This window comes from Streptomyces sp. LZ34 (assembly GCF_053890475.1).
The window spans coordinates 7934566-7987750 of record NZ_CM132680.1; the positions used below are offsets into that span (position 1 = coordinate 7934566).

Below are 53185 nucleotides of genomic sequence, written 5' to 3' on the forward strand. Positions count from 1 at the left end.
GTCGTTCCCGTCCGCGGAATCGGCCTGCTCGAGCTACCTCGTAGAGGCCGACGGCTTCAGGCTGCTGCTCGACATGGGCAATGGCGCCCTCGGCGAGCTGCAGCGCCACTGCGGTCTCTACGACCTCGACTCCGTATTTCTCTCCCATCTGCACCCCGATCACTGCATCGACATGTGCGCGTACTTCGTCGCCCGCTACTACCGGCATGACGGCGGCCGCGCCGAGGCGATCCCGGTCTACGGCCCCAAGGGCACCGAGCGGCGGCTGGTCCGGGCGTATGAGGACGTGCCCGACGAGAAGTCCATGCAGGAGGTCTTCGACTTCCGCACGCTGACCCCGGGCACCTTCACCCTCGGCCCCTTCACGATCCGCACCGTCCGGGTCTGCCACCCCGTGGAGGCGTTCGGCTTCCGCATCGAGCACGGGGGGCGCGCACTGGTCTACTCCGGCGACACCGGCCCCTGCGAGGCCCTGGTGGAGCTCGCCCGGGGCGCGGACCTGTTCTTGTGCGAGGCGGCGTTCACGCACGGCAAGGAAGACATCCCCGAGCTGCATCTGAACGGGCGGCAGGCGGGGGAGCACGCGCGCCGCGCCGGGGTCGGCACCCTGGTGCTGACGCATATCCCGCCGTGGACGGACCCCCAGATCAACCAGCGGGACGCGCAGGCGGTCTTCGGCGGGCCGGTGGAGCTGGCGAAGGCGGGCGCGGTCTACGAGCTTTGAGGGCAGTGGCTGTCGTACGTGAGGAGGCCCCGGAACCGCTCGGTTCCGGGGCCTCGTCGGCGTTCGCGGCAGGGGCTAGGCCTTGGTGAGGTCCTCGACCTCTTCCTCGGGCTCGCGGCCCGGGGTGGGGAGGTCGAACTTGACGATCGCGAAGCGGAAGATCGCGTAGTAGATCGCCGCGAAGGCCAGTCCGACCGGGATGATCAACCATGGCTTGGTGGCCTGGCTCCAGTTGAGCGCGTAGTCGATGAAGCCGGCGGAGAAGTTGAAGCCCGCGTGCACGCCCAGGGCCCAGGTGATGGCCATGGACGCGGCGGTCAGCAGCGCGTGGATCACATACAGCAGCGGCGCGATGAACATGAACGAGAACTCGATCGGCTCGGTCACCCCGGTGACGAACGAGGTCAGCGCCAGCGAGACCATCATGCCCAGCACGGCCTTGCGGCGCTCGGGACGGGCGGTGTGGGCCATGGCCAGGGCGGCGGCCGGAAGGCCGAACATCATGATCGGGAAGAAGCCGGACATGAACATTCCGGCGGTCGGGTCGCCCGCCAGGAAGCGGTTGTAGTCGCCGTGTACGACCTGGCCGGCCGCGTTGGTGAAGTCGCCGAGCTGGAACCAGGCCACGGTGTTCACGAACTGGTGCATGCCGATGGGGATCAGCGCGCGGTTGACGGCGCCGAAGAGCGCCGAGCCCGCGGATCCCAGGCCCGTCATCCACTCACCGAAGTTGCCGATGCCCTCGCCTATGGGCTCCCAGACCAGGCCGAAGAAGACGCCCACCACGATCCCCACGAAGGCCATGATGATCGGCACCAGCCGGCGGCCGTTGAAGAAGCCGAGCCAGTCCACCAGCCGGGTGCGGTGGAAGCGCTGCCACAGCACCGCGGTCAGCAGCCCCATGACGATACCGCCGAGCACACCGGGGTCGTTGTACTTGGCCGGGATGTCCTGGCCCTTCTGGATGACCGCGGCGGCGACCGGGAACGCCTCCAGCACCTTGCTGTAGACCAGGAAGCCGACCACGGCGGCCAGCGCGGTGGAGCCGTCCGACTTCTTGGCGAACCCGATGGCCACACCCACGCAGAACAGCAGTGGCAGGGCGCCGGTGAGCGCACCGCCGGCGTTGCTGAACACGGCGGCGACCTTGTCCCAGCCGAGGCCGTCGGCGCCGAAGACGTCGGGCTGCCCGAGCCGCACCATGATTCCGGCGGCGGGCAGGACCGCGATGGGCAGCTGCAGGCTGCGGCCGACCTTCTGGAGTCCCTGGAACAGGCCGGCGCGCCGCTTTCTGGCGGGCGCGGCCGTAGCGGTGGCCGTACTCATCGGATTCCTCCTGGTGAGGCGGGCGCTCGGGGGAGAGGGGACGGCCCGCATATGGTCTACACCACAGTGGTGTAGACCTGTTCTAGCACGTAGGGGCGGGATAACGGAATCTATCGTTCCGGTGTGGTCTGAACCACTGGCGGGTGGTGTTTCGCGGCGGTCCCGGGTCGCGATAATGGTGTAGACCACAGGGTCGGCCGGGGGTGCGGTGACGGACATGACCGAGCGAACCGGGACTAAACGTGGTTAACGTATGACAACCCGCTCGTCGGTATCGCCCCAGGGTCGCCGAAGGGCCGAGACAACAGGAGTGGACATGGCCAGCAAGGCTGAGAAGATCGTCGCCGGGCTCGGCGGTATCGACAACATCATCGAGATCGAGGGCTGCATCACCCGGCTCCGCACCGAGGTCAAGGACGCCGCCCTCGTCAACGAGGCCCTCCTCAAGGCCGCCGGCGCACACGGCGTGGTGAAGATGGGCACCGCCATCCAGGTCGTCATCGGCACCGACGCGGACCCCGTGGCCGCCGAGATCGAAGACCTGATGTGAGCGGCTGACCTGATATGAGCAACTGAACCGCCCTCGGTATTGCCGATAGGCTCGCCCCATGTCTCGTATCGACGGCCGTACGCCCGACCAGCTCCGCCCCGTGACCATCGAGCGCGGATGGAGCAAGCACGCCGAGGGCTCCGTCCTCGTCTCCTTCGGCGGCACCCGCGTACTGTGCACGGCCAGCTTCACCGAGGGCGTGCCGCGCTGGCGCAAGGGCAGCGGCGAGGGCTGGGTCACCGCGGAGTACGCCATGCTGCCGCGCGCCACCAACACCCGCGGCGACCGCGAGTCCGTCCGCGGCAAGATCGGCGGCCGTACCCACGAGATCTCCCGCCTGATCGGCCGCTCGCTGCGCGCCGTCATCGACTACAAGGCCCTCGGCGAGAACACCGTCGTCCTGGACTGCGACGTCCTCCAGGCCGACGGCGGCACCCGCACCGCGGCCATCACCGGCGCGTATGTCGCCCTCGCCGACGCCCTGACCTGGGGCCAGGGCAAGAAGCTCATCAAGGCCGGCCGTCAGCCGCTGACCGGGACCGTCTCGGCCGTCAGCGTCGGCATCGTCGGCGGGATCCCGCTGCTCGACCTGTGCTACGAGGAGGACGTGCGCGCCGAGACCGACATGAACGTCGTCTGCACCGGCGACGGGCGCTTCGTCGAGGTCCAGGGCACGGCCGAGGGCGAGCCCTTCGCGCGCGAGGAGCTGAACGGGCTGCTCGACCTGGCCGTCGCGGGCTGCGGCGAACTCGCCGAGGTCCAGCGCGCGGCGCTCGCCGGCCAGCTGTGACGCACGCCGTTCCGGTGCCGGGGAGACATCAAAAAGCAACCTCCTGACGGCCGGTGGCGTGTAGTCATATACGGATACTCGGGTACGGGCGCACGCGATGCAGCACGCGATGCGATGCGCCCGTCACCGCCACCAGGGGAGGGGACCCGTCCATGGCGCCGCGCCACCACCGCTTCGGTCGTTCCGGCCGTAACCGCAGTCACCGCCGCACGACCGCTCTCGCCGCGTTCGCCGTCGTCGCCCTCGCCGTGCCGATCACCGCGGGGTGCAGCGCGATCGAGAAGGCCATCGACTGCGCGCAGCTCGCCGTGGACATCACGACCGACGTGGACGACCTCCAGGACGCGGTGGGCGGCGCCGTGGTCGACCCGCAGGACGCCGACAAGATCCTCGACGCCCTCGACAAGGACATCGACAAGATCAAGGACAAGACCGACAACGCGGATGTCGGCAAGGCCGTCGACGACCTCCAAAAGGCCGTGGACAACGTCCAGACCGCCATCGACAAGGGCCAGGACCCCGACCTGACCCCCGTCAAGGACGCGGCCGGCGAGCTGACCAAGGTCTGCAGCCCCTGACGACACCGCCCCGTCGATAACCGTCGATAATCGACATCCATGAAGCGCCTGATCCTCGCCACCCGCAACACCTACAAGATCGTCGAGCTGCGCTCGATCCTGAGCGACGCCGGCCTCGACGTCGAGCTCGTGGGTGCCGACGCCTATCCGGAGGTCCCCGACGTCAAGGAGACGGGGGTCACCTTCGCCGAGAACGCCCTCCTCAAGGCCCACGCCCTGGCCCGGGCCACCGGCCACCCCGCCGTCGCCGACGACTCCGGGCTGTGCGTCGACGTCCTCGGCGGCGCCCCCGGCATCTTCTCGGCCCGCTGGTCGGGCCGCCACGGCGACGACCGGGCCAACCTCGAGCTGCTGCTCGCCCAACTCGCCGACGTCCCCGACGAACACCGCGCCGCCCACTTCGAATGCGCCGCGGCCCTCGCCCTCCCCGACGGCACCGAACGCGTCGTCACCGGCCGCCTCCCCGGCACCCTCCGCCGCGAACCCACCGGCGGCGGCGGCTTCGGCTACGACCCCATCCTCCAGCCCGACGGCGAAACCCGTACCTGCGCCGGGCTGACCCCGGAGGAGAAGAACGCGATCAGCCATCGGGGGAAGGCGTTCCGGGCGCTTGCGCCGCTGGTGCGGGATCTGCTGGGGTGAGCGACCTCGAAGGGGCGGTCCGCTGGATCAGCGGACCGCCCCTTCGACGGTGCGGCCGGTGGGACTCGAACCCACACGGGATTTCTCCCACGGCGACCTAAACGCCGCGCGGCTGCCAATTACGCCACGGCCGCCAGTCGCAGGCCATGCTACCGGCCTGGTGACTGTGACGGCATCGGGGTGAGCGCTAGGTGGTGGCACTTCCCCTCTTTTTCCCGCTTCGGCACCAGGTGTCGGTAAGCGCGTGGCAGTTCGGACAGAGATAACGCAGATTCTGGAGGCGGTTGTCCCACCGATCCCCGTTGATGTGGTCGATCTCCAGGACGAGGCGTCGGCCCTGCCAGGTGTCACCTGTCCCACACCCGTCGCAGACTCGCGGCACGGCACTCTCTTCGAGCGCGCGCCTCAGCAATGAGGTCTTTGTGCGCGAGGCCCCGGGTTCGAGCTTCCGGAGGATCATCTCGGCGGACTTGCGATGGGGAGAAGGGCGGCCGCACTGGTGGCCTTGGCCGACGAAGTGGGCGGTCGAGATTCCGTACGTGGCGATGCTCCGCTGCACCAGAGCACGGCCCGCGCCTCCGGCGGGGAGCTCCAGAGCGTGCAACACCCCGGCCACGCTGTGCGACTCGGCAACGGCTCTCAGCAGGGCGTCCTGGGGCAGCAGCCGCTTCGTGCCACGCCGATTCATGCCGCGCCCTGCCGCTTGCGACCGCGGTAGGTGTCTGTCACCGCATGGCAGTTGGGACACAGGAGCCTCAGGTTCTCTGGGCGGTTGTCCCACCAGTCTCCGTTGATGTGGTCGACTTCATGACGCAGCGGCTTGCCGTTCCATTCCCGGCCCGTGCCGCACATCGCACACACCTCCGGAATGTCACGCCGGACGAGTTCCCTGCGCAGTCGCTCGCCGGGGATTCTTCCGTCTGACGGCGATCCCAGGACCAGACGGTCCCTCAACCGCCTCCTGGGTCGTTGAGACGATTGCGCCGAAAAGTGTGACGTGTCGATGCCGAGGGCGGCGATGCGGCGGCCGATGTGGGCTTGATTGCCGCCCACAGGACTGATCCCTAGGCGGCGAACGACCTCGGCCACGCTGGTCGAGCACGCGACGACTTCACGGAGCCGTGATTCGTTGTGGCGCACCAGCGGCGTGCGGAGGCGCGAGGCGTCGATGCCCGCCTCGGCGAACTTGCGGCGGAGGTAGCTTCTGCTGCCGATGGTCGGCTTGCCGCCGCACAGCCGTATGGCTTCATCGATGGTCTCCGAGGTGCGCGCGGCTTCCGCGAGCACCTCGGGCGTGTATCTGATCCGCATGGTTCCCCTCCCCGGACGATCACATGTCGCATCCTCGCACTGAGTAACGAATCGCTGATCGTAGGGTTACGGCGCCGCCCGACGCATCGGGCCCCACTGTCAGTGGCCCCTGCCAAACTCCGCCCATCCCGACGAAGCATCCCGACGAAGGAGACGGACGATGACCGGATCAGGCGTGCCCCAGCACTTCGCGCCGAGGTGGGGCGAGGAGGGAGCGCGGGTCGATCCGCCCGCGGTGGGTGGGGAGCGGGAGGTGCTGAGCGGCGTGCTGGACTGGCAGCGGGCGACGTTCGAGTCGAAGTGCGCGGGGGTGGAGCCGGGGCGGCTTTCGGAGCGGGGGGTGCCGCCGTCGGGGATGTCGCTGCATGGGCTGGTGCGGCACTTGGCGGGGGTTGAGCGCTGGTGGTTCCGTATTCAGTTCGCCGGCGAAGACGTTCCGCTGCTGTATTACTCGGACGAGGACCCCGAGCAGGACTTCGAGGCGCTCGACGGCGACCCCGCGGAGGCGTTCGCGGTGTGGCGGGCGGAGTGCGGGCGTTCGCGGGAGATCGTGGCCGCCGCGGAGTCGCTGGATGTGACGGGGATCCGCAAGCGGACCGGGGAGCCCATCGCGCTGCGGCGGATCATGGTGGACATGATCGCCGAGTACGCGCGCCACAACGGCCATGCGGATCTGCTGCGCGAGCGGATCGACGGCGCCACGGGGTGGTGACCTCGCGGCCGCCGTCGGGGGCGACAGACGTCAGGACTTGATGAAGTCGAGGATGTCGGCGTTGAGCTGGTCCTTGTGGGTGAAGAAGAGGCCGTGCCCGGCCGCCGGGTACTCCTTGTAGACGGTGCCGGGGATCAGCGCGGCGGTACGGCGGCCGGTCACCTCGACCAGGGCGGAGGCGTCCGCGTCGCCGTGCACGACCAGGGTCGGGATGGTGAGCCGGCGCAGGTGCTCGCGGTTGTCGGCGTGGTAGACCGTCTGCTGGACCTGCTGGGTGGCCCAGGGGGAGGCGGACAGGCACATCCGGGTCGTCCAGTCGATGATGGCGGGGGAGGCTTCGGTGCCCAACTGGGTGGCGAAGAAGGCCTGTGACTGCACGGTGAGCCACTTGGGACGATCGGCTCGGATCCGGGCGAGCATCCTGTCCATGGCGGCCTCGGGGACGCCCTCGGGGTTGTCGTCGGTCTGCTTGAGGAACGGCAGGATGGCGGAGACGAATGCGGCGCGGTCGACCCGGTCCTCGCCGTGGCGGCCGAGGTAGCGGGCCACCTCGGCGCCGCCCAGCGAGTGGGCGACGAAGATCACGTCGTGCAGGTCGAGGTGGTCGAGGAACACGGCGAGGTCGTCGGCGAGGGTGTCGATGTCGTAACCGGTCGAGGGGCGGTCGGAGCGGCCGTGGCCGCGCCGGTCGAATGAGACGCAGCGGAAGCCCTGCTCGACGAAGAACGGGATCTGGTACTCCCACATCTCGGTGTTGAGCATGGAGCTGGTGACGAAGACGATCGGTCGGCCCTGCCCGTAGTCCTCGTACGCCAGGCGGGTCCCGTCGGTGGTCTCAAAGAACATCTCGGCTCCTCAGCTCGTCGTTTCGACGCGTTCAGGATGTCCGAGCCATCGGGAGTGGTCGATTACGTGCCGGGTAATGCCGAGTGATGCCGACGGCGCCACGGGGTGGTGATCCCGCGGCGCCGGGACCGGCTGTGGGAGGAGCGGGTCAGAGGCCCAGGTCCTTGATGATCTTGGCGACGTGGCCCGTGGCACGGACGTTGTACAGGGCGCGCTCGACCTTGCCCTGTTCGTCGATGACGACCGTGGAGCGGATCACGCCGGTGACCGTCTTGCCGTACATCTTCTTCTCACCGAAGGCGCCGTACGCCTGGAGGGTCTCCTTCTCGGGGTCGCCGAGGAGGGTGACCTTGAGGCTCTCCTTGTCGCGGAACTTCGCCAGCTTCTCGGGCTTGTCCGGGGAGATGCCGACCACGTCGTAGCCGTGCTGGGCGAGGAGGTCGAGGTTGTCGGTGAAGTCGCAGGCCTGCTTGGTGCAGCCGGGGGTGAGGGCGGCCGGGTAGAAGTAGGCGATCACCTTGCGGCCGGCGTAGTCGGCGAGCGAGACAGGCTTGCCGTCCGCGTCGGGGAGGGTGAAGGCGGGGGCGGTGTCGCCGGGCTGGAGGCGCTCGCTCATGGTGGGGTCTCCTCGTGGCACGTGTGCGTGGCGCGGGTGCGTACGTACCCGACATTAGCCAGGTTCTCGATCGGGGGTGCTATGGGGCGTGGGCCAGGGGGAGCTGACAGACTGTCCATCACGGGATCATCGAGAATGACGGAGGCAGCGCGGTGTCGGAGGCCAGGACCCCTGCGCAGATCGAGGCGGATATCGCCCGCAGGCGGCAGCAGCTCGCCGCGACGCTCGACGAGATCGGGACGCGGGTGCATCCCAAGACGATCGTCGGGGACGCGAAGGCGAAGGCGGTGTCGGCGGTGGACCGGACGGCGGGGCGGGCCTATGTCTCCGTGAACCGCGCGGTCACCGGCGTACGGGCGCAGTTCGTCTCCGAAGAGGGGATCCCGCGACTGGAGCGGATCATTCCGGTGACGCTCGTGGTGGTGGGCCTCGCCGGGCTGTACGCCATGTCATCGCGGCGTCGCCGTTCGTAGCGGGCAGGGGGGCGGTCAAGGGGCGGCCGGGGGCGTTCGGGCGGGCTGTGTCCGGCCTGTGCCTCCGGTGTGCCGCCGGGCCAGGTACGGTCGGGGGCGTGAGTACGAACACCTCCCATGACAAGCTGCCCATCCGGATGCTGCACGACCGGGTGCTGGTCCGAACCGACATCCCGGAGGGCGAGCGGCGCTCGACCGGCGGCATCGTCATCCCGGCGACCGCGGCGGTCGGCAGGCGGCTGGCCTGGGCCGAGGTGGTCGCGGTCGGGCAGAGCGTGCGGACCGTGGAGCCGGGCGACCGGGTGCTCTACGACCCGGAGGACCGGGCCGAGGTCGAGGTCCGCGGCGTCGCGTACGTCCTGATGAGGGAGCGCGATCTGCACGCGGTCGCGGCCGAGCGGCTGGAGGGGTCCGAGGACTCCACCGGGCTGTACCTCTGAACGGGCCGTATCCCCGAAAGCCGTACCCCAGAGACCAACGCGGGAGGGGTGGTGACCGAGGTCACCACCCCTCCCGCGTTCCGGCTTCAGCGCCCGGACAGGACCTAGCCGCCCGCCTCGGGGCCGCCGGGGACCTCGGGGCCGCCCGGGTCGGCCGTGGTCGGATCCGCCGTCGGGATGCCCGTCGGCGGGGTGTACGTCGGCTGGCCGGTCGGGGCCGTCGGCGGGGTGAGGGTGGGCAGGGGCAGGGTCGGGTCGGTCGGGTTGGTCGGGAGCGTGGAGGGAGGGGTGGTGACCTCCGGCGGGGTGGTGACGGCCGGGTCGGTGGTGGCCGGGCCGGTCGGGAGCGTCGGGGTGCCGGTGCCGTCCCCCGGGTTCAGGTCGAACTCGGCCGGGGTGCGTCCCTGGAGCGCGGCGGCGGTGTACGTGGCCCAGATCTCCGTGGGGTAGCCGCCGCCGTTGATGCGGGGCAGGCCGGTCGCCCCGTACAGCGACTTGTGCGCGCCGGTGGCGGAGTCCTGGCCCATCACGGCCACGACCGTCGCCAGGTCCGGGGTGTACCCCGCGAACCAGGCCGCCTTGTCGTCCTCCGCGGTGCCGGTCTTGCCCGCCGCGGGGTGCCCGGCGGCCTGGGCCGCGGTGGCGGTGCCGCCGTCCACCACGCTCTGGAGGACCGTGGTGGTGGTGTCGGCGGCGGCGCGCGGGACGGCCTGGTCGGTCTTCGGCGACGGGACCTTGAGCTTCGCACCGTCCCTGGTGATCTTCGTGACCAGGGTGTACGGGGTGTGGACGCCGTGGTTGGCGAGGGTCGCGTACGCCTCGGTCATGTCCAGCACGCTGGCCGTGGCGGGGCCGAGCGCGATGGAGGGGGAGGCGGTCAGGTCGGGGGTGTCCTTGGGGATGCCGAGGGCGATCGCGGTCTGCTTGACCTTGTCCGGGCCGACGTCCTGTGCCATCTGCGCGTAGACGGAGTTCACCGACTTGTCGGTGGCCGTGGTGACGTCGATGGCGCCGTAGTCGACGTCGTCCTCGTTGGCCGGGGCGTACCCGGTGGGCCCGTCGGACCCGGCGACCTCGCGCTTGTTGGTGCCGTCGTAGATCGTGTCCGGGGTGATCTGCTCCCCGCCCTGGGTGGTGGAGCCGTTCTGCAGCGCGGAGGCGAGCACGAGCGGCTTGAAGGTGGACCCGACCTGGTAGTCGGTGCGGGTCGCGTTGTTGACGAACTGTTTGGTGTAGTCGATGCCGCCGTAGAGGGCGACCACCTCGCCCGTCTTCGGGTCGATCGAGGCGCCGCCGGCCCGGACGTACGAGTCGACCTTGCGGGAGTCGCTGAGCTTGCTCATCAGCTTGTCGCGCACCGCCGCGACAAAGGCGTCCTGCTTCTTCCGGTCGATGGTGGTGGTGATCCGGTAGCCGCCGCGGGCCAGGGTCTGCTCGTCGATGATGCCGTTGTTGGTGAGGTACGCCTCGACGGCCTCGATCAGATATCCGCGCTGCCCGGACATGCCCGACTGGGCGGTGACCTTGCCGGGGGCCGGGAAGGTCATCTTGTCGCGGGCGGTCTTGGTCAGCCAGCCCTTCTTGACCATGCCGTCCAGGACGTAGTTCCAGCGGGCCAGCGCCCGGTCCTTGTTCTGTGGGTGGGTGACCACGTCGTAGGCGTTGGGGGCGTTGAGCAGGGTCGCGAGGTACGCGCCCTCGCCGAGGCCGAGGTCCTTGACGTCCTTGCCGTAGTAGGCCTGGGCGGCGGCCTGGATGCCGTAGGCGTTGCGCCCGAAGTAGCTGGTGTTCAGATAGCCCTCCAGGATGTCGTCCTTGCTCACCTCCCGGTCCAGCTTGATCGAGATGAAGAACTCCTTCACCTTCCGGGAGACGGTCTGCTCCTGGTCCAGGTAGTAGTTCTTCACGTACTGCTGGGTGATGGTGGAGCCGGACTGCTTGCCCTTGCCGGTGGCGGTGTTCCAGGCGGCGCGGATCATCGCCTCGGGGTTGATGGCCGACTCGGAGTAGAAGTCCCGGTCCTCGGCCGCGAGCACCGCGTGCTGGGTGGCCTTGGGCACCTGGCTGAGCGGCACGTTCTCCCGGTTGACCTTGCCCTCGCGGGCGAGCGGGGTGCCGTCGGAGTAGAGGAAGACATTGCTCTGGGCGATGGCGATGTCCTTGGCGGCCGGGATGTCGACGAGCAGATAGCCGGTGACCAGGCCGCCCGCGACGAGCAGCACGATCACCAGAAAGCCGCTGAGCACCATCCGCCAGGTGGGGAACAGACGGCGCCAGCCGGTGCGCTTGGGACGGCCTTTTCTGCCCTTGGGGCGAGTGGCCCTGCCGTCGTTGGTGCCGCCGGTGCTGGTGACGTCCGGGCCGCCCATGCCGCCGTCGATCAGTTGGGGCTCGTCGCTCATGTCCTTTGAGACTCCTCGGCCGCCGTCGAGGGTTGCGCCGCGGCGGAATCGTGCACGGTCGGGCGATTGGCCTGGTACGCCCCAGAAAACACTGTCGCATCATCCGTTCCGGACCGGGGCCGTGGCCCACACCTGTGACACCTCTGTGACCGGCGGAATGGACGATTTCCGCCTGCCAAACGGGTGGTGTTCCGCGCTCCATTCGGGCGAATAATGCCTCGCCCTCCCTCCGGCCGCGCGGCTAGGCTCCTGAGCTTTGGTGCCGGGCGGGGAGGAGAGGGGCGGTCATATGCGGCGCGGCCATCTGCACCGTGATCACCCGCGGCGTGATCACCCGCACCGCGGTCATCTGCGGCTGTACGCGGTTGTCGCGATGGGCGGCTTCAGACGCTACGCGACCTACCGGGTCGCCACCGCGGCCGGGGTGTTCACCAATACGGTCTTCGGCTTCATCGTCGCCTACACCTACACCGCCCTGTGGGACCAGCGACCGCACCTGGGCGGGTACGACCTCTCCCAGGCGCTGACCTTCGTCTGGCTCGGCCAGGCGCTGCTCGCGACCATGGCGCTGATGGGCGGGGGCTTCCAGGAGGAGCTACAGGAGCGGATCCGCTCCGGCGACATCGCCGTCGACCTCTACCGCCCGGTGGATCTCCAGCTGTGGTGGCTGGCCGGGGACCTCGGCCGGGCGATGTTCCAGCTGCTGGGGCGCGGGATCGTGCCCATGGTGTTGGGCTCGCTGGCCTTCGAGCTGACCCTGCCGGGCTCCGCGCTGACCTGGGTCTGGTTCCTGCTGTCGGTCGCCCTTGGGGTGTGTGTCTGCTTCGCGGTGCACTATCTGGTCGGGCTCACCGCCTTCTGGCTGCTCGACAGCTCGGGGATCTCCATGATGAGCGGTCTGCTGTGCCTGTTCTTCTCCGGCATGATCCTCCCGCTGAACGTCTTCCCGGGGACGCTGGGCGAGGTGGCCCGGGTGCTGCCGTGGGCGGCGATGCTGCAGGTGCCCGCGGATGTCTTCCTGGAGGAGCACCGCGGGCTCGGGCTCGTGCGGGCGTTCGCCTTCCAGGCGGGGTGGGCGGCCGTGCTGTTCGGGGCGGGGCGGGCGCTGCAGTCCGTCGCCACGCGGAAGGTGGTGGTGCAGGGTGGCTGAGCCGCTCCGCTCCCGCGCGTACCACGGGCTGCGCGCCTACCTGATGATCATCGGGATGTGGGTGCGCTCCACGATGGCGTACCGCACCTCTTTCCTGATCATGACGATCGGGAACTTCGCGGCGACCGGGCTCGACTTCGTCGTCATCGCGCTGATGTTCTCGCACGTCGGCGCGCTCGGCGGCTTCACCCTGCCCGAGGTGGCCTTCCTCTACGGCACCACCAGCACCGCCTTCGGCCTCACGGACCTGACCCTGGGCAGCATGAACCGCATCGGCCGCCGGGTCCGCGACGGGACGATGGACACCCTGCTGGTGCGGCCCGTGCCGATCCTCGCGCAGGTGGCCGCCGACCGTTTCGCGCTGCGCAGGCTGGGCCGGATCAGCCAGGGGCTGCTGCTGCTCATCTGGTCGCTGATGCGGTTGGACATCGACTGGACGGCCGACCGGGTGCTGCTGGTGCCGGTGATGCTGCTGAGCGGGGGAGCGATCTTCGGGGCGGTGTTCGTGGCCGGCGGGGCCTTCCAGTTCTGGGCCAACGACGCCTCCGAGGTGCAGAACTCCTTCACCTACGGCGGCAACACCCTGCTCCAGTACCCGCCGACGGTCTTCGCGGAGGACCTGCTGCGCGGCGTCACCTTCGTCATCCCGCTGGCCTTCGTCAACTGGCTGCCCGCGCTGCACATCCTGGGCCGGGAGAACCCGCTGGGCCTGCCGAGCTGGATCGGCTTCGGTGCCCCGCTGGTCGCGCTGGGCTGCTGCGCGCTGGCCGGGCTGGCCTGGCGGTCGGGGCTGCGGTCGTATCGGAGCACGGGCAGCTGAGAGGGGCTGAGCCTTCATGGGTGACTTCAAGGACAACTTCAACGCCGACTTCGTGGACGACTTCACGGATGACTTCATCGTGCTCGACGGGGTCGAGAAGGTCTTCCAGGTGCGGCGCCGGGCCGGGCTGCTGCGCCGCGAGCGGCGCGAGGTGCGCGCCGTGGACGGCATCAGCTTCCGGGTGCCGCGCGGGGAGATGGTCGGCTACATCGGGCCCAACGGCGCCGGGAAGTCCACCACGATCAAGATGCTCACCGGGATCCTGGTGCCCAGCGGCGGCCGGCTGCGGGTGGCCGGGATCGACCCGTCGCGCGAGCGGACGCGGCTGGCGCGCCGGATCGGGGTGGTTTTCGGGCAGCGTACGACCCTGTGGTGGGACCTGCCGCTGCGCGACTCGTACGCGCTGGTGCGGCGGATGTACCGGATCCCCGACGCCCGGTACCGCGAGAACCTCGACCGGTGTGTCGAACTCCTCGACCTCGGCGAGCTCCTGGACGTGCCGGTCCGTCAGCTCTCCCTCGGCCAGCGGATGCGCGGCGACATCGCGGCCGCCCTGCTGCACGACCCCGAGGTGCTCTACCTCGACGAGCCGACGATCGGGCTGGATGTGGTCAGCAAGGCGAAGGTACGGGAGTTCCTGCGCGAGGTGAACACCGAGCAGGGCACCACCGTGCTGCTGACCACCCATGACCTGACCGACATCGAACAGCTGTGCAAGCGGGTGATGGTCATCGACCACGGCCGGCTCGTGTACGACGGCGGGATCGAGGGGCTGCACGCGGTGGGCGGGAGCGAGCGGACGCTCGTGGTCGACCTGGAGCGGGAGCTGCCGCCGATCGAGATCCCCGGCTCGCGGACGGTGAAGGTGGAGGGGCCGCGGCAGTGGCTGGCGTTCCCTGCCGGGAGCAGCGCCGCGCCGATCGTGGCGGCGGTGGCGGACGGATATCCGCTGGTCGACCTGTCGGTGCGGGAGCCGGACATCGAGGACGTCATCGCCAGGATGCTGTATCCGGCGGGGAGCGCGCCGGGGGCGGAAGGACCGGCGGAGACGGGGCCGGAGACAGAGCCGGAGACGGGGCCGGAGCCGGTTGCGGAGGAAGCGGCGGAGGGGAAGGGAGAGGCGGAGCGGGACGGCAAGTCCGCGCTTCCGTCGGCCGACCCGGTCTGAAGGGCGTGGGCCGCACGGCCTTACGCCGTTAACCTGTCCGTATGACGAGCGGTGCATCCTCGGGGGATATGACACCCGAACCTCAGACCGGGCTGGCGATGCGGGCCTCGGACGCCGAGCGCGAGCGGATCGCCGACGCGCTTCGGGACGGCGTCGCCGAAGGACGCCTCACCATGGAGGAGTTCGAGGAGCGGCTGGACGCGGCGTACCGGGCCCGGACCCATGCCGAACTCGAACCGCTCGTACGGGACCTCCCGGTGCCAGGCCGCCCGGCCGCCGCAGCCCCCGTGCCCGCGTCCGAGGGCGGCTGGGCGGAGCGGATCGGCGCCACGCCGACCTCCCGGACCGGGATCGCGCTCATGGGCGGCTTTCAGCGCAAGGGCCGCTGGACCGTGGCGCGCCGCTTCACCTCGTTCGTCTTCTGGGGCGGCGGGGAGATCGATCTGCGCGAGGCCCGCTTCGAGGACCGCGACACGGTGATCCGCTGCTTCGCGATCATGGGCGGGATTCAGGTCACGGCCCCGCCGGACATGGATGTGCAGGTCGGCGGCGTCGGCATTCTGGGCGCCTTCGACCACAGCGGGTCCGGTGAGGGCTCGCCGGGCTCGCCGCGGGTGACCGTCACCGGCCTCGCGCTGTTCGGCGGTGTGGCGGTGGAGCGCAAGCTGCGCAAGGAGGAGCGCAAGCGCCTCAAGGAGGACCGCAAACGGCTCCAGGCCGAGCGCCACGCCGAGCGGCGGGAGCTGCGGGCCGAGCGCCACGCGGAACGCCGGGAGCGCCATGCCGAGCGGCGCGAGCGGCGCGGGTCGGCGGAGCGCCCGTCCCTGGGGAAGCGCGACTGGGACTGAGCGGCGGCTGGGACTGAGCGGCGACTGGGACTGAGCCGGTCGGTCGGCTAGAGCGCGGCTGCCGCGCCGCCCTTGAGGTCCCGCAGGTCCAGCGCCCGCGCCATCGCCCGGTAGCCCTCGTCGCTCGGGTGGAGGTGGTCGCCCGAGTCGTACGACGGGCGCAGCCGCATCGGGAACATCGGGTCGCGCAGCGCCTGGTCGAAGTCGACCACGCCGTCGAAGACCCGGCCGGCCCGGATCTGCGTGTTGACCTGCTGGCGGACGGCGTCCAGCTGGGAGGAGTAGCCGCGGTGGCCGTAGAAGGGCGCCAGGGTGGCCCCGATGACGCGCAGCCCGCGCGCGTGCGCCTGCTCGGTCAGCCGGCGCAGCCCGGCGACGATCGTGTCCGGGTCGGTCTGGTGCGGGGTCCGCAGTATGTCGTTGACGCCCAGCTCGACGACGACGGCCCTGACGCCCGTACGGGAGAGCACATCGCGCTGGAAGCGGGACAGGGCACTGGGGTTGTTCGGCGGGACCTGGGTGCCGTCGCTCAGTACGCGGTTGCCGCTGATGCCCGAGTTGAGCACGCCGTAGCGGGGCGCCTCGGGCTCGGTGCGCAGCCGCTCGGCGAGGAAGTCGGTCCAGCGGTGGTTGGCCCCGGCGGTGGAGGTGATGCCGTCGGTGATGGAGTCGCCGATGACGGCGACGGCGCCCTGCGCCTCCCTGCTCCACACGTCCACGGCCGTCAGATAGCGCCAGTAGGGGCTCTGCTCGGTGTAGGCCACCCCGGCGGTGTCCTCCGTACGGTCGCCGCGCGCCAGGTAGGAGGTCTGGCGGGCGTGCGGGTGGTAGGTCACCGAGCCGGAGGCGCGCGGGGCGTAGGTGGTCACCAGCAGGTCGGCGGCGGCCGGGATGTCCAGCCGCACCGGGTCGCTGGTGACGGCCCGGCCCGGCGGGATGGTCACCCACGAGCGCTCGCCGAAGGTGAGGCGGCGCATCGTGCCCGCGGCGGCGGTGGGGTTGCTGGGGGCGGCCGCCAGGGCCAGCGAGGCGTGCGTGATCGTCAGCGGGCGGGCGCTGTAGAAGTTGGACAGCTGGATACGCGCCTGGCTGCCGCCGACACTGGTGTGGACGACGTTCCGTATCGACATGCCGGCATAGCCCCGGAGCGTGTTCGGCTCGGCCGCCGCGGCGGACGTGGACCAGGTGCCCACCCAGGCGCCGGCCGAGGCCGGAGCGGCGGAGCTACGGGGCTCGCGGGCGGTGGCGTCGATGTTGCCGTCACTGTTGCCGACCCCGATGAATATCGCGGTCGAGACGAGGACCACCACAGCCGCCAGCGCAGCGAGCACGGCGTAGGCCGTGCGTCTGGGCATGGGGGGCACGCTCATGGACGGGTGTCTCCTCGGGCAGACGGAACCCTGGGCTCCGAAAGTGGACGGGAACGGTGAGAGAACAGCGGCGTCGCTGCGGTCCGGTCGGCTCACCATGATCCCATGGCGCGGCACGCGTCCGCCCGTCGGCCTGCCCCTGGCGTACAGGGCCACTCGCCCACTCAGACGATGGGAACCGCCCGTACGTTCCACTCCAGAGGCGACAGAAATCAGGACTGGCAGAAAGAGACAATGACCGAGGGGACGGCTCGACCGAGTGGAGCGAATGGACCGGATGGACCGGATGGACTCGACGACGACGGGTGAGACGGGGCCGCCGCCTGCGGCCGCGAGGGCCGCCTTCTCCTCGGACAGCCCTCTGGACGCGGAGAAGCGCCGCGGCGTGCGCCGGATGAAGACGATCGCGACGGGGATGCTGCTGGCCGTCGCCGCCGTGTACGCGCTGGCCACCTGGGCGCGGTCGGCCGGCGCGGGCGGCTGGGCCGGGTACGCGGCCGCGGCCGCCGAGGCCGGGATGGTCGGCGCCCTGGCCGACTGGTTCGCGGTGACCGCGCTGTTCCGGCGGCCCATGGGGCTGCCGATCCCGCACACCGCGATCATCCCGACCAAGAAGGACCAGCTGGGGGTGAGCCTCGGCGAGTTCGTCGGCGAGAACTTCCTCTCCGGCGACGTGGTGCGGCTGCGGCTGCGGTCCGTCGGCATCGGCAGCCGGCTGGGCACCTGGCTGGCCGATCCCGCCCACGCCGACCGGGTGACGGCCGAACTGGCGACGGCCCTGCGCGGCGCGCTCACGGTGCTGCGCGACTCCGACGTCCAGGCCGTGGTGGGCGAGGCGATCACCCGGCGCGCGGACGCGCAGGAGATCGCGCCGGGCCTCGGCAAGATGCTGGAGCGGATCGTCGCGGACGGCGGGCACCACCGGGTCGTGGACCTGGTGTGCCTGCGCGCCCACGACTGGCTCGTCGAGCACAACGAGTCGGTGATGGAGGCGGTGGCGGGCGGGGCGCCCGGCTGGACGCCGCGGTTCGTCGACCGGAAGGTCGGCGAGCGGGTCTACAAGGAGCTGCTCCGGTTCGTCAGCGAGATGCGCGATATGCCGGGGCACCCGGCGCGCGGGGCGCTGGACCGCTTCCTGGCCGACTTCGCGGGCGATCTGCAGTCCGACACGGACACCCGGGCGCGGGTGGAGCGACTGAAGGGGGAGGTGCTGGGGCGGAGCGAGGTGCAGGACCTGATCGCCTCGGCGTGGGCCTCCGTACGGGCGATGATCGTCGCGGCGGCCGAGGACGAGCGCAGCGAGCTGCGGCTGCGGGCGCGGGCGGCGATCCTCTCGCTCGGTACGCGGCTGGCCACGGAGGGGCGGCTGCGGGCGAAGGTCGACGGGTGGCTGGAGGACGCGGCGGTGTATGTGGTCACCACCTACCGGGACGAGATCACCTCGCTGATCACCGAGACCGTGGCGGGCTGGGACGCGGAGCACACCTCGCGGAAGATCGAGGCGCACATCGGGCGGGACCTCCAGTTCATCCGGATCAACGGCACGGTCGTGGGTGCGCTGGCCGGGCTGGTGATCTATTCGGTCTCGCGGCTGCTGGGCGCGTAGCGGAGCGGGTTTGGCGCTTGTTGCTCCGGAGAGTGCGTTGCCCTGGAGAATGCGGGGCTCTGGAGGGTGCGGGGCTCTGGAGAGTGCGGGCCGCAGGGCCTATGGTGCCCCGACCGGAGGGAGGTCGGCGTGCGACGGCAGCGGTTACCGGTGGTCGTACGGGGGCGGCGCCCGCGGCGGGCCGTCCTGGCGCGAGTCCTGTGGACCGGGGCGGAGATCACCGTCACCCTCGGGCTCGTCATGCTGCTCTTCGTCGTCCACCAGCTGTGGTGGACCAACCGGCAGGCGCGGGAGGGCGCCAAGCGGGAAGTGGCCGCGCTGGAGCGGGAGTGGCGCGGCGGGGCGGGGACCGGGGACGGCTCGGCCGAGGATCCGTCCGGGGGCGACCCGTCCGGGGCCGCCGACCCGGACTCCGGCCGCGCGGCGGCGCGTACCTCCCCGGCGGCCGCCGGGAGCCGGGCCCCGCGCCGGGACCAGGCGTACGCCGTGCTGCGCATCCCCCGCATCGGGCTGACCGCCCCCGTGGCCGAGGGCATCAGCAGGGCCGGGGTGCTCAACAAGGGGTACGTGGGGCACTACTCGAAGACCGCGCAGCCCGGCCGGGCGGGCAACTTCGCGCTCGCGGGCCACCGCAACACGCACGGCGAGCCGTTCCGCCACCTCGACGAGGTGCGCCCGGGCGACACGGTCCGCGTCGACACCGCCGGCGGTCGCTACACGTATGTCGTCGAGCGGACCCTGCCGCGCACCTCGCCCTCCGACGGCACGGTCGTCGCGGCGGTGCCGTACAGCTCGACGCATCCGCGCTACCGCTACACCGAGCCGGGCTCCTACATCACGCTGACGACCTGCACCCCGGAGTACACCTCCCGGTACCGGCTGGTGGTGTGGGGCAGGCTGAAGGCGGCCGAGCCGCGCGCTGTCGGTGGCGGGGACTAGACTCGCGTGTGAATCTCGCACACGAACGGAGCAGCGGGGCAAGGGCGTTGCGGGCTCGGGTGCGTCAAATGGGGGAGGGGGAGCCGGATGGTCCACCGCATCGAAGTGCTGCGAATGCACCTCGGCGTGCTCCTGTTCCTGCTGACCGGATCGCTTCTCACCCACACCGGCCTGCTCAGCGCCGTCGCCCTCGCCGCGACCGCCACGATCGCCACCGCGCTGCTGACCTGCGCGCTGCTGGCCGCGCGCTGCCTCGCCCCGCTTCCGCCGGGGCGCATACGCACCGCGATACGGGACAGGGAGCGCCGCACGGCGTTCCTGGCCCAGCGGGATCCCGACGCTTCCGGCCGGCCGCGGCCGCGAGCGCCGGGCCGTCGTCTGCCGACGGCCGCGTAGGCGCTCCTCTCCCGTAGCTTCATTTCCCGTAGCTTCATCGCGGAGCCCACGCGGCTCGTCACGCCGACTCACCGATTCCGGCATCGGATTCCGGCATCGGATTCCGGCATCGGATTCCGGCACCACGACGAGATCCCGTGGAGGGCTTCCCCATGTCTGTTTTCGCCGCGCTGGGCACGTTGCTCAGCTGGCTGGCCGACCGTCTCGCACCGTTGTTCGGGGCGTCCGCGACGGCCGCCGCGATCGTCCTGTTCACGCTGTGCGTGCGCGCCGCGCTCCATCCGCTCGCCCGCGCGGCCGTGCGCGGCGAGAAGGCGCGCACCGCGCTCGCGCCGAAGATGGCCGAGCTGAACCGCCGTCACAAGCGCGACCCCGAGCGGCTGCGGCGCGCCATGGCCGAGCTGTACGAGAAGGAGTCGGTCTCCCCGGTCGCGGGTTGCCTGCCGATGCTCGTCCAGCTCCCCGTCTTCTTCGTGATGTACCACCTGTTCTCCACCGGCAGCGGCGCCGGAGACCTCCTGGACCACACCCTGGCGGGCGCCCCGCTGGGCGGCCGGTGGGGCGGGGACCTGGCCGGGCCGCACGGGACGGTCTACCTCGCCCTGTTCGTACTGATCGCGGCGGTGGCGGCCTGGACGTACCTACGCGCCCGCAAGGCGGCCGCCGCCCAGCCGCCCGCCGCCGGGGTCCCGGCAGGGGCGGCCAGGCTGCTGCCCCTGCTGTCCTTCGGCACGCTTGTCACCGCCGCCCTGGTGCCGCTCGCGGCCGGGCTGTACCTGGCCACCACCACGACCTGGACGGCGGTCGAGCGGGCCCTGCTGCACCGCACGGGCCGGGAGTCCAGGGGAGGAAGCGGAGCGGGGGTGGCCAGGGCGCAGGACAGGACCAAAGGGGGTGGGCGGTCCAGTAGATGAACGGAGTCTTGCGGAGTGGACGCCGCTCTTGGAGGATCGCCAGCCAGGACCGCCCCTTCGACTTACAGGAGTCATCAGGATGAAGCTGCTGCGTGTCGGACCCGCGGGGGCCGAACGCCCGGCGGTGCTCGACGAGTCGGGCACCCCGCGCGATCTGTCGGGCCTGGTCAAGGACATCGACGGGGCCCTGCTCGCCGACGAGGCGGCGCTCGCCCGGATCCGCGAGGCGGCCGCGTCCGGGGAACTGCCCGCGCTGGATGCCGCGGACTCCCGGATCGGCCCGCCGCTGGGCCGTATCGGCAAGATCGTGTGCATCGGGCTGAACTACCACGACCACGCCACGGAGACCGGCGCCTCGATCCCCGAGGAGCCGATCCTCTTCATGAAGGCCCCGGACACGGTCGTCGGCCCCGAGGACACGGTCCTGGTGCCGCGCGGCAGCGAGAAGACCGACTGGGAGGTGGAGCTGGCCGTCGTCATCGGGCGCACCGCCCGCTACCTCGAATCCGACGAGGAGGCGCTCGCCTCGGTCGCCGGCTACGCCGTCGCCCACGATGTCTCGGAGCGGGCGTTCCAGATCGAGCGCGGCGGCCAGTGGGACAAGGGCAAGAACTGCGAGACCTTCAACCCCCTCGGCCCCTGGCTGGTGACCGCCGACGAGATCCCCGACCCCCAGGCGCTGGCCTTGAGGCTGTGGGTGAACGGCGAGCTCAAGCAGGACGGCACCACCGCGGACCAGATCTTCCCGGTGGCCCAGGTGGTCCGCTACCTCAGCCAGTTCATGACCCTCTACCCGGGTGACGTCATCAACACCGGCACCCCGGCGGGCGTGGCCTTGGGGCAGCCCGAGCCCAAGCCGTATCTGCGGGCCGGGGACGTCGTGGAGCTGGAGATCGACGGGCTGGGGCGGCAGCGCCAGGAGTTCAAGGACGCGTGACGGCGCGCCCTTGACCGGTCGCCGCCGCCTACGCCGGGGTCGTGATCCGGACCGTACGGCCCTCCGCGGCCGAGGTGCGGGCCGCCTCCAGGATGCGGAGGGCGGCCGCGGCCTCGGCGGCGGTGACCGGTGGGGTGGTGCCTTCGCGGAGGGCGCCGACGATGGCGCGGTAGTAGGCGGGGTAGTCGCCCGGGAGGGTGGGTACGGGCTCGCCGCCGCCGGTCAGGGGCGATTCCCCGGCGCCCAGCCGGCCCCAGGCGGCTTCGGGTTCGGCGCCCCAGGGGGTGCCGCTGTCGGCGCCGGGGCGCAGGCCCTCGCGGAGGGCGGCCTCCTGGGGGTCGAGGCCGTACTTCACATAGCCCGCCTGGCTGCCCAGGACCCGGAAGCGCGGGCCGAGTTGGGCGGTGATCGCGCTCATCCACAGATGGGAGCGGACGCCGCGGATGTGGGTGAGGGCGACGAAGGTGTCGTCGTCGGTGCGGGCGCCGGGGCGGCGCACATCGACCTCGGCGTAGACGGAGGCGACCGGCCCGAAGAGGGTGAGGGCCTGGTCGACGAGGTGGCTGCCCAGGTCGTACAGCAGCCCGCCGACCTCGGCCGGGTCGCCGGACTCGCGCCAGCCGCCCTTGAGCTGGGGGCGCCAGCGCTCGAAGCGGGACTCGAAGCGCTGCACCTCGCCGAGCGCGCCCTCGGCGATCAGCTTGCGCAGCGTACGGAAGTCGTTGTCCCAGCGGCGGTTCTGGAAGACGCTCAGCAGCAGGCCGCGGCGCTCGGCGAGGGCGGCCAGTTCCTCGGCCTCGGCGGCGGTCGCGGCGAGCGGCTTGTCGACGACGACCGGAAGCCCGGCCTCCAGGGCGGCGCGCGCGAGGTCGACGTGGGTGCGGTTGGGGGACGCGATGACGACCAGGCCCAGCTCGCCGGCGCGCGGCCACAGCTCGTCGGCGGAGGCGGCGAGGCGCACCCCCGGGTACTCGTCGGCGGCCTGCCGCTGCCGCTCCGGGCTGGCGGTGACCACGGTGTCGAGGACGAGGCCGTCCGTGGCGGCGATCAGGGGGGCGTGGAAGACGGAGCCCGCCAGGCCGAAGCCGATGAGGGCGACGCGTACGGGGGTGGAGCCGGGAGTGCCGGTTCCGGTGTCAGCCATGTCAGCCATGTCAGCCATAGCGTCTACTTTGACAACACTGTTGCGGAAGCGCAAGCGGGAGCCACAATGGAGGCGTGAACAGGGGTGTGAACAGGGGCGTGAACAGCGGGATGTCCCCGGCGGCCGGGGCCGGAGCCAATCTGGCCGCCCTGCGCGGCCACAACGCGGCCCTCGTCCTCGGCCTCCTGCGGGACGCGGGTGAGGGCGGGGTCAGCCGTCTGGAGCTGGCCGCGCAGACCGGGCTGACCCCGCAGGCCGTCAGCAAGATCACGGCCCGGCTGCGGGCGGACGGCCTGGCCGCCGAGGCGGGCCACCGGGCGTCCACCGGCGGCAAGCCGCCTACGGTCCTGCGGCTGGTCCCGGGCGCGCGGCGGGCGATCGGGCTGCACCTGGACCGCGACGAGCTGACGGCCGCGCTGGTCGACCTCGCGGGCGCGCCGCTCGGCCGGCGCACGGTCCCCTTCGACTTCGGAGCGGGGGCCGAGGAGGCCGTCGCCGTGGCCGGCGGCGAGGTCGAGGCGCTGCTCGCCGAGGCCGACGGCGGCCGCGACGGGCTGCTCGGGGTCGGGGTCGCCGCCCCCGGGCCGCTCGACCACGGCTCCGGGGTGCTGCGCCGCGTCACCGGCTTCCCCCGCTGGGACGGCTTCCCGCTGCGGGACGCGCTCGCCGAGCGGCTCGGCCTCCCCGTCGTCCTGGACAAGGACACCAACGCCGCCGCCCTCGGGCTCACCGTCGGCCACGCCCGGCAGCGCGCCGCCGGGTCCTTCCCCGCCGGGTCCTTCGCGTATCTGCACCTGGGCACCGGCCTGGGCGCCGGACTCGTCCTCGGTGGGGCCGTCCACCGGGGAGCCCGCACCGACGCGGGCGAGTTCGGGCACCAGGTCATCCAGCTGGACGGGCCGCCCTGCGGCTGCGGCAACCGCGGCTGCCTGGAGGCGCTGTGCCTGGCCGCGGTCGCGGACGGCGACCCGGCCCGGGCGGCGCGGCTGCTCGGCGTCGGCGCCGCCAACCTCGTACGGCTGCTCGACATCGACCGGGTGTTGCTCGGCGGCCGGGTCGTGCTGGCCGCACCCGAGCCGTACGCGCGCGGCGTGGCCGAGACGCTGGCCGCGGACGCGGCGCGGTCCGGCGGCCGTACGGTCCCGGTGGACGTGGTCGGCCGGGGCGGCCGGGCGGTCGTGGAGGGCGCGGCGCAGCTGGTGCTGGCGCCGCTGTTCGCGGTGGGGTGATGGGGCGAATGGGGTGATGAGCCGATGGGCTGATCGAGGGGTTGTTGACCGCCAGCCGGAGGGAATCGGCCCGGTCGGCCGCGTGTCGTTCCCCCGGAGTGGAAAACAGCAGGGCACTCGGGAAATCACCGCAGCAGAGGTCGCCCATGCGCTCGCCCTCCCCCCTCGTCGTCCGAGCAGCCGCCCCGTCCGCCGCCGCTGCCGCGCTCGCGCTGCTGGTGTCGGCGGGGTGGTGCGGAACCGTCCAGTCCGCGTCCGCGTCCGCGTCGGCGTCCGTGCCCTCCTGCGGGCGGCGGGGAAGCCCCCACTTCCCGATCGACGCCCGGCTGTACGGCGGGCCGGCCCGGTACGCGCGGGGCGGCGGCTGGCGCGCCTGGCACCTGGAGCTGCGCAACACCACGCGCGCCGAGTGCCGCGCCATCCACCCCATCGCGATCCTCGTCGACCGCGCGCACGCGCTGCGGCCCGGCCACATCCGGATGGAGTTCCTCGACCCTTACGCCGACAACGCCGACAACGCCGACAACGCCGACAACGCCGACGGCGGCCGATGGCGGCCCGTCTCCTTCGAGACCACAGACGAGGACGAGAACATCGGCGTCTTCGACGACCCGTTCCAGGGCTTCACGGTGCCCGCCCGCGGGAGCGTGAAGGTGCGGGTGCGGTCCCGGTTCACCGGCTCAACGCCGACCGGCCCCGTCACCGCGAACGTCATCACCATGGAGCGCCGCGCGGACGACGGGGACTGGGTCGGCCAGTCCGGCGACTACGACTTCCGGATCGAGCGCGCGGCGGGGGAGGAGAGCGGGGCCGGCGCGGGGAAGACGGGGAAGCCCCGTACGGACGGCTCCCGCACCGGTGAGCCCAGCACCGGTGAGCCCAGCACCGACGGGCTCCACACCGGGGAGCCCCCTGCCGAGCCCGAGCCCAAGCCCCGTACCGATCAGGGGACCGGCGTCGGCGGGCGCACCGGCGGCCCCGGAAAGGAGACGCCCGCCCGCACCGACGCCACCCCCGGCCCCCGCGGCGAGGGCAGCAGTCGCGACCATCTGCCGCCCGAACTCGCCGCGACGGGCCGGGGCGTCGTGCTCCTCGGACTCGCCGTGCTCAGTGGCGTACTCGTCGCCGTCGGCACCGCGCTGGTGGTCAGGTCCCGGCGTCCGAGGCGGTGAGGCCCGGCGGCCGTTACTGCCCTCTGGGCGGCTCGCCCCGGCGGCGGAGCTCTTCGTCCAGTTTCTCCGCGTTGCTCCGCGGCTGGTCGGCGGTCCCCTTGCCGCCCTTGCGCGCGGCGTGCCGCGCCCGGTCCTGGCCCTTGTTGATCGCGTCCTTGAGCTTGTCCTTGATGCCCATGTGAATCTCCTTCGCGAGGGAGCGGAAGAGGCCTTGTCAGGCGCGGCCCTTCCCCACCAGGATCGGCCGCCCGCCCGGCTCTGTCGCGCTGGAGCGCCCGCTGCGGGTCCGCGGCTCAGGAATTCCGGAGCCCGGAAGCACATCGGCGCGCGCCGTGGCATCTACTACGCCCGCAGCACGCACTGAAGGTGCACTGAGTCGCTGACCTGTGGAAACGACGGTTCAGCCGACTCCGAAGGGATCAAACGAAGTCGACCAGGCCTGCGATTGAGTCCTTGACGTGGGTCGGCCGGTACGGGTAGCGGTTGATGTCCTCCTCGGTCGTCAACCCGGTGAGTACCAAGAAGGTCTCCATCCCGGCTTCCAGCCCGGCAAGAATGTCCGTGTCCATCCGGTCGCCGATCATCGCGCTGGTCTCCGAGTGCCCCCCGATCGTGTTGAGCGCGGTCCGCATCATCAGGGGGTTCGGCTTGCCGATGAAATACGGCTTCTTGCCGGTAGCCGCAGTGATCAGCGCTGCGACAGCCCCTGTTGCAGGGAGCGCACCCTCTGCCGACGGGCCGGTCTCATCAGGGTTCGTGGCGATGAACCGGGCGCCACTGTTGATCAGCCGGACCGCTTTCGTCATCGCCTCGAACGAGTAAGTTCGAGTCTCACCCAAGATCACGAAATCGGGCTCGGTATCCGTCAGGACATACCCGACCTCATGCAAAGCGGTCGTCAGGCCGGCCTCTCCGATGACATAGGCGGACCCGCCGGGGTGCTGGTCATCGAGGAACTTCGCGGTGGCCAGAGCGGAGGTCCAAATGTTATCCGCAGGCACGTCCAGGCCGATACGACTCAGCCGGGCATGCAGATCCCGTGCCGTGTAGATCGAATTGTTGGTGAGGACCAGAAAAGGGCGGCCGGAGTCGCGCAGCTTCTTGATGAAGGTGTCCGCTCCCGGCACCGGGATGCCCTCGTGCATCAGCACCCCGTCCATGTCGGTGAGCCACGATTCGATGGGCTTACGCTCTGCCATGTTGCCGGTCTCCTGTACGCAAGGGCTTGCTGGGGTGCCGGGACGACTCTGTGTCGCGACGCCCCCAGCGTAGCCAGGGCGCCGGAGACCGGCTGCTTCGTCCACTGGCAGAGCGCGCAGCGACGAGAGCATGACGAGACCGCCCCTGCCTTGAGACCGGGGCAGCCTTGCTGCACGCGCTACTTCCACGGACAAGTCGCTTCGGGAGGACGGCCTCATCGACTGGGCCGCCGCCATGGAGGCGCCGCTCCTCTATGATCTCGCCAGCTTCGCGGTGGTGACCTGGAAGACCCCGGGGTCGCTGACGCCGTGTCTGGAGGGCTATCGGCACGTTGCTCCGGAGGTCGGCGCGGAACTACGTCATCTCGGTATCTTCGTCAGGCTGCGATGGTGGGTCCGACGCTGGGGCCCGCGTGATGTCGAGACTTCCTGCCACCCGGAAGCCATCGCCCGTACCGCGAGGGGTACACAGACTGCGAACCAAGAGAGCGGAGACGACCGGCACCCCTTCCGGCCGTCCACGGTCGTGAACTCCATCGCGGACCTGGTCGAGCGGGTGTGACGCCGGCCGGGCATGCCTGACCCGTATGTCTCACCCGTACGGAGCAGCCGGGGGCCGCAGCGGATGCGGCTCCCGGCGGTGCGCGTGAGCCTCGGTGGTGTCAGGAGGTTCACCATGCGTTCGCTCGCCCTCACGTTCCGTATGGCCGCCTGTGTGGCGGCGGTGGTCATGGCCATCGCCGGCCCCGCCGTCGCGGACCAGGAGGACAACGCCCCCGCGCGCACCGCTCACCACGCCCACTCGGGCCCCGCCCCGGCCGATGACGCGGCGCGCCATGACTTCGGCGGGGCGGAGGCGTATGGCCTGGTGCTCTCCGGGGGCACGGCGCTGGCCGTCGCCGGGCTCGCGGTGCATCGCCGCCGTCGCCCGGTCGCAACGGCGTCGGGCTGACGGCGGTGTACGGGAAGGTTTTCGGCCGGGTCGGCCGGCCGGTCGCGGGGGTGGCCTGGGCGGCGCTGCTGCTCGGGCTGTGGCTGTGGGGCCATGACACCGCGGAGGGCTTGGGCGGCGTGGTGCCGGTGACGGGAGATGTGGCGGCCGTGGGGCGGCCGCCCGCGCATCCGCTGCCACCGTCCCGGGAGCCGCTGCCGTCCGTACGGGCGCGGCGCGTCGTCGTCGAGTCGGTGGGGATCGCGGCGCGGGTCACCGACCGGGGCCGGGGTCGGTACGGCGTGGGCCGGCGCGGTGTGGGTCGGTACGGGGCGGGCCGGCACGGCGGGGGCCGGGGTGGCGCGGGCTGGTACGGCGTGGGGGCGCGGCCGGGGGCCTTGGGTACGGCGGTGCTGGTCGGGCCCGTCGACGCCGGTGTCGTTCGCCGCCTCGGCGGGGTCAGGCGCGGGGACGCGGTGCGGGTGTTCCGGGTGGACGGGACGGTGGCCGAGTTCACGGTCGAGGGCGTCGAGATGGTCACGGCCGAGCGGTTCGACGCGCGGCGGGTGTACGGGGCGCGGGCCCGGGGCCGGGCGGAGCTGCGGCTGGTCGCGAGGGACGGGGAGTACGGGGAGTACGGGGAGTATGGGGCGCACGCGGCGCCCGGGGCGCGCGTGGTGGTGTCGGCGTATCTGACGGGGGCTCGGCAGGCGGGGCGAGCCCCTGACGGAGTGCCATAGCGTGCCGTAGACAGAGAGCCGGTGGGCGGAGCGGGCCGTGGCCGCCCCGCCCACCGGGTCCGATGGAGCCGGCAGTTACACCGCGGACGGGACCGGGTCCGGTTCGTCCGCCGTCGCCGCGCGGCGCTCGCGCAGGGCGCGCAGCCCGAGCGCGCCGAACGTGGCGCCGAGGACCGCCCACATCACCGCGTGCGAGGCGAACGAGAGCATCCGGAAGTCCCAGAGCAGCGTGCCTTCGACGGGCACCGGGTCGGGGTTGTCGGGGAGGGCGAACAGGGCGAGGAGCACCGCGACGACGGTCCCGGCGACGGCCGTCTGGCTCACGGCGGGGCCGCGGCCCGCCGCCGTCAGCCGGACGTACACCTGCCGGGCGAGCACCATGCCGAGCACGCCGATCGCCACCGCGGCGACCCACATCGCCTGGCGGTCGCCGACCGTGCCCGCGTCGCCGACGCCCGGCGGGTTGGCCGGATAGCGCAGGCCGGGCAGCAGCGAGAGCCCGGTGAAGCCCGCCGCGGCGAGCGCGAGCGCGCGTGGCCAGGGGCGCGCGGAGGCGTCGGATCCGCGGTGGACGAGCGCGTGCGCGACCGCGAAGAAGACGCCGAGCGCCAGCCCGACGACCACGGCGGTGACGACGAGGCCGAAGTGCTGGGTGTCGCGGGAGAACAGCTCCTCGTGGTGTTTGACCGCCGCGGCCGCGGCGGCGTGTGCGTGCTCGCTCTCCTGGCGCTTCTCCTCCAGCCTGATGGCACGGTCCATCAGGGGCTCGGCCAGGAGCAGGGAGAACAGCCCGGCGGCGAGGCCCGCGAGGCCGCCCGCCGCCAGTCCGCGCCGGAGCAGGGAAGGTATGTGAACGTGGTCGTGGCCGTCTGCCATGGGGTGCCGGCCCCGGTCAGTGGCAGGGGGCACCGAAGAGGTGCCGGCCGTCGTGCGAGAACTCGTGCAGGTAGTCGCCGGTCGCCGAGATCAGCGAGCCGTTGTCGATGAACACCGCGTACAGCGCGAGGAGAGCGAGGATGACCGCGCCGCCCGCGATCAGCCAGTCGCGGGTGCGGACGGTGGCGGCCGAGACGGCCGCGGGGTCGGTGTGCCGTGCAGTGTGCAGGGACATCCGCTGTTGCCTCCTAGTGGGGTTTCCACGCCCCTCAGCAGGAAGGAGAGCGACGGCCAGTTCCTGACTCCCGAAAGCGCGGCGCGCTCGCGCGCGCTGACTTCCGGTCACAGTGGCGGGACCGTCCCGGATTCGCACCGGGTTCCTGTGTGCCGTCGCCTCGATTTGTTGACTTGTCGCTGGAGAATCCCAGGCGGATCAGAACATGTCAACCGGCCCAGGACCGCGACCCCACCCCGCCCCCGGCGTGCGCGCCCCGGCGCGGTTCAGGGCCCGCCCCACGCCGTACGGGCGAAATCGCGCAAAGGGCTGTGGACAACCAGGCGGGGGTCGGTGTGGTGTGTAAGCATGGATTCGACCGGTCTTGTCCTACCCGGGGGCCTGAGGGGTGTCCCCCGGAGCGTGCACCCAAGGGGGAGTGGATGTACGGGAGTTACGCCGGCCGTCGGCGCTGGGCTGTCCGTGCGGGGGCGGCGGTGGGGGTGCTGCTGTCGCTTGTGACGCTTTCCGGCTGCTTCGACTCGTCGGCCTCCGACAGCGAGGAGGAGGCGATCGCGGCCGCCAAGCCCGCGCAGCGGCCCAGGAATGTCGTGCCGTACTGGGTGAATCCGGATGGCAGCGCGGCTCGGCAGGTCGCCGAGTACCGCAGGAAGGGGGAGGGTGACGAGGCGAAGCTGATAGGGCGGATCGCCGAGCAGCCGGTCGCCGAGTGGCTGGGAGTGGACGACCCGGAGGGCCAGGCGCGCGGGTTCACCGAGGCCGCCGCCCAGGAGGAGCGCGACGCGCTGCTGGTCTTCTACAACATCCCGCACCGCGACTGCGGGCAGTACTCGAAGGGCGGCGCGGCCGACGGCGACGCGTACCGCGCCTGGCTGGACAAGGCGGTCAGGGGCATCGGCGACCGGGCCGCCACGGTCATCCTGGAGCCGGACGCGCTGCCCCACGTGGTGGACGGCTGCACGCCCAAGCAGTTCCTCGAGGAGCGTTACGACCTGCTGACCGGGGCCGTGGACAAGCTCAAGGGGCTGCCCCACACCAAGGTCTATCTGGATGCCGGGAATCCGCACTGGATCAAGGACCCGCGCCGGATGGCCGAGCCGCTCAGGCGCGCGGGGCTGAAGAAGGCCGACGGCTTCGCGCTCAACATCGCCAATTACCAGACCACCGAGGACAACAAGGCGTATGGCAAGAGGCTCTCCGCCCTGGTCGGCGGCAAGCCCTTCGTGATCGACACCAGCCGTAACGGCAACGGCCCGGTGCCGGGCAAGGAGGACCCCGAGGCCTGGTGCAACCCGAAGGGGCGGGCGCTGGGCGAGACGCCGACGGTCCGGACGGGCGACGGCGCGGTCGCCGCCTATCTGTGGATCAAGCGTCCGGGCGAGTCGGACGGCACCTGCAAGGGCGGCCCCAAGGCCGGCCAGTGGTGGCCGCGGTACGCGCTCGACCTCGCCCGTAACGCCCGATAGCCGCGGCGCCGACCAGCCGGCGCCGACCAGCCGGGGTCGACGCCGAACAGCGGGGGTCAGTGCTTGGAGGTGTCAGTGGAGGCGGGCACCTCCACCCACACCGCCTCCGATGGGGTCCCCTCCTCGTCCACCACCGTGAGCATGTACCACCCCGGCGGGACCAGCGACGGGTCCCTCGGGATCCGGACGGAGACGCTGTCCCTGCTGGTGATGAAGTCCAGCGCGACCGACCGCTGCTCGACGTTGGTCACATGCGTGAAGGAGCTCGGGCGGATCAGCCGCACCCGCTCGATCGTCGGGGCGTGCGGGGTCCGGTAGGTGGCCTTCGCCCCGTGCTTGAGGGTCCGCGGCGCGGTGTCGGTCAGCGTGGGCCGCGCGTCGCGGAACAGGTAGGGCGGGGTGTACAGGTCGATCTGCTGCTGGAATTCCCCCGGCTTGGTGTTGGCGGCGTCGCTGAACAGCGAGTCGGAGCCGAAGGTCATCACCCGGCCGTCGGGCAGCAGCAGCGCCCCGGAGTGGTAGTTGCGGCCCACCAGCGGGTCGGCCACACCGCGCGAGGTGTTGCTCCTGGGGTCGTAGAGCTCGGCCCGCAGCACATTGCTGCCGTCGCGGCCGCGGTAGTCGCCCGAGCCGTTGGTGGTCAGGAGGGTGTCGTCCGGGAGGATGACGCTGCTGGGGTAGCGGGCCTCGGAGTACAGCTCGGGACCGTCGCGGAAGCGCGGCCGGTCCTCGTGCAGATCGGCGATCCGGGTCTTCGCGGTGGACCTGGGGTCCTCGCCGACCCCGCCGCCGCCGAGCACCATGTACCGCTGCTCCTGGGCCGGGGGCAGCAGCACGGACATCGACGTCTCCAGGATGTCCGGGTCACTCATGCCGGGCACGGTCCGGAACACGTTGGTCTTCAGATCCCAGACGCCGGGGGTGCGGCCCACGTCGGCGGGGCCGTATCCGGCGTTGGAGCCGGTGTAGAAGATCCTGCCGCCGTCGGTGAGGAAGAGCGCGGGGTACGTGGGGAAGAACCGCTTCTTGGGCAGGTACTTCCACTTCTTGGTCCGGGGGTTGTAGATCTCGTTCTTCCCCGGCACGACCTGGCCGATCTCGTCCAGGCCGGAGACCGAGAGCACCCGGCCGTCCTCGAGGGTGGTCAGGGTCGGGTACCAGCGGGCCTCGTGCATCGGGTCGACGGGGACATATCGCTCGGCGACCGGGTCGAACTCATAGGCGGCCCTGATGCCCTGGAAGTCCTTCTTGTCGAAGGACAGCTTCTGCGCGATGCCGTAGAAGTTCTGCCGGTCCTTGCCCTCCAGCCCCTGGATCCGGTAATTGTCCTCGGTCCCGGTCTGGTACCGCTTCCCCTTGCGCAGCGCCTCGACATAGACCCGGACGGTGCTGGCGGTCACGGTGACCTTGCCGGTCTTGCGGTTCTTGGCCTTCTTGGCGCGCGGGACCAGAACCGGGTCCTTGGCCTCGAAGGTCTTGCCGTTCCGCTTGCCGGTGAAGCGGGTGCCCGAGGGGAATGTCTTCGGCTTGTCCGGGCTCTCGTTGTGGACGAACATCAGGCCGCCGGCCTTCTCCACATCGCCCCGGAGCTTCTCGTAGCGCTGAGTGCCGCCCGCCACCAGCAGTTTTCCGTCCGGCAGCTGGGTGTGTCCGGCGCAGAAGAAATCCCTGGGGGTGGGGACATTCTTGTAGGTGTTCTTCTCGGGGTCCCACAGGACGCTCCGGAAGGACTTGGCGGCGAAGTTCTTGGCGTTGTTCCCGGAGCCGGCGACCAGCAGCACCTTGCCGGTGTGCAGCAGGGCCGCGTGGATCGTGTTGATCCGGTACTCCTCGGGGACGTTCACCACGTCCCAGTGGCCGTTCTCGGCCTTGTACTCCGGCTGGTTGATCTTGTACCGGTGGTATTTGTCCGAGCTGAAGCGGTAGAGGGCCGGTCCGTTCATTCCGGCCAGCACGATCACAGCCGCCGCACCGATCCCGAAGCGGCGGGTGCGGCGACTCGGTCGGTACTTCACGTCTTATCGTCCCCCAAGGGATGCTTCGGTGGTCCGTTTCTCGGTCCGTTTCTCCTGGCGGCGGGTCCACCGCCAGGCGATGATCGGCGCGGCCGTGACAGCCAGGGCAAGTGATGCCCAAACGGTCATCGCTGGATGACTGTGGCCGAAGTAGAAGGAAGAGGCGAGCGACCCGCCGAAGACCGCCAGGAAGAAAAGGTGAATCCGGAAGGTGCCGAAGAGCGTGTCGGGGCTCGCCGAGTCGCCCTTGGGCGTCACCACGAACCTGCTCTTGCGGCGCAGTACGGCGTCCATGAGCGAGCGGGCGTAGATCGGCGCGGCGAGGGCGGACATCACCATGCCTGCCACGCCGCCGGAGCCCTCCGGCTCGTGCGGGGAGACGTTGTGCCGCCGGTTCCAGATGTACAGACCGATCTGTAGGGCCGAGGCGTTGCCGTAGAGCATCATCCAGATGGCGGGGTCGATCTGGAGGCCCGAGGCGCCGAAGCCGAGGAAGAGCGCGCAGCTGAGGGCGGCGAGAATCCAGTTGAGCGCCGACGCCGGATAGAAGATCACCATCAGCGTGTAGTTGAGGAGTTTGCCCGGCGGCAGGGTGAGCGGTGCCTTCCAGAACTGCTTGAGGAGCGTCTCGTAGGTGCCCCGGGACCAGCGCAGCTGCTGGGTGAAGAAGTCGGTCCAGGCGCCCGGGCCCTCGCCGACCGCGAGCACGTCGGGGGTGTAGACGGAGCGCCACTTGCGGCCGGTGGCGGGGTTGCGGTGGCGGTGCAGCTCGAAGCCGGTGGCCATGTCCTCGGTGATCGAGTCGTACAGCCCGCCGATGCCCTTGAGGGCGCTGATCCGCACGGCGTTGTTGGTGCCGACGAACATGGGGCCGCCGTAGGCGTTCCCCGCCCGCTGGATGAGGGCGTGGAAGAGGAACTGCTGGCTCTCGGCGGCCTTGGTGACGGCCGTGTCGTAGTTGCCGTAGACCTGCGGGCCGACCACGAAGGCGACGTCCGGGTCGCGGAAGTAGCCGAGCATCCGCTCCAGGTAGTTGGGGAGCGGTACGTGGTCGGTGTCGACGGAGGCGAAGTAGTCGTAGGCGTCGCCGTGGGCGTCCAGCCAGGCGTTGTAGTTGCCGTGTTTGGTTCTGGCGCGGTGCGGGCCCTTGGGCCGGTTCCACTTCTCGACGCCCTTGCGGCTGAAGTGGCGCACGCCCAGGCGCGCGCAGACCGCCTTCACCGCCGGGTCGTCGCCCTCGTCGAGGAGCCAGACGTGCAGCGGTCCGCGGTGGCGCACGCGCACCGCCGCCTCCAGGGTCCTGGTCACCATCTCCAGCGGCTCCTTGCCGGGCACGAAGGAGGTGAGGAAGGCGACCTTGGTGCCGGTCTCGGGCACCACCGGGACCGGGTCGCGGGCGACGAGGGTGGCGTGCGCGTTGGACAGCACATTGAGCGTGCGGAACAGCTCGATCAGCCCGATGGAGACCAGCATCACGGTGTCCATGACGGCGAGGACGGGGCCGACGCCCTCCCGGCTGGTCCAGTGGGCGGGCTGCATCAGCCACAGCAGCAGCCCCAGTGAGAGCAGGGGCGCGGCGCCGAGCAGCAGCGCGGCGCGGACGCGGTGCGACTCGTCGGCCAGCAGACCGCGGTAGCGCACCCGATACGGTTTGGCTGGATTGTCGGTATCCGGTTGAGTGAGCGGGCCGGCGAGCCGGCTGTAGTGCTCGTAGTCGTACTTCGGCAGCGGCGGCCGGGGTCGGTGCCGGGGCGGGTCGCTCTGGTGCTGCCGAGGGAGGCGCGCGCTTGTCGTGGTGGGTGGATCGGCTGTGGGCGGATCGGCTGTGGACGGAGCTGACGTGGACGGATCGTACGAATGCTGCCGGGCGCCGGTGGGCGTCATGGGTCATCCCCCCGCACGCGACATGGCTGGACGCGTGCCTCAAGTCCGGTTCGTCGTGCTTCCCCCCGAAACGGCCCCCCTGGCCGTACGGGCACATTAGTGGAGGGAACCGACCATGCGGACAGGGAGCGGTTGTCTGCCGAAGCGCAACAGCGAGAACCGGTCCCTCTTCGGGCGGACCGGTGAAGGGGTGAACAACAGTTCCCATTTTTTTCAGTGGATATCCAGGATTCTCAGTGAATATCGTGATGTTGTGAAGCTTTCCGAGTGGGCGGCACGCAACGGCGTGCACTACCAGACCGCGTGGACCTGGGCGAAAGAGGGCCGTATGCCGGTCCCGGTCGTCCAGACGCCGTCCGGTACATGGCTCGTGACCGAGCCCGCCCCGCAGGCCACCGGGCGGGTCGTGGCGTACTGCCGTGTCTCGTCCGGTGACCAGAAAACAGACCTGGAGCGCCAGGTCGCCCGGACCGTGCAGGGCGCAACGGACCGGGGGCTCACCGTCGCTGACGTGGTGACGGAGGTCGGCTCCGGTGTGAACGGGCGCCGCCGCAAACTGCACCGCCTGCTCGCCGACCCGGATGTGGGGACGATCGTGGTCGAGCACCCAGATCGCCTCGCCCGGTTCGGCGTCGAGCACCTGGAAGCGGCTCTCTCGGCCACGGGACGGCGCCTGGTTGTCCTGGACCCGGCAGAGACCGCCGACGACCTCGTACGGGACATCATCGAGGTCCTGACCTCGATGTGCGCCCGCCTGTACGGCCGCCGCTCCGCGAAGAACCGCGCCGCCCGGGCTGTCGCCGTCGCCACCGGCCCGCAGGTGGCCGGATGAAGAAGTTCAAGCCGCAGCCGGGCTTCACCGTCTTCGCGCACAAGCTCGCGCTGGACCCCAACGCCACGACGACCCGCAACCTGCATTCGCACGGAGGTGCCGCGCGGGCCGCGTACAACTGGGCGGTCGCGTACATCACCGCCGTGTGGTGGCAGCGCAGGGCCGAGCAGTCGTACGGCATACCCGAGGACGAGCTGACCGAGTGGCGGTCATGGTCGCTGCCCTCGCTGCGGAAGGCGTTCAACGAGGACAAGCGCACCAACCCGCGCTTCGCCCACTGGTGGGGGGAGAACTCCAAGGAGGCGTACAACACCGGCCTGGCCAACGCGTCGGCGGCGTTCGACAACTACACGAAGTCCAAGAGCGGTAAGCGCAAGGGCCCAAAGATGGGCATCCCCCGCTTCAAGCCGAAGCGGAAAGCGCGCCTTGCCTGCCGGTTCACCACCGGCACGATCCGCATCGAGCCTGACGGGCGGCACATCACCCTGCCCAGGATCGGCACGGTCCGCCTCCACGAGGACGCCTCCCACCTGAGGGCCCTTGCCGACGCCGGGCATATGCGCATCCTGTCCGCGACCGTACGTCTGGACCGGGGCCGCTGGTTCGTCTCGCTCCAGGTCGAGGAGAAGCACCAGCTGGTGAAAGTCACCCGACCAGGCGCGGCGGTCGGTATCGACCTCGGTATCAAGACGCTGGCCGTCCTCGCGGACAGCGACGGTGTCCTTGGCGAGGAACCCAACCCACGCCACCTCGACCGCGCGCAGAAGCAGCTGCGCCGCGCCAGCCGGGTCGTCTCCCGCCGGCAGGGCCCCGACCGGTGCACCGGGCAGCAGCCGTCGAAGCGCTGGGAGAAGGCCAACCAGGCGCGGAACAAGATCCATCACCGGGTCGCCAACCTTCGCGAGGACACCCTCCACAAGATGACGACCCGCCTTGCTTCCGAGTACGGCACGATCGTCGTCGAAGACCTCAACGTCGCCGGCATGGGCCGCAACCGGCGCCTGTCCCGCCGCGTCGCGGATGCCGCGTTCGGCGAGATCCGACGCCAGCTCACCTACAAGACCCGTCGGCGCGGCACGAGACTCGTCGTCGCCGACCGCTGGTTCCCCTCCTCGAAGACCTGCTCCCGCTGCGGTGCGGTGAAAGCCAAGCTGCCCCTGAGCATGCGCGTCTTCGAGTGCGACAACTGCGGCCTCGTCCTCGACCGGGACGCCAACGCCGGACACAACCTGGTCGCCCTCGCGGCCCGCACGACAGGTACCGGAGTGGCCGGAGACCTGGACCCCACCAAGGCGGAGTCGAAGCCCCGTGGAGCCGACCGGAAGACCCGCACCACCCGCCCGCGCCGCAAGGCAGGGACGGGGCGGGCAGGTGGCGCAATCCCCAGCCCCAGGCTGGGAAGGAAACGGGAGACCGTCAACAGGACACCGGTGCGCAACTCGCGCTCTGGTGAGACCGTTACGGACCATTCCAGCGGAAACGCCGGGATTGCTGAGATCACTTGATGAACAAAGCAACGGTCATTCCTGGTGCGGGGAGCGCAGCCGCTCCCGGATGTCGCCGAAGTGATCGCGGACGGCGGCCTCGGCCCGTACGACATCGCCGGTGCGGACCGCCTCCAGGATCTCCCGGTGCTGCCGACAGGTGATCTTGGGGTCGGCGTGCAGGTCCACCAGATCGGTGCGCACCCGGTGGAAGGCGTCCCAGAACGCCTCCAGCATCTCGCTGAGCAGCAGATTGTCCAGGCCGCGGTGGAGGGTGGCGTGGAAGGCCCGGTCGGTGTCGGCGCGCACGGCGCCCTCGGCGGCCTCGGCCTCCATCCGCTCGACCAGGGCGTCCAGTTCGGCCAGGTCGGCCCGGGGTATTCGGCCGGCCAGCCGCGCGATCAGCCCGGTCTCCACCGCCTCGCGCAGCTCCAGCAGCTGTAGCAGGCTGTCCTCGCCGCGGTAGTGGCCGGCGACGGTGCGGAAGATCAGCCCCTCGATCATCGGGCCCATCGACATGGGCCCGACGTAGGTGCCGAAGCCGTGGCGGATCTCTACGATGCCCATGGCCTGTAGCCCCTTGAGGGCCTCGCGCACAGAGTTGCGGCTGACGCCGAGCAGTTCCATCAGCTCGGTCTCGGTCGGCAGCGGGGCACCGGACGGCAGCCGCTGGTCGACGATCAGGCGCTTGATGCGCTCCTGGATGTCGCTCGCCATGCCGCGATTGTGCGCCGCCACAGCCACCTCCGATCGCGTCAGCTTACCGGGAACGCGACAGGGGCTCCTCGGCGAACCGAGAAGCCCCTGGTCAGTGGCGTAAGCCAAGTGCGCCGCCAGGGACTCGAACCCCGGACCCGCTGATTAAGAGTCAGCTGCTCTAACCAACTGAGCTAGCGGCGCCTGCTGACGGATGAATCCTACCCGACCTGGCGGGGTGCTCCGGACCGGGCGCTCCATTGGTATGGACATCTCCCTGAATTGGTATGGACATGACCAAGAATTCGCGGTTACTCTGCGACTTGGTCTAGACCGCAATGCACTCGGCTCGCCGAAGCACTCCCCACGTCTTCAGGAGCGAAGCATGCGCAATAAGATCAGCGCCGCTGTGATCGGCATCGGGCTCGCGGCGGTCTCCGTTCTCACCACCGGCGGCAGCGCCTCCAGCCACGCCTACACCGACTCGCCCATCAGCCGCCAGAAGCTGTGCGCCAACGGCACCGTCACGAACTGCGGCGACATCCAGTACGAACCGCAGAGCGTCGAGGGCCCCAAGGGCTTCCCGTCCGGCGGTCCGGCCGACGGCACGATCTGCGCGGGCGGCAACAGCCGGTTCTCCCAGCTGGACGACCCGCGCGGCGGCCAGTGGCCGACCACCAAGCTCACCGCCGGGCGGAGCTACACCTTCACCTGGCGCTTCACCGCCTCGCACGCCACGACGGACTTCAAGTACTTCATCACCAAGAACGGCTGGAACTCCAGCCAGAAGCTCACTCGCGCGAGCCTGGAATCCACGCCGTTCCTGACCGTCCCGTACAACGGCCAGCGGCCGCCGTCCACGCTCTCCCACGCGGGCACCATCCCGAGCGGGAAGACCGGCAGACACCTGATCCTCGCCGTGTGGACCGTCGCCGACACCTCGAACGCCTTCTACGCCTGCTCGGACGTGCAGTTCTGACCGGCCGACCGGCTTGATCGGCACGGGGCCCGGCCCCCCGGACCGGGCCCCGTTTCGGCTCACGCGTCAGGTCGGGTGTCTAACAAGCCCGCCTTCACGCCGCGTACGAAGGCGGCCCAGACGGCCGGAGCGGCGTCGAGGACCGCGCCCGGGTCGTCGCTCTCGCGCAGCCGGACCAGGCCACCCCACGCGGCGACCTCGACGCACTGGCCCTCGCCGGCGGAGTGCGAGGACTTGCGCCAGCGCGGGCGGGCCGCGCCGGCGGGCGGATACGGGCTCGGGGACAGGTCATGCGGGTTCTCGGGCACTTCTGAGGTGTTCACGGTGTGGGGCCCTCTTTCCTACGAGACCGGCGATGAGGGCCTTCGTCTCATCCGTCGACAGCGCGCTGTCGACGATGTGGCCGAAGGCGTCGGCGAAGACGTTGACGTCGTCGACTCCTTCGACGTACACGGGGCCGCGCAGGTTCTCCTGGGCGACCACGTCCGGCATCGGACCGGGGAACCCGACGAGCGTGAAGGCGCCCGCGTCCCCGGGGTTGGGCGCGGCGTCGATCGGCATCACCTGGAGCGTGATCGTGGGCCAGTCCGCGACGTCCAGCAGCCGCCGCAACTGCTCGGTCATGATGGCCGGGCGGCCGGAGAAACGGCGGTGGAGGGCCGCCTCGTGGATCACCGCCCACAGCCGCAGCGGAGCGCGCGGGCGGGTCAGCACCGACTGGCGGGCCAGCCGCACCTCGGCGAGGGCGGCGACCTCCGCCTCGCTGCGGGCGACCGCGTTGGCGGCGATCGTCTCCCGGGCGTAGTCGGGCGTCTGCAGCAGCCCGGGGACGACCAGCGGGGCGTAGTCACGGACCGATTCGGCGTCGCTCTCCAGCGAGATGTAGTCGGCGTACGCGGGGGCGACCACGCCGCGGTAGGTCTGCCACCAGCCGCGCTTCCCGGCGTCCCTGGCCAGCCTCTCCAGCGCCGCGCGCACCTCGGAGTCGCTGATCGCGTAGGCCTCCAGCAGGGTGGCGACCTCCGTGGCGCGGATGGTCGCGTTCGCGTTCTCTATCCGGGACAGCTTCGGGGCGCTCCAGCGGCGGGCGTCCGTACGTCCCCTCTGGGCCGCGTTCAGCGCCTCCGCGGCCGCGTCCAATGTCATCCCCGCTTCGGTACGCAGCTTCCGCAGAGTGGACCCCAGCCGCCTGCGCCGCACGGTGGGCACTGGGTGGTAGGACATGTCGCCAGTCTGACGTATCGCCAACTACAACCACCAGGCGGCATATGCCAGTCTTGCGTGAGTGGGTCGAAACATTGCGAGTAGCACGGACATGGGACAGGATCGCCTGTGCGACACGGCAGCGCGCCGTGCCTTGGAGGGCCCTGGACGACATGGCAGAGAACATCCCGCAGGGGGCACCTCCCAGCGGTAGCTGGGGGCGATACGAGCTACGCCTGCGCGTCCATCCGCAGACACTCGCGGACGTACGCCGCGTCGTGGGCGCGCGGCTGCGCCAGTGGGGCCGCGAGGAGTTGATCACCGCGGCGGCGATGTGCGTCACCGAGCTGCTCTCCAACGTCCACAAGCACGCCGCCTCGCCCGAGTGTGTGCTCGCCCTCGAGAACCGTCCGTACGGCATATGGGCCGCCGTCAGCGACAGCGAGTCCTCGCTGCCGGTGGTCAGGGAGCCCGACTTCCTCTCCGAGAGCGGGCGCGGGATGTTCCTGCTCAGCAAGACGGCCCACGAGTGGGGCACGGACCTCAACCCCACCGGCAAGACGGTCTGGTTCACCCTTCGCGCGGAATCGGTCGGTCCGTGAGCCGCCGTTCGGTAGCGTGCGGTTCGGTAGTGAGGTGCGAGCCGGGGAGGGGCCCATGGATCCGGTGACGGCGGGTGCGCTGATCGCGGCGGTCAACGCGGTGGTGTCCGGGGCCGGGGGTGAGGCGGGCCGGCGGGCGCTGGAAGGGCTGGGCGCGCTGTCCCGCAGGGTGCTGCGGCGGAGCACAGCCGACCCGGCGGCCGACCCGGGCGCGGATCCGGGCGCGGATCCCGCGGCCGACCCGGCGGGTGATGGCGGGCCTGTCGCGATTCCGTACGACGACCCGGAGCGGCTGCGCCGGCTGGCCGAGCTGTTGGTCGAACAGGCCCGGCAGGACCCCGAGTTGGGGCGCGATCTGGCGGCCTGGATGAGCCGGTACGGAACACCGGCCCAGGAGGCCGGCGCCGTCCACAATTCCATCTCGGGTGACGCGCGGATCACCGGACCGGTTATTCAGGGCCGGGATTTCCACGGCCCGATCAGCTTCGGCCCGCAGTGACAGGCTGTCCCGCCGTGACGTCCCGCCCGGTGTCCCTCGGCGGCCTCGGTGGCGTCTCACCCCCGGACGGGGGTACCGAGGCCTCCAGTTGACGGCTGGCAGCAACCGGACAGCGGCCTCGGCCGCCGCTCGCCCAGGGTGGCCCGGTGGCTGCACTGGGTGTCGGGTGGGCGACCGGGCGGTGCGGATACGTGCAACTTCCTGACATACCGCGTGTCGTTGCGTGCGCGAGGTGTTGCGGTAGGGTCTGACACGCCGTCATTTGCCAATTCTTTACTCTCACTCGTTGCGTTGACGCCGTCGCTGTGTGCGAATTACTGTCGTCAATGGAATTGCATGGCATTTGCTCCTGCTCGCGTGACGGCAAGACCAGAAGTACTGCAAGAAGTGAGGCAAGAAGAACGCGGGCAAGAGCGGAACAAGAAATTCTCGAACCAGGCCCGAATTTCAGAAAACAGGTCACCTTCGCCCTGCAGGGGAAGTCATGGTTGGTCTTGCGAGGATGCCCGAGCCGTCACCCGAGGGCGGGGCGGCCGGTGCCGCGGGCTCCGACCATGTGGAGCGGGCGCTGCTGGCGGCCCATGGCCTGATCGAATCCGTGGTGACCCGGCACCGCCAGGACCTGTCCCGGCGGTCGTGGGTGCGGGCCGGGCCCGGCCGTCCGTCGGCCGCCGAGGTCGCCGACCGGCTCATCGCCGGAGCCGAGCGGACCGTGGCCGTCGTGCTGTCCGGCGACCCGGAGCAGGAGGACGCCGTCTGCTCGGCGCTCGCCCGCCCGCCCCGCCCCGGCCGCGAGGGCGTCGCCGTCCGGCTGCTGTGCCTGCCGGGTGCCCTGACCGGCCCGCGGGTCTCCGCGCTGGCGCGCATCGACCCGCGCTGCGAGGCGCGGACGGCCGACGGCGGGTTACCCGAGGCCCTGCTCGTCGACGGCCGGATCGGCTACGTACGGCCGGAGCCGGGGCCGGGGCCCGCCCCTGAGCCTCAATTCGAGTCGGCCCCCGGGCCGGAGCGGGCCGGGCCGCGGGCCTCGCTCGTGGAGGACGCGGCCACGGTGCAGGCCCTGGACCTGATGTTCGCCGGCGCCTGGGGGAACGCCGTGGCGCTCGCCGAGCCTCCGCGCCCGGCCGGGCGGCTGTGCACCGACACCGCGCGGCGGATCCTGGAGTGCCTGCGGGCCGGAGTCACCGACGAGGTGGCGGCGCGCGACCTCAAGGTGTCGCTGCGCACCTACCGCCGTTACGTCGCGGAGATCATGCGCGAGCTGGGGGCGCATTCCCGGTTCCAGGCGGGGGTACGGGCGGTGGAGACGGGGCTTCTGCCAAGCCGCCCCTGACGGCACTGACAGCACTGACAGCACTGACGGCACTCGAGACCCTGACCATGTCGCGAGGCGGGACGACGAAGCGATGACCAAGCGATGACGGACCGGATCACGGAACGGATCACGGAACGGATCACCGAGCCGGCCGCCGCGGCCGAGGACGCCCTCGACCGCACCCTGCACGAGGTGCGCACCCTCTTGGAGTCCACCGTCCATGAACACCGGGTCCGGCAGTCCCGGAACGAGCTGTTCACCGAGGTGGGGGTGGCGGACGCGGCCTTTCTCGCCGCGGCGGAACAGATTGTCGACCAGGCCGTGCACAGCGTGGACGCCGCTTTCCCGGAGCCCACGCCCCGGCTGGCGGCCGACCACGCGGCCCTGCACACCCTGGTCTCGGGCCCCGGCGACGCCGACACGATCGATGTGAGGGTGCTGCGCGCCCGGCCCCTGGCCGACCCGGGCCCGGCGCTCGGTCCGGGCGGCGGCCTCGGGGCGCGTCCCCCGCAGATCCGGATCGCGGCGGTGCCGCTGCCCACGGCCGTGATCGCCGACGGCCGGACCGCCCTGGTGTGCACGGACTCGGCCGACGGGCGGCAGGCCTCCCTCATCCAGGACCCGGCCGTCGTCGCCACCCTGCACGGCATGTTCGGCAACATATGGCGCTCCGCCGCGCCCGCCGCCCGCCCGCTCGACTTCGGCAACCGCGCCCGCACCGAGATGGTGCGGCGGGTGCTGCGGCGGCTGGGGGACGGGGTCACGGACGAGGCGGCGGCCCGGGAGCTGGCGATCTCGGTGCGCACCTACCGCCGCTACGTCACCGGAATCCTCGAGTTGCTCGAGGTGAACTCGCGTTTTCAGGCGGGGGTGCGCGCATCCGAGCTCGGGATCCTCGACCGATTCTCCACCGGTGCGTGAAGAGCCGGTGAGAGCCACGGCAAGATCGCCACCAAGATCTTCCGCGATCTCCCGCGTGACTTCCGCGTGATCTTCTGTATGACGGAGCGATTTCCTTTTTCCCCATCACATTGTGATCCGGAGCGGGCTGGCGATAGGTTGCACGCGGGCGTGCCGGGGAATCTGGCAACAGCCGGTAATACAAGGGGATTTGGGGATGACGCAAGGGCGCGGAAGGGGTGCGACCGCCACGGCGGGCACCAGTGGCGGACCGGGGACGGACCCGTCACATTCACCCCGGCCCGGACAGATACGAAAGTCCGGCAAGAACAGCGGCAGGAACAGCGGAAAGGCAGCGCACGCGGGTCGCGGAAGTCAAAGCCCCAAGGGGGCACACGGCCGCCGAGTTCGCAGGAACGCGACGGGATCCGTGTACCGCGGGGTGCTCCCGCCGCTCGTATTCGGGCTGGCCCTGCTCATCGTGTGGGATCTCGCCATCCGTGTCGGCGCGGTGGACCCGTTCTACCTTCCGGCACCGTACGACCTGGCGAAACATTTCGTCGACGAGTTTCTGCACGGCGACCTGCTCAAGTACACCAAGCAGACGGTGTGGGAGGCGCTGGCGGGCTGCGGCATGGGGCTCGGGGTCGCCCTGCCGCTCGGCTATCTCATCGCCCGCAGTGACCTCGCGGCCGCGGCGCTCCAACCGTATCTGGCCGCTTCGCAGGCGGTGCCCGCGGTGGCCCTGGCCCCGCTGTTCGCGCTGTGGTTCGGCTACGGGCTGCTGCCCTTCGCCATGCTCTGCGCGCTGCTGGTCTTCTTCCCCATCCTGGTGAACACCGTGCTGGGCTTGCGCTCGCTGGACCCCGATGTGATGGGGGCCGCGCGCGTGGACGGCGTGGGGTGGTGGGGGATGCTGTGGTACATCGAGCTGCCGCTCGCGCTGCCCAGCATCCTCACGGGGGTGCGCAACGGCTTCACCCTGTCCATCACCGGTGCGGTGGTCGGCGAGTTCGTCATGGGCGGCGAGGGGCTGGGACAGCTCCTGTCGGTCCAGCGACAGGAGGCCGACACCATCGGGCTGTTCTCGACGCTCGTCATGCTCGCACTTCTCGCCGCCGGCTTCTATGGCGTAATTCGCCTGGTCGAGCGGCTCGTACAGCGCTGACCGACATCTTCCACTCACTGAGGAGAAGTACGTGCGTTTGGTTAGGACGTCCACGAGGCACACCCTGAGACGCCAGGTCACGGGGGCGGCTCTCGCGTCGGTGGTGGCGGCGGCCATGCTGACCTCATGCGCCGAGAAGCCGAAGGACGCGGGGGGCAAGAGCGGTGACAGCATCACGGTCGGGCTGACGTACACGCCCAACATCCAGTTCGCGCCGTTCTATGTGGCGGCCGAGAAGGGGTACTACAAGGACGCCGGACTGAACGTCAAGCTGCGTCACCACGGTGCCGCCGAGGATCTCTTCGGAGCCCTGAAGTCGGGCACGGAAGACGTCGTCTACGCGGGCGGGGACGAGATGCTGCAGGCCCGCTCCAAGAATCTCCCCATCGTGGACATCGCCACCTTTTATCAGAAATACCCGGTGGGCCTGATCGTCCCCAAGGATTCCGACATCAAGAAGCCCACGGACCTGAAGGGCCGTACGATCGGCACCCCCGGTCCCTATGGCGAGACCTATTTCGGTCTGCTGGCCCTGCTGAAAGAGGGCGGGCTCTCCGTCAAGGACGCCAAGGTGAAGAACATCGGCTTCACCCAGCAGGCGGCGCTGACCGGCAAAAAGGTCGAAGGCGTGATGGGCTACCTCAACAATGACGCCATCGCCTTCCAGGAGGCCGGCAAGGAGGTCCGCTCCCTGACGGTCGACGGAGGCGCGGAGGGCGACCCGCTGGTCGGCGTGGGAATCGGCGCCCAGCAAAAGACGCTGGACAAGCGCGGCGACGACATGAAGAAGTTCGTGGACGCCACGCTGCGCGGTCTGCGGTACGCCATCGACAAACCCGAGGACACCGTCAAGCTCAGCGAGAAGTACGTCCCCGGGCTGGGGGACGAGAAGCGGCAGAAGAACGCGCTCGCGGTGCTCAAGGCCACCACGGTCATGATGCAGAACGACGCGGGCGAGCTGGGCACCAACGACCCGCAGAGCTGGAGCCGCATGGCCGACTTCATGTACGACCAGGGCCTGCTGGAGAAGACGGTCACGCCTGAAGAGGCGTACTCCAACGACTACCTGCCCAAGGCGTAGTCAGCCCCGCCCGGCCGGGCGGCGGGAGCTCACCCGCCCGCCGCCCGGCGGTGCAGCGCGCCCGCCACCGCGAACGCGGCGACCGCGCCGACCGCGAGCGCGACCCAGCTGCCCGTCGCGGAGGTGTGCACGATCACGAACAGCCCGATCGGCGGCCCGGAGGCCGTGCCGAGGTTCCATGCCAGCGACGCCAGGGCGCTCGCCCGGCCCACGGCCGCCTCCCCGGACCAGCGCAGCAGCAGCGGGTAGAACGCCGAGGAGTACATCAGCTCGCCCGCCGCGAAGACCACCGCGAAGGCCAGCAGCAGCCCGTACCGCACCAGGGACGAGGCCGCGTCCCCGGCGAGCACCGCGCCGAGGCCGCAGCCGAACGCCGCCACCCACAGCACCGGACCGGCGGCCAGCGCGGCCGTCTCCGGCAGCCGCTCCAGCCGCCGCCGCAGCAGCGGCTGGAGCGCCACCAGCGCGAACGAGTTCGCCGCCACCACCGTGGACACCCACCCCAGCGTGATGCCCATGTGGTCGTGGAGCAGCAGCGGCACCGTCGCCTCGATCTGGGTGAAGCCGACGATCGCGAACAGCGCCTGGGCCAGCACCAGCAGCGCCATCGGCCGGCCGCGCAGCAGCGTGCGGTACGTCGGCCCGCCGCCCTTCTCGCCCTGCCGGTCCGGCTCGCCCTTCTCGTTCTTCTCTCTTCGTACTTCGCCGGATTCCCGCGGCCGCATGACCCAGATCGCCACCATCAGCGGCACCGCGGCCGCCGCGTTGGCCACGTACAGCCAGCGCAGTGTCCCGGCCGGGGCCTGTGCCCCGCGCAGCACCAGGCCGGCGATGACCGAACCCGCCCCGATCCCCACGTTGTTCACGATGTGGCGGACGGAGAAGGCCGTACGGCGCCCGCTGTCCGGGACGGCGGCGTCCACGACGCCGACGATCGAGGCGTAGAACAGGCCGAAGCCCACCCCGACGCACGCGCCCGAGATCAGGACCGGCACCACCGCGTCGACCGGGGCCAGCAAGGCGTACCCGACCGCGAGCGCCGCGGCCCCGAGCGCCCCCACCCGGTGCGGCCCCGCCCGGTCCGCGAGCGGCCCGCCGAGCAGTGCGGCCGCGAAGCTGGCCGCCGCCATGGCGATGAAGTAGCCGCCCGCGGCCCGGGAGCCGAGCCCGAGCAGTTCGCTGATGTAGATGGAGGTGAACGGGAAGCACAGGCCGTTGCCGAGGGTGGACAGCAGCAGACAGCCCATGAGCAGGCGAAAGCGCCGCCCCAGGACCTCGCGGGGCGGCGCGGCGTCAGCCGTCAAGAAGCCCGTCCGGCGCCTGGGTCCTGTCCGGCGCCCAGCGCCTCGCGCACCTTGAGCAGCTCCTCCACCTGGCGCAGGTCGTACGGCGCGGCCAGGGACAGCACCACATGGACCGCGCCGGCCTCGGCGAAGCCCTCCACGAGCGGCAGCTGGTCCGGGTTGACCATGACCGTACGGGCCACCTGCCGCGGGTCGCGGCCGACGCGCTCACACCACTGGTCCAGCACGCCGCTCAGCTCGCGGAAGTCTGCGACCGGGTCCTCGGAGGCCCAGCCGTACCAGTTCCACCAGTCGGCCTCGCGGGCCACCAGCTCCAGGGTGCGCCGCCGCCCGGCCCCGCCGATCAGCAGCGGCAGCGGCCCCGCGGGCCCGGGGTTGAGCTTCGCCAGCCGCTCCTTGACGGCCGTGAGGGAGGCGGCGAACGCGTCCATGCGCTCGGCCGGGCCCGGGAACGGGATGCCGTACTCCGTGTGCTCCGCCTCGAACCACCCCGCGCCGAGCCCCAGGACCAGGCGCCCGCCGCTGAGCTGGTCGACGGTGCGGGCCATGTCGGCGAGCACCTGCGGATTGCGGAACGCGGTGCAGCTGACGAGGGGGCCGATGGTGGCCCGGCTGGTCTCGACGGCCATCGCGGACAGCAGCGACCAGCACTCGTAGTGGCGGCCGGCCGGGTCGCCGTGGTGCGGCAGGAAGTGGTCCCAGGTCCAGATCGAGTCGACGCCCAGGGCGTCGGCCTCGCGCCAGGCGGCGCGCAGTTCGGCGATATCGGTGTGCTGGGGGTGCAGCTGCACGCCGACGCGCAGGGTGTTCTCGTGCGGGGGCACAGTGGTCCTCTCGTTAGTGGTGGGAATGCCGCCCGCGGGGCTACGGCGTCACGACGACCCGGTAGACCGGTGTCTCCGCGGCCTGCTTCAGCGCCTTCTCGACCTCGTCCAGCGCGTACTGCGCGGTGACCAGCGTCTCCAGCCGGCCGGTCAGCGCGCCCCCGCGCAGCAGCTCCGCCGCCGCCCGCCAGTCCTCCCGCTCGTGGCTGAAGGAACCCGTTACCGTCAGCTGGCGGCGGTGCACCTCGTAGCCGGGCAGCTCGGCCGGCGGTCCGTCGGGGGAGCCGCCGAAGAGCACGACGCGCCCGCCGTCGGCGACCGCGGTCAGCGCCGTGGCGATGGCCTCCTTGGACGCGATGGTCACGAACACCACGTCGGCGCGGGGAAGTTGATCCAGGTCCTCGGGGGTGACGGCGGCGTCCGCGCCGGCCGCGGCGATGGCGGCCAGGCGCTGCTCGTCCCGCTCCACCACGGCAACGCTGCGCGCCTGGAGCTGCTTGGTCACGGCGAGGTGCAGATGGCCCATGTACCCGGCGCCGATCACGGTGACCCGGTCGCCCGCCCGGAAGCCACCACGGCGCAGCGAGTGGACCACGCAGGCGAGCGGTTCGCCCATGGCGGCGACGGCCGGGTCGGTGTCGCCCACGGACCACACCCGCGACGCGTCCACCTTGATGTAGTCGGCGAGCCCCGCGCCCATGGTGATCGCGCCGTCCTCGCGCTTGTGCCCCTGGAGGGCGACGCAGATGGCGGACTGCCCCGCCCGGCAGCTGCGGCAGGTGCCGCAGCGGGGCAGCCCGTCGATGGTGACGAGGTCGCCGACCGCGGGCATGTCGTCCAGCCCTGCGGCCTTGGCGCCCACCCGCTCGACCCACCCGGCGATCTCATGGCCGGCGGCGGCGGGGTAGACGGTCATGCGTCCCGCGTACAGGTTGGCCTCCATGGTGCACACCCCGCAGGCGGCGATGCGTACGAGCACCTCCGAGTCGCCCACGTCCGGCACAGGTATCTCTCTGATCTCCACCTGTCCTGCCGCGGTGATGACAGCTGTACGCATGGGAACTGCCTTCCGAATTACGGTCGTTGTGCCCGGAGGCTATGCCTGGGTCGCCAACGGAGGCAAGGAATTGATCACAGTCGTTCAGCCCGCGCTCGGGCGGTGCGACAGTGTGCCGACATGACGGCGCGCGCCCGGAGTCAGTGCAGGGCCTCGATGGCCTTCAGGATCAACGCCCGCGCCTCGGCCCCGTATACGGCCATGCTGCGCAACTCGTCGAACGCCTTCACGTACAGGGCGACCTCGGAGGGTTGGTTGATCCGTACCCGGGCGGAGATCAGCTCGACGGACACGAGTTGGTCGTCGTACACATGGAAGGTCTCGCGCGGCCACTGCGAGCGCAGGCGGGTGGCGGCCGGGATGATGCCGAGGGCCACTGTGGGGATCGCGCCGACGGTGAGGAGGTAGCCGAGTTGCGCCGCCATGGCGTCGGCGTCCGCGATCTGGCAGTGCAGGACAGGCTCCTCAATGAGCAGGACGAAGCGGCGGCCGGAGTCGTGGATGACGCGTGAGCGGTCGACCCGGGCGCGCGCGGCCTGGGCACTGTCGTCAACAGGGAGCTCATTGAAGCGGGCTGCCACGCCGAGGACGCCGGCCGCGTAGCCCTCGGTCTGCAGCAGGCCGGGTACGAGTGTGGACGAGTACACGCGGAAAAAGCTGGTGGTGCGGAAGAGCTTGCCGGAGTTCTGCTGTAGCTCCGTCAGGCCCCTGCGTATCTGGTGGCGCCACTCCCTGTACATCGACTCGGCGTTCACCGATTGCACGATGATGTCCCGCGCCTGGGGCTGTGCCCCGGTGGCAGCGCACCACTGGCGGATGTCGTTGGTCGTGGGGCCGGTGATCGCGTTCTCGATGCGGGACGTCTTGGAGTGGTGCCAGCCGCACCGGTTCGCCAGCTCCACGATCGTCAGCCCTGCCTCTTTGCGGAGGCCGCGCAGCCGCGCGGCGACTGCTTCGCGTGCGGCCTGGGCGGACGAAGACGGAGAGGCGGGCATGTGCTGGCTTACCGGTGCTTCCTGCTAGCGGATCTCGTACTCGTCGTGGGGGACGGCTCTGGCCCATACCTCCTCGAACGCGGTGGCGCAGAGCTTGGCGGCGGCGGGATCGTCGGAGAGTTCTGGGCCTGCCGACCCGCCGTCGCCGGTGAAGTGGTTCCACCGGACCAGGCGTCCGTCGAAGAGCCAGAAGTCGTTGCCGGGCAGGGCGATGTCGGAGGCGCGTCGGCGTGCGAGCCAGCGCACCTGTTCGCCTGCGGCGACATTGGTGAAGGTACCGGAGTGCTCGAAGCGGATGTACTCGCTGACGGGCTCGGACACGATCCGGGCGCGCCGCACGACGACGCCGCGGGCGACGGTCTCCTGGATCAGGGCGAGCCACGGCCGCCACCAGGACGCCCTCTCCGCCGGATCGTGACGGAAACCCTGGCGCCACGCCTCGAACCGTTCCCGCTCGTTGTCGACCGAGTAGACGTCGCGCATCTCCAGGTGCACCGCCGAGTGTGTGCAGCCTGCGATCAGTTCAGCGAACGTCGGCACGTTCGACGGCATCGCACGCCTCCCGGATCATCGGCACCATCCTGGCCGGGACGCGGATCACGGCCTCGTGCTCCGGGATCCCCTGCGCGTGGCCGGGGACCTCGAACGCCGCGCATTCGGCTTCGAGCTCGGGGTCCGGCTTCCAGCCCTGGAGGACGAGTTCGTGTTTCTCCTGGTCGACCCAGACCGTAGGGCTCTCGTCGTCGCCGGTGTCCGGGTCGATCCCGATGAACAGTAATGCCACGTCTGCCTCCCTCGTGAGGTGTGCAGCTTTCTGCAACATCGTCACGTCATACGGCCGGGGGATCAAGGGCGCAAATCCGCCAATGTTCCTCCTCATAGGGGGTGCCTTGCACAGTTCTGCACATTGCTGGCTCTGGTGCTGCCCCCGCTCCTAGCGTCGGTAAGTACGCGAAAACCCTGGCGAGGCGGCGGAGCCTCCCCGGGGCGCGGCCAAGGCCACAAGGAGCGCCAGCATGGTCAGTTCTGCCGCCCGTCCGCCGACCAGCGAAGAGCGGGACCAACGCCCCTCGACATCCAGGCGATGCGTGCCGGTGCGCATCGCCTGCTTGCCGAGGACCCCAAGTTCTCCTCCGTCGAGGAACTGGAAACGCGCCTGGTACCCGGCGCCACGCCGCCCGCCCGGATCGCGCACGCCGCGCGGCTCGCTCGCTCCGTCAACGCCCTGTGTGACCACTACGAAAACCTCAGGGGGAGCTGACCGTGTCACCCCGCATCGGATGGCAGTGGCGCGACGAGGACAACAGCTACGGCCACACGCAGAAGGCCATCGCCTACGACGACGAGAACACCACCACTCCGTACGAGGCGAGCTCCCAGCTCCACCTGGGGTGGCGTGCGACCTTGGAGCACGCTGCGGGCTGCCTGGCCTGCCGGACGCCCGGCGCTGCCTGCTCGGAGGGCGGGCGGCTGCTGCGCGCCTACGAGGAGGCTGCGCGGCAGGCCCGGCCGGGAGGCGGCGAATGAGGCACCGTCACCAACCTCCCGCCGCGCGGGCCGCGCTGCTCGCCTTCCGTGCTGCCCGGATGGGCCTGCTGCTCGGTCGATCCCCGCACTGCTGGTGTTCGCGGTCTACCTCCGCATCACAGGCGCCCCGGGCCCCTGGACCGGGTGGGTTGCTGGTGTTCCGGGTTCCCGTACCGGACGACAGCGCCAGCGGCCCACCCCTAGACCCCTGCCAGTCGGCATAGCCGCGGCGCGGCCGCCGACAAGGGAGGGGTGAAGGGACTTCGGCGCGGCCTGGACCCCGTGCCGAGGTCCCGTCCAGCAAGGCTCGCCCCGGCCTCCCGCTTGCAGGCCCGCGGCCGGGACGAGCACCGCGCAACCGCGCGGGGACACCCCCTGCGCGGGTGAACTCACAGGAGGCCCCGTGCGATTACAGCATGTCGTTGTCCGCCAGGACCCGGAGGACGGCGACACCATCCCGGACACGGACGCCCCGTCCCCAGGCGGGCAGACGCCCGGTGACTCGGATGACGGGCGCCAGTACGCGCGCTAGGCGGCGCCAGGCGCCGTAGGTAGACGGCGGCCCCGTCCTCGGACAGCCCCCGCCGCAGGGCGGGGCCGCTCCCGCCCCGCAGGAGGTACCCCGCATGACAGCACCGCTCCCACCCATGCCGGCTCACTGGCACTGCTACCGCTGGTCCGGAGAGCGACGTACGTACGACGACGAGTCCGCGCGCCGGCCGCCGCACCTCGTCGTACAGGACATCTCGCCCCAGGAGTGGAAACAGATCTCGGCGGCCAGCCCCGTCTTCATGGCGAGCGAGGTACCGCCGCTGGAGGTACCGCACTGGCTGCTCCGCCCAGCCAGGATGATCAAAGCCACCTTCCAGGAGCCGGAGAAAGCCTCTGCCTGGTACAGAGACCAGGTCACCGAGTTGACTCCCTCCTTCGTGACCGACCACGACAAGGACCCCACGCGGCGGGCCCAGCGGTTCGCGGTCGCAGAAGACCGGCTCAGCTGGGGCGGAGATGTCGTTGGCGGGTGGTATCTGCGGGGTACCGGGTTCGCCTCGGTGCAGCTGGTGGCGTGCAGCGCGAATCGGACCCGCCCGACGATCCCCTGCCCGATGATCCCCCAGCTACCGCTGGGAGGTGCCCCCTGATGCCGGTGTGACGGATACGCCGGGGGCGCGCTGGACGACTCAGACGGGGAACTCCCCGCGCTTGACGGCGGAGACGAACGAGGACCAGTGGTGTGCCGAGAAGACGAGTGCCGGACCGTTCGGGGCCTTGGAGTCCCGAACCGGTATCACATCGGACGTGGCGAAGGTGGGTGAGAACTCCACGCACTGCCCCCCGTCGCCCCCGCTGTAGGAGGACTTGACCCACTCGGCGACGGTGAAATCGAGGTCAGCGCTCATGATCCGTGCTCCTTCAGCAGGGTCCTGATAAGGGCTGGCGATTCGCCCGGGGACATCGCATGTGCCCTCAGCCGATCGTAGTTATCCAAGGCAGCCTCAACCGTCCTGGCCGAGTCGTACAGCCTGCCCCCTTGCGGCCCGTCCGAGTAAAGCACGGTGGGTGAGTCAGCGAACATCAGCAGCGTGAACGGCATCATGGCGTTCGTGGCAGGGGCTCCTGCCGAGAACGGCATGACCTGGAGGTCTACCTGCTGTGACGCGACTGCCGTCAACAAGTACTCAAGCTGCCCCGCCATGACTTCGGCGCCACCTACGACCGTTCGCAAGCACGCCTCATGAAGGATGACCCACAGGAGCGGCGGAGTTTCCCGTTCGACTACCTTGCGACGCCGCAGGCGTGCGGCAACCCTGCCCTCAATCACCTCTGCTTTCTCCCGGGGGTGGGATGCACGGAAGATGGCCCGCGCGTAGTCCTCGGTCTGGAGGATGCCCATCACGAGGTTCGCGGAGTAGTCCAGTATCCGCGAGGCCTTCTGCTCCAAGTTCAGGTACGGGACGAACCACAAGGGGTGGTCCCCCTCGTCAATCCGCCTCAGCAGCCCAGCGAACAGCCCGTTCGTTCCGAACGCCAGGTCGCAGCCTCTCGCGAACTTTTCACTGGGCATCTGCTTCCCGGACTCCACAGTGCTGACGTAGGCCTCCGAGTAGCCCGTCGCTTTACCTAACTGCTTCTGCGTGAGCCTGCGTCCGAGGCGTACGCGCTTCACATCCGCTCCGAAGCGCTGAAGAGCGTTGGGCGGCTGGCTGAAGTCTTCGGACGGGGTGGTCTCGTCCACCACTCTGACCTCCCGTTACGGAATCACGGCCGGG

The 53185-nt window shown here is 70.8% G+C and carries 60 protein-coding genes, 2 tRNA genes and 1 riboswitch (1 of these 63 cut by a window edge); of the genes, 35 read left to right on the forward strand and 27 right to left on the reverse strand.

The features are described 5' to 3' along the window. Window positions 1–724, forward strand: the 3' portion of a protein-coding gene (locus ACWY4P_RS33290) for an MBL fold metallo-hydrolase (protein ID WP_456204243.1). Its footprint begins 29 nt before the window's first position; 724 of the gene's 753 nt are visible here — the last part of the coding sequence; the start codon falls outside the window, past its left edge; its stop codon occupies window positions 722–724. A 75-nt stretch (window positions 725–799) separates the two neighbouring features. Here ACWY4P_RS33290 and ACWY4P_RS33295 read toward each other — a convergent pair whose 3' ends face one another. Continuing rightward, window positions 800–2050 (reverse strand): PTS transporter subunit EIIC, encoded by a 1251-nt coding sequence (locus tag ACWY4P_RS33295; protein WP_456204244.1) that lies wholly within the window; start codon window positions 2048–2050, stop codon window positions 800–802. Window positions 2051–2366: 316 nt separating this feature from the next. Here ACWY4P_RS33295 and ACWY4P_RS33300 point away from each other — a divergent pair, with 316 nt between their 5' ends. The 4 genes from ACWY4P_RS33300 to rdgB all read left to right on the forward strand — a co-directional run bounded on the left by ACWY4P_RS33300 (window position 2367) and on the right by rdgB (window position 4610). Then, a complete protein-coding gene (locus ACWY4P_RS33300; protein WP_450481658.1) occupies window positions 2367–2600 on the forward strand; it encodes a glucose PTS transporter subunit EIIB in 234 nt (77 codons plus the stop codon). Window positions 2601–2658: 58 nt separating this feature from the next. Further along, window positions 2659–3390: a ribonuclease PH gene (rph, locus tag ACWY4P_RS33305; protein ID WP_456204245.1), complete on the forward strand. Its 732-nt coding sequence runs from the start codon at window positions 2659–2661 to the stop codon at window positions 3388–3390. Window positions 3391–3542: 152 nt separating this feature from the next. After that, the gene (locus ACWY4P_RS33310; RefSeq protein ID WP_456204246.1) at window positions 3543–3968 is read left to right on the forward strand and encodes a hypothetical protein; all 426 of its coding nucleotides are present in this window, start codon (window positions 3543–3545) and stop codon (window positions 3966–3968) included. Between the two features lie 39 nt (window positions 3969–4007). Further along, window positions 4008–4610 (forward strand): RdgB/HAM1 family non-canonical purine NTP pyrophosphatase, encoded by a 603-nt coding sequence (gene rdgB, locus ACWY4P_RS33315; protein ID WP_456204247.1) that lies wholly within the window; start codon window positions 4008–4010, stop codon window positions 4608–4610. 50 nt (window positions 4611–4660) lie between these two features. Here the strand turns inward: rdgB and ACWY4P_RS33320 are convergent. The 3 genes from ACWY4P_RS33320 to ACWY4P_RS33330 all read right to left on the reverse strand — a co-directional run bounded on the left by ACWY4P_RS33320 (window position 4661) and on the right by ACWY4P_RS33330 (window position 5921). Further along, window positions 4661–4744, reverse strand: a tRNA-Leu gene (locus ACWY4P_RS33320). Window positions 4745–4797: 53 nt separating this feature from the next. Continuing rightward, on the reverse strand, window positions 4798–5298 hold the full coding sequence (locus ACWY4P_RS33325; RefSeq protein ID WP_456204248.1) for an HNH endonuclease signature motif containing protein: 501 nt from the start codon (window positions 5296–5298) through the stop codon (window positions 4798–4800). Further along, the gene (locus ACWY4P_RS33330) at window positions 5295–5921 is read right to left on the reverse strand and encodes an HNH endonuclease (RefSeq protein ID WP_456204249.1); all 627 of its coding nucleotides are present in this window, start codon (window positions 5919–5921) and stop codon (window positions 5295–5297) included. Before ACWY4P_RS33330 ends, ACWY4P_RS33325 begins: the two co-directional genes overlap by 4 nt. Before the next feature lie 160 nt (window positions 5922–6081). On the opposite strand from ACWY4P_RS33330, the gene ACWY4P_RS33335 reads away from it, so the two are divergent. Next, window positions 6082–6633 carry a DinB family protein gene (locus tag ACWY4P_RS33335; protein ID WP_456204250.1) on the forward strand — a complete coding sequence of 184 codons (552 nt, stop codon included), beginning with the start codon at window positions 6082–6084 and terminating at the stop codon, window positions 6631–6633. Between the two features lie 30 nt (window positions 6634–6663). Here the strand turns inward: ACWY4P_RS33335 and ACWY4P_RS33340 are convergent, their stop codons facing one another. Next, entirely contained in the window at window positions 6664–7479 is an 816-nt protein-coding gene (locus ACWY4P_RS33340; protein WP_456204251.1) for an alpha/beta fold hydrolase, read from the reverse strand. Between the two features lie 148 nt (window positions 7480–7627). Continuing rightward, window positions 7628–8095, reverse strand: coding sequence for a thioredoxin-dependent thiol peroxidase (gene bcp / locus ACWY4P_RS33345; RefSeq protein ID WP_456204252.1), 468 nt, complete (start codon window positions 8093–8095; stop codon window positions 7628–7630). 152 nt (window positions 8096–8247) lie between these two features. Between bcp and ACWY4P_RS33350 the strand changes: the two genes are divergently transcribed. Together ACWY4P_RS33350 and ACWY4P_RS33355 are read left to right on the forward strand one after the other, a co-directional pair. Further along, complete coding sequence (locus tag ACWY4P_RS33350) at window positions 8248–8568, forward strand: DUF3618 domain-containing protein (RefSeq protein WP_456204253.1); 321 nt, start codon at window positions 8248–8250, stop codon at window positions 8566–8568. A gap of 137 nt (window positions 8569–8705) precedes the next feature. Next, a complete protein-coding gene (locus ACWY4P_RS33355) occupies window positions 8706–9008 on the forward strand; it encodes a GroES family chaperonin (protein ID WP_048831771.1) in 303 nt (100 codons plus the stop codon). Window positions 9009–9112: 104 nt separating this feature from the next. Here the strand turns inward: ACWY4P_RS33355 and ACWY4P_RS33360 are convergent, their stop codons facing one another. After that, entirely contained in the window at window positions 9113–11410 is a 2298-nt protein-coding gene (locus tag ACWY4P_RS33360) for a transglycosylase domain-containing protein (protein ID WP_456204255.1), read from the reverse strand. Between the two features lie 349 nt (window positions 11411–11759). On the opposite strand from ACWY4P_RS33360, the gene ACWY4P_RS33365 reads away from it, so the two are divergent. The 4 genes from ACWY4P_RS33365 to ACWY4P_RS33380 all read left to right on the forward strand — a co-directional run bounded on the left by ACWY4P_RS33365 (window position 11760) and on the right by ACWY4P_RS33380 (window position 15396). Next, window positions 11760–12560: an ABC transporter permease gene (locus ACWY4P_RS33365; protein ID WP_456213145.1), complete on the forward strand. Its 801-nt coding sequence runs from the start codon at window positions 11760–11762 to the stop codon at window positions 12558–12560. 43 nt (window positions 12561–12603) lie between these two features. Next, entirely contained in the window at window positions 12604–13380 is a 777-nt protein-coding gene (locus ACWY4P_RS33370) for an ABC transporter permease (RefSeq protein ID WP_456213146.1), read from the forward strand. 16 nt (window positions 13381–13396) lie between these two features. Further along, complete coding sequence (locus ACWY4P_RS33375) at window positions 13397–14548, forward strand: ABC transporter ATP-binding protein (protein WP_456204256.1); 1152 nt, start codon at window positions 13397–13399, stop codon at window positions 14546–14548. Window positions 14549–14616: 68 nt separating this feature from the next. Continuing rightward, complete coding sequence (locus tag ACWY4P_RS33380; RefSeq protein WP_456204258.1) at window positions 14617–15396, forward strand: DUF1707 SHOCT-like domain-containing protein; 780 nt, start codon at window positions 14617–14619, stop codon at window positions 15394–15396. A gap of 47 nt (window positions 15397–15443) precedes the next feature. Here the strand turns inward: ACWY4P_RS33380 and ACWY4P_RS33385 are convergent, their stop codons facing one another. After that, on the reverse strand, window positions 15444–16766 hold the full coding sequence (locus ACWY4P_RS33385) for an SGNH/GDSL hydrolase family protein (RefSeq protein ID WP_456204259.1): 1323 nt from the start codon (window positions 16764–16766) through the stop codon (window positions 15444–15446). A 268-nt stretch (window positions 16767–17034) separates the two neighbouring features. Here ACWY4P_RS33385 and ACWY4P_RS33390 point away from each other — a divergent pair, with 268 nt between their 5' ends. The 5 genes from ACWY4P_RS33390 (at window position 17035) to ACWY4P_RS33410 (ending at window position 21558) form a co-directional block, all read left to right on the forward strand. After that, window positions 17035–18372, forward strand: a complete 1338-nt coding sequence (locus ACWY4P_RS33390; protein WP_456204260.1) for a DUF445 domain-containing protein — start codon at window positions 17035–17037, stop codon at window positions 18370–18372. Between the two features lie 129 nt (window positions 18373–18501). Next, complete coding sequence (locus ACWY4P_RS33395) at window positions 18502–19311, forward strand: class E sortase (RefSeq protein ID WP_456204261.1); 810 nt, start codon at window positions 18502–18504, stop codon at window positions 19309–19311. A gap of 87 nt (window positions 19312–19398) precedes the next feature. Further along, window positions 19399–19707 (forward strand): DUF6412 domain-containing protein, encoded by a 309-nt coding sequence (locus tag ACWY4P_RS33400; protein WP_456204262.1) that lies wholly within the window; start codon window positions 19399–19401, stop codon window positions 19705–19707. Window positions 19708–19859: 152 nt separating this feature from the next. After that, the gene (locus tag ACWY4P_RS33405) at window positions 19860–20621 is read left to right on the forward strand and encodes a YidC/Oxa1 family membrane protein insertase (protein WP_456204263.1); all 762 of its coding nucleotides are present in this window, start codon (window positions 19860–19862) and stop codon (window positions 20619–20621) included. Between the two features lie 79 nt (window positions 20622–20700). Next, window positions 20701–21558 (forward strand): fumarylacetoacetate hydrolase family protein, encoded by an 858-nt coding sequence (locus ACWY4P_RS33410; RefSeq protein ID WP_456204264.1) that lies wholly within the window; start codon window positions 20701–20703, stop codon window positions 21556–21558. Between the two features lie 28 nt (window positions 21559–21586). Here the strand turns inward: ACWY4P_RS33410 and ACWY4P_RS33415 are convergent, their stop codons facing one another. Further along, window positions 21587–22702 carry a Gfo/Idh/MocA family oxidoreductase gene (locus tag ACWY4P_RS33415; RefSeq protein ID WP_456204265.1) on the reverse strand — a complete coding sequence of 372 codons (1116 nt, stop codon included), beginning with the start codon at window positions 22700–22702 and terminating at the stop codon, window positions 21587–21589. A 110-nt stretch (window positions 22703–22812) separates the two neighbouring features. On the opposite strand from ACWY4P_RS33415, the gene ACWY4P_RS33420 reads away from it, so the two are divergent. After that, window positions 22813–23931: an ROK family transcriptional regulator gene (locus ACWY4P_RS33420; RefSeq protein WP_456213147.1), complete on the forward strand. Its 1119-nt coding sequence runs from the start codon at window positions 22813–22815 to the stop codon at window positions 23929–23931. Window positions 23932–24077: 146 nt separating this feature from the next. Beyond that, window positions 24078–25103, forward strand: a complete 1026-nt coding sequence (locus ACWY4P_RS33425; RefSeq protein WP_456204266.1) for a hypothetical protein — start codon at window positions 24078–24080, stop codon at window positions 25101–25103. Window positions 25104–25116: 13 nt separating this feature from the next. Here ACWY4P_RS33425 and ACWY4P_RS33430 read toward each other — a convergent pair whose 3' ends face one another. Then, on the reverse strand, window positions 25117–25281 hold the full coding sequence (locus ACWY4P_RS33430; protein WP_456204267.1) for an antitoxin: 165 nt from the start codon (window positions 25279–25281) through the stop codon (window positions 25117–25119). Between the two features lie 241 nt (window positions 25282–25522). After that, complete coding sequence (locus ACWY4P_RS33435) at window positions 25523–26302, reverse strand: HAD-IIA family hydrolase (protein ID WP_456204268.1); 780 nt, start codon at window positions 26300–26302, stop codon at window positions 25523–25525. Window positions 26303–26978: 676 nt separating this feature from the next. Between ACWY4P_RS33435 and ACWY4P_RS33440 the strand changes: the two genes are divergently transcribed. Both ACWY4P_RS33440 and ACWY4P_RS33445 read left to right on the forward strand, forming a co-directional pair. Further along, the gene (locus ACWY4P_RS33440) at window positions 26979–27254 is read left to right on the forward strand and encodes a hypothetical protein (protein WP_456204269.1); all 276 of its coding nucleotides are present in this window, start codon (window positions 26979–26981) and stop codon (window positions 27252–27254) included. A 5-nt stretch (window positions 27255–27259) separates the two neighbouring features. After that, window positions 27260–27973: a sortase domain-containing protein gene (locus tag ACWY4P_RS33445; protein WP_456204270.1), complete on the forward strand. Its 714-nt coding sequence runs from the start codon at window positions 27260–27262 to the stop codon at window positions 27971–27973. Window positions 27974–28048: 75 nt separating this feature from the next. Here the strand turns inward: ACWY4P_RS33445 and ACWY4P_RS33450 are convergent, their stop codons facing one another. Both ACWY4P_RS33450 and ACWY4P_RS33455 read right to left on the reverse strand, forming a co-directional pair. Beyond that, the gene (locus tag ACWY4P_RS33450) at window positions 28049–28849 is read right to left on the reverse strand and encodes a CbtA family protein (RefSeq protein WP_456204271.1); all 801 of its coding nucleotides are present in this window, start codon (window positions 28847–28849) and stop codon (window positions 28049–28051) included. A 16-nt stretch (window positions 28850–28865) separates the two neighbouring features. Next, the gene (locus ACWY4P_RS33455) at window positions 28866–29084 is read right to left on the reverse strand and encodes a CbtB domain-containing protein (protein ID WP_456204272.1); all 219 of its coding nucleotides are present in this window, start codon (window positions 29082–29084) and stop codon (window positions 28866–28868) included. Window positions 29085–29121: 37 nt separating this feature from the next. Continuing rightward, a riboswitch (cobalamin riboswitch) is annotated at window positions 29122–29256 on the reverse strand. Between the two features lie 250 nt (window positions 29257–29506). On the opposite strand from ACWY4P_RS33455, the gene ACWY4P_RS33460 reads away from it, so the two are divergent. After that, complete coding sequence (locus tag ACWY4P_RS33460) at window positions 29507–30550, forward strand: glycoside hydrolase family 6 protein (protein ID WP_456204273.1); 1044 nt, start codon at window positions 29507–29509, stop codon at window positions 30548–30550. Between the two features lie 56 nt (window positions 30551–30606). Here ACWY4P_RS33460 and glxA read toward each other — a convergent pair whose 3' ends face one another. Together glxA and ACWY4P_RS33470 are read right to left on the reverse strand one after the other, a co-directional pair. Next, complete coding sequence (gene glxA / locus ACWY4P_RS33465) at window positions 30607–32565, reverse strand: radical copper oxidase GlxA (RefSeq protein ID WP_456204274.1); 1959 nt, start codon at window positions 32563–32565, stop codon at window positions 30607–30609. Between the two features lie 3 nt (window positions 32566–32568). Continuing rightward, on the reverse strand, window positions 32569–34449 hold the full coding sequence (locus tag ACWY4P_RS33470; RefSeq protein ID WP_456204275.1) for a glycosyltransferase family 2 protein: 1881 nt from the start codon (window positions 34447–34449) through the stop codon (window positions 32569–32571). A 253-nt stretch (window positions 34450–34702) separates the two neighbouring features. Here ACWY4P_RS33470 and ACWY4P_RS33475 point away from each other — a divergent pair, with 253 nt between their 5' ends. Next, complete coding sequence (locus ACWY4P_RS33475) at window positions 34703–35281, forward strand: IS607 family transposase (RefSeq protein WP_456203957.1); 579 nt, start codon at window positions 34703–34705, stop codon at window positions 35279–35281. Then, window positions 35278–36786, forward strand: a complete 1509-nt coding sequence (gene tnpB, locus ACWY4P_RS33480) for an IS607 family element RNA-guided endonuclease TnpB (protein WP_456204276.1) — start codon at window positions 35278–35280, stop codon at window positions 36784–36786. The genes ACWY4P_RS33475 and tnpB overlap by 4 nt, the downstream gene beginning before the upstream one ends. A 15-nt stretch (window positions 36787–36801) precedes the next feature. Here the strand turns inward: tnpB and ACWY4P_RS33485 are convergent, their stop codons facing one another. Continuing rightward, window positions 36802–37482, reverse strand: coding sequence for a FadR/GntR family transcriptional regulator (locus tag ACWY4P_RS33485; protein WP_456204278.1), 681 nt, complete (start codon window positions 37480–37482; stop codon window positions 36802–36804). A gap of 109 nt (window positions 37483–37591) precedes the next feature. Then, a tRNA-Lys gene (locus ACWY4P_RS33490) sits at window positions 37592–37665 on the reverse strand. 181 nt (window positions 37666–37846) lie between these two features. On the opposite strand from ACWY4P_RS33490, the gene ACWY4P_RS33495 reads away from it, so the two are divergent. After that, a complete protein-coding gene (locus tag ACWY4P_RS33495) occupies window positions 37847–38440 on the forward strand; it encodes a lytic polysaccharide monooxygenase auxiliary activity family 9 protein (RefSeq protein ID WP_456204279.1) in 594 nt (197 codons plus the stop codon). Between the two features lie 59 nt (window positions 38441–38499). Here the strand turns inward: ACWY4P_RS33495 and ACWY4P_RS33500 are convergent, their stop codons facing one another. Together ACWY4P_RS33500 and ACWY4P_RS33505 are read right to left on the reverse strand one after the other, a co-directional pair. Continuing rightward, complete coding sequence (locus tag ACWY4P_RS33500; protein ID WP_456204280.1) at window positions 38500–38763, reverse strand: DUF397 domain-containing protein; 264 nt, start codon at window positions 38761–38763, stop codon at window positions 38500–38502. Next, the gene (locus tag ACWY4P_RS33505) at window positions 38729–39664 is read right to left on the reverse strand and encodes a DUF5753 domain-containing protein (RefSeq protein WP_456204281.1); all 936 of its coding nucleotides are present in this window, start codon (window positions 39662–39664) and stop codon (window positions 38729–38731) included. Before ACWY4P_RS33505 ends, ACWY4P_RS33500 begins: the two co-directional genes overlap by 35 nt. Before the next feature lie 152 nt (window positions 39665–39816). On the opposite strand from ACWY4P_RS33505, the gene ACWY4P_RS33510 reads away from it, so the two are divergent. The 6 genes from ACWY4P_RS33510 (at window position 39817) to ACWY4P_RS33535 (ending at window position 45208) form a co-directional block, all read left to right on the forward strand. Continuing rightward, window positions 39817–40245 (forward strand): ATP-binding protein, encoded by a 429-nt coding sequence (locus ACWY4P_RS33510; protein WP_456204282.1) that lies wholly within the window; start codon window positions 39817–39819, stop codon window positions 40243–40245. A gap of 55 nt (window positions 40246–40300) precedes the next feature. Further along, window positions 40301–40744, forward strand: a complete 444-nt coding sequence (locus ACWY4P_RS33515; RefSeq protein WP_456204283.1) for a hypothetical protein — start codon at window positions 40301–40303, stop codon at window positions 40742–40744. Window positions 40745–41246: 502 nt separating this feature from the next. Further along, window positions 41247–42077, forward strand: a complete 831-nt coding sequence (locus ACWY4P_RS33520; protein ID WP_456204284.1) for a response regulator transcription factor — start codon at window positions 41247–41249, stop codon at window positions 42075–42077. 84 nt (window positions 42078–42161) lie between these two features. After that, a complete protein-coding gene (locus tag ACWY4P_RS33525; protein ID WP_456204285.1) occupies window positions 42162–42980 on the forward strand; it encodes a DNA-binding response regulator in 819 nt (272 codons plus the stop codon). 586 nt (window positions 42981–43566) lie between these two features. Further along, window positions 43567–44127, forward strand: a complete 561-nt coding sequence (locus ACWY4P_RS33530) for an ABC transporter permease (RefSeq protein WP_456213148.1) — start codon at window positions 43567–43569, stop codon at window positions 44125–44127. A 115-nt stretch (window positions 44128–44242) separates the two neighbouring features. Further along, entirely contained in the window at window positions 44243–45208 is a 966-nt protein-coding gene (locus tag ACWY4P_RS33535) for an ABC transporter substrate-binding protein (RefSeq protein WP_456204286.1), read from the forward strand. A gap of 29 nt (window positions 45209–45237) precedes the next feature. Here ACWY4P_RS33535 and ACWY4P_RS33540 read toward each other — a convergent pair whose 3' ends face one another. The 6 genes from ACWY4P_RS33540 to ACWY4P_RS33565 form a co-directional block, all read right to left on the reverse strand. After that, the gene (locus ACWY4P_RS33540) at window positions 45238–46512 is read right to left on the reverse strand and encodes an MFS transporter (RefSeq protein ID WP_456204287.1); all 1275 of its coding nucleotides are present in this window, start codon (window positions 46510–46512) and stop codon (window positions 45238–45240) included. After that, window positions 46509–47336, reverse strand: a complete 828-nt coding sequence (locus ACWY4P_RS33545) for an LLM class F420-dependent oxidoreductase (RefSeq protein WP_456204288.1) — start codon at window positions 47334–47336, stop codon at window positions 46509–46511. The genes ACWY4P_RS33540 and ACWY4P_RS33545 overlap by 4 nt, the downstream gene beginning before the upstream one ends. 40 nt (window positions 47337–47376) lie before the next feature. Further along, window positions 47377–48393 (reverse strand): zinc-dependent alcohol dehydrogenase, encoded by a 1017-nt coding sequence (locus ACWY4P_RS33550; protein WP_456204289.1) that lies wholly within the window; start codon window positions 48391–48393, stop codon window positions 47377–47379. Window positions 48394–48533: 140 nt separating this feature from the next. Beyond that, entirely contained in the window at window positions 48534–49388 is an 855-nt protein-coding gene (locus tag ACWY4P_RS33555) for a helix-turn-helix domain-containing protein (protein ID WP_456204290.1), read from the reverse strand. A 24-nt stretch (window positions 49389–49412) separates the two neighbouring features. Beyond that, window positions 49413–49940: a DUF6879 family protein gene (locus tag ACWY4P_RS33560; protein WP_456204291.1), complete on the reverse strand. Its 528-nt coding sequence runs from the start codon at window positions 49938–49940 to the stop codon at window positions 49413–49415. Continuing rightward, window positions 49912–50172, reverse strand: a complete 261-nt coding sequence (locus tag ACWY4P_RS33565) for a hypothetical protein (protein ID WP_456204293.1) — start codon at window positions 50170–50172, stop codon at window positions 49912–49914. The genes ACWY4P_RS33560 and ACWY4P_RS33565 overlap by 29 nt, the downstream gene beginning before the upstream one ends. Window positions 50173–50472: 300 nt before the next feature. On the opposite strand from ACWY4P_RS33565, the gene ACWY4P_RS33570 reads away from it, so the two are divergent. The 4 genes from ACWY4P_RS33570 (at window position 50473) to ACWY4P_RS33585 (ending at window position 52057) form a co-directional block, all read left to right on the forward strand. Next, entirely contained in the window at window positions 50473–50649 is a 177-nt protein-coding gene (locus ACWY4P_RS33570; protein ID WP_456204294.1) for a DUF6415 family natural product biosynthesis protein, read from the forward strand. 2 nt (window positions 50650–50651) lie between these two features. Further along, a complete protein-coding gene (locus ACWY4P_RS33575) occupies window positions 50652–50915 on the forward strand; it encodes a hypothetical protein (protein WP_456204295.1) in 264 nt (87 codons plus the stop codon). Window positions 50916–51318: 403 nt separating this feature from the next. After that, window positions 51319–51447 (forward strand): hypothetical protein, encoded by a 129-nt coding sequence (locus ACWY4P_RS33580; protein ID WP_456204296.1) that lies wholly within the window; start codon window positions 51319–51321, stop codon window positions 51445–51447. A gap of 94 nt (window positions 51448–51541) precedes the next feature. Continuing rightward, a complete protein-coding gene (locus ACWY4P_RS33585) occupies window positions 51542–52057 on the forward strand; it encodes a hypothetical protein (protein WP_456204298.1) in 516 nt (171 codons plus the stop codon). Window positions 52058–52096: 39 nt separating this feature from the next. On the opposite strand, the gene ACWY4P_RS33590 is transcribed toward ACWY4P_RS33585, so the two are convergent. After that, on the reverse strand, window positions 52097–52315 hold the full coding sequence (locus tag ACWY4P_RS33590) for a DUF397 domain-containing protein (protein ID WP_456204299.1): 219 nt from the start codon (window positions 52313–52315) through the stop codon (window positions 52097–52099). Then, window positions 52312–53151 carry a helix-turn-helix domain-containing protein gene (locus ACWY4P_RS33595; protein ID WP_456204300.1) on the reverse strand — a complete coding sequence of 280 codons (840 nt, stop codon included), beginning with the start codon at window positions 53149–53151 and terminating at the stop codon, window positions 52312–52314. The genes ACWY4P_RS33590 and ACWY4P_RS33595 overlap by 4 nt, the downstream gene beginning before the upstream one ends. Window positions 53152–53185: the final 34 nt, after the last annotated feature.

Coding starts and splice junctions, on each gene's coding strand:
- ACWY4P_RS33555 (WP_456204290.1), bottom strand. CDS start 49,388: ATGCCCGCCTCTCCGTCTTCGTCCGCCCAGGCCGCACGCGAAGCAGTC.
- ACWY4P_RS33590 (WP_456204299.1), bottom strand. CDS start 52,315: ATGAGCGCTGACCTCGATTTCACCGTCGCCGAGTGGGTCAAGTCCTCC.
- ACWY4P_RS33385 (WP_456204259.1), bottom strand. CDS start 16,766: ATGAGCGTGCCCCCCATGCCCAGACGCACGGCCTACGCCGTGCTCGCT.
- ACWY4P_RS33390 (WP_456204260.1), top strand. CDS start 17,035: ATGGACCGGATGGACCGGATGGACTCGACGACGACGGGTGAGACGGGG.
- ACWY4P_RS33400 (WP_456204262.1), top strand. CDS start 19,399: ATGGTCCACCGCATCGAAGTGCTGCGAATGCACCTCGGCGTGCTCCTG.
- bcp (WP_456204252.1), bottom strand. CDS start 8,095: ATGAGCGAGCGCCTCCAGCCCGGCGACACCGCCCCCGCCTTCACCCTC.
- ACWY4P_RS33585 (WP_456204298.1), top strand. CDS start 51,542: ATGACAGCACCGCTCCCACCCATGCCGGCTCACTGGCACTGCTACCGC.
- tnpB (WP_456204276.1), top strand. CDS start 35,278: ATGAAGAAGTTCAAGCCGCAGCCGGGCTTCACCGTCTTCGCGCACAAG.
- ACWY4P_RS33525 (WP_456204285.1), top strand. CDS start 42,162: ATGACGGACCGGATCACGGAACGGATCACGGAACGGATCACCGAGCCG.
- ACWY4P_RS33485 (WP_456204278.1), bottom strand. CDS start 37,482: ATGGCGAGCGACATCCAGGAGCGCATCAAGCGCCTGATCGTCGACCAG.
- ACWY4P_RS33520 (WP_456204284.1), top strand. CDS start 41,247: ATGCCCGAGCCGTCACCCGAGGGCGGGGCGGCCGGTGCCGCGGGCTCC.
- ACWY4P_RS33420 (WP_456213147.1), top strand. CDS start 22,813: ATGTCCCCGGCGGCCGGGGCCGGAGCCAATCTGGCCGCCCTGCGCGGC.
- ACWY4P_RS33440 (WP_456204269.1), top strand. CDS start 26,979: ATGCGTTCGCTCGCCCTCACGTTCCGTATGGCCGCCTGTGTGGCGGCG.
- ACWY4P_RS33560 (WP_456204291.1), bottom strand. CDS start 49,940: ATGCCGTCGAACGTGCCGACGTTCGCTGAACTGATCGCAGGCTGCACA.
- ACWY4P_RS33495 (WP_456204279.1), top strand. CDS start 37,847: ATGCGCAATAAGATCAGCGCCGCTGTGATCGGCATCGGGCTCGCGGCG.
- ACWY4P_RS33505 (WP_456204281.1), bottom strand. CDS start 39,664: ATGTCCTACCACCCAGTGCCCACCGTGCGGCGCAGGCGGCTGGGGTCC.
- rph (WP_456204245.1), top strand. CDS start 2,659: ATGTCTCGTATCGACGGCCGTACGCCCGACCAGCTCCGCCCCGTGACC.
- ACWY4P_RS33455 (WP_456204272.1), bottom strand. CDS start 29,084: ATGTCCCTGCACACTGCACGGCACACCGACCCCGCGGCCGTCTCGGCC.
- ACWY4P_RS33335 (WP_456204250.1), top strand. CDS start 6,082: ATGACCGGATCAGGCGTGCCCCAGCACTTCGCGCCGAGGTGGGGCGAG.
- rdgB (WP_456204247.1), top strand. CDS start 4,008: ATGAAGCGCCTGATCCTCGCCACCCGCAACACCTACAAGATCGTCGAG.
- ACWY4P_RS33340 (WP_456204251.1), bottom strand. CDS start 7,479: ATGTTCTTTGAGACCACCGACGGGACCCGCCTGGCGTACGAGGACTAC.
- ACWY4P_RS33550 (WP_456204289.1), bottom strand. CDS start 48,393: ATGCGTACAGCTGTCATCACCGCGGCAGGACAGGTGGAGATCAGAGAG.
- ACWY4P_RS33355 (WP_048831771.1), top strand. CDS start 8,706: ATGCTGCACGACCGGGTGCTGGTCCGAACCGACATCCCGGAGGGCGAG.
- ACWY4P_RS33380 (WP_456204258.1), top strand. CDS start 14,617: ATGACACCCGAACCTCAGACCGGGCTGGCGATGCGGGCCTCGGACGCC.
- ACWY4P_RS33460 (WP_456204273.1), top strand. CDS start 29,507: ATGTACGGGAGTTACGCCGGCCGTCGGCGCTGGGCTGTCCGTGCGGGG.
- ACWY4P_RS33405 (WP_456204263.1), top strand. CDS start 19,860: ATGTCTGTTTTCGCCGCGCTGGGCACGTTGCTCAGCTGGCTGGCCGAC.
- ACWY4P_RS33535 (WP_456204286.1), top strand. CDS start 44,243: ATGCTGACCTCATGCGCCGAGAAGCCGAAGGACGCGGGGGGCAAGAGC.
- ACWY4P_RS33470 (WP_456204275.1), bottom strand. CDS start 34,449: ATGACGCCCACCGGCGCCCGGCAGCATTCGTACGATCCGTCCACGTCA.
- ACWY4P_RS33510 (WP_456204282.1), top strand. CDS start 39,817: ATGGCAGAGAACATCCCGCAGGGGGCACCTCCCAGCGGTAGCTGGGGG.
- ACWY4P_RS33430 (WP_456204267.1), bottom strand. CDS start 25,281: ATGGGCATCAAGGACAAGCTCAAGGACGCGATCAACAAGGGCCAGGAC.
- ACWY4P_RS33415 (WP_456204265.1), bottom strand. CDS start 22,702: ATGGCTGACACCGGAACCGGCACTCCCGGCTCCACCCCCGTACGCGTC.
- ACWY4P_RS33295 (WP_456204244.1), bottom strand. CDS start 2,050: ATGAGTACGGCCACCGCTACGGCCGCGCCCGCCAGAAAGCGGCGCGCC.
- ACWY4P_RS33370 (WP_456213146.1), top strand. CDS start 12,604: ATGATCATCGGGATGTGGGTGCGCTCCACGATGGCGTACCGCACCTCT.
- ACWY4P_RS33310 (WP_456204246.1), top strand. CDS start 3,543: ATGGCGCCGCGCCACCACCGCTTCGGTCGTTCCGGCCGTAACCGCAGT.
- ACWY4P_RS33435 (WP_456204268.1), bottom strand. CDS start 26,302: ATGGCAGAGCGTAAGCCCATCGAATCGTGGCTCACCGACATGGACGGG.
- ACWY4P_RS33360 (WP_456204255.1), bottom strand. CDS start 11,410: ATGAGCGACGAGCCCCAACTGATCGACGGCGGCATGGGCGGCCCGGAC.
- ACWY4P_RS33410 (WP_456204264.1), top strand. CDS start 20,701: ATGAAGCTGCTGCGTGTCGGACCCGCGGGGGCCGAACGCCCGGCGGTG.
- ACWY4P_RS33330 (WP_456204249.1), bottom strand. CDS start 5,921: ATGCGGATCAGATACACGCCCGAGGTGCTCGCGGAAGCCGCGCGCACC.
- ACWY4P_RS33325 (WP_456204248.1), bottom strand. CDS start 5,298: ATGAATCGGCGTGGCACGAAGCGGCTGCTGCCCCAGGACGCCCTGCTG.
- ACWY4P_RS33375 (WP_456204256.1), top strand. CDS start 13,397: ATGGGTGACTTCAAGGACAACTTCAACGCCGACTTCGTGGACGACTTC.
- ACWY4P_RS33300 (WP_450481658.1), top strand. CDS start 2,367: ATGGCCAGCAAGGCTGAGAAGATCGTCGCCGGGCTCGGCGGTATCGAC.
- ACWY4P_RS33425 (WP_456204266.1), top strand. CDS start 24,078: ATGCGCTCGCCCTCCCCCCTCGTCGTCCGAGCAGCCGCCCCGTCCGCC.
- ACWY4P_RS33570 (WP_456204294.1), top strand. CDS start 50,473: ATGCGTGCCGGTGCGCATCGCCTGCTTGCCGAGGACCCCAAGTTCTCC.
- ACWY4P_RS33450 (WP_456204271.1), bottom strand. CDS start 28,849: ATGGCAGACGGCCACGACCACGTTCACATACCTTCCCTGCTCCGGCGC.
- ACWY4P_RS33515 (WP_456204283.1), top strand. CDS start 40,301: ATGGATCCGGTGACGGCGGGTGCGCTGATCGCGGCGGTCAACGCGGTG.